49 protein-coding genes, 1 tRNA gene, 1 pseudogene and 1 riboswitch (1 of these 52 running past the window's edge) are annotated in these 56,966 nt (G+C 69.7%); of the genes and pseudogenes, 24 read left to right on the top strand and 27 right to left on the bottom strand.

The window, feature by feature from the left end:
* Nucleotides 1-390: the 5' portion of a hypothetical protein gene (locus OGH68_RS13005; RefSeq protein ID WP_264243634.1), read on the bottom strand. Its footprint begins 606 nt before the window's first position; 390 of the gene's 996 nt are visible here — the first part of the coding sequence; the start codon lies at nt 388-390; its stop codon lies beyond the left edge, outside the window.
* A 3-nt stretch (nt 391-393) separates the two neighbouring features.
* Nucleotides 394-2,532, bottom strand: coding sequence for a helix-turn-helix transcriptional regulator (locus OGH68_RS13010; protein ID WP_264243636.1), 2,139 nt, complete (start codon nt 2,530-2,532; stop codon nt 394-396).
* A 431-nt stretch (nt 2,533-2,963) separates the two neighbouring features.
* On the opposite strand from OGH68_RS13010, the gene OGH68_RS13015 reads away from it, so the two are divergent.
* From OGH68_RS13015 to OGH68_RS13060, 10 genes are all read left to right on the top strand, one after another.
* The gene (locus tag OGH68_RS13015) at nt 2,964-3,128 is read left to right on the top strand and encodes a hypothetical protein (protein ID WP_264243637.1); all 165 of its coding nucleotides are present in this window, start codon (nt 2,964-2,966) and stop codon (nt 3,126-3,128) included.
* A gap of 187 nt (nt 3,129-3,315) precedes the next feature.
* Nucleotides 3,316-8,070 (top strand): sacsin N-terminal ATP-binding-like domain-containing protein, encoded by a 4,755-nt coding sequence (locus OGH68_RS13020; RefSeq protein WP_264243639.1) that lies wholly within the window; start codon nt 3,316-3,318, stop codon nt 8,068-8,070.
* On the top strand, nt 8,067-9,971 hold the full coding sequence (locus OGH68_RS13025; protein WP_264243641.1) for a UvrD-helicase domain-containing protein: 1,905 nt from the start codon (nt 8,067-8,069) through the stop codon (nt 9,969-9,971). The genes OGH68_RS13020 and OGH68_RS13025 overlap by 4 nt, the downstream gene beginning before the upstream one ends.
* The gene (locus OGH68_RS13030) at nt 9,968-13,228 is read left to right on the top strand and encodes a helicase-related protein (RefSeq protein ID WP_264243642.1); all 3,261 of its coding nucleotides are present in this window, start codon (nt 9,968-9,970) and stop codon (nt 13,226-13,228) included. The genes OGH68_RS13025 and OGH68_RS13030 overlap by 4 nt, the downstream gene beginning before the upstream one ends.
* Nucleotides 13,225-15,087, top strand: a complete 1,863-nt coding sequence (gene drmB, locus OGH68_RS13035) for a DUF1998 domain-containing protein (protein ID WP_264243644.1) — start codon at nt 13,225-13,227, stop codon at nt 15,085-15,087. The genes OGH68_RS13030 and drmB overlap by 4 nt, the downstream gene beginning before the upstream one ends.
* Nucleotides 15,088-15,411: 324 nt before the next feature.
* Nucleotides 15,412-15,624, top strand: coding sequence for a hypothetical protein (locus OGH68_RS13040; protein WP_264250455.1), 213 nt, complete (start codon nt 15,412-15,414; stop codon nt 15,622-15,624).
* 101 nt (nt 15,625-15,725) lie between these two features.
* Nucleotides 15,726-16,100, top strand: coding sequence for a DUF1304 domain-containing protein (locus OGH68_RS13045; protein ID WP_264243646.1), 375 nt, complete (start codon nt 15,726-15,728; stop codon nt 16,098-16,100).
* Between the two features lie 118 nt (nt 16,101-16,218).
* Nucleotides 16,219-17,424 (top strand): damage-control phosphatase ARMT1 family protein, encoded by a 1,206-nt coding sequence (locus OGH68_RS13050; protein ID WP_264243649.1) that lies wholly within the window; start codon nt 16,219-16,221, stop codon nt 17,422-17,424.
* Between the two features lie 82 nt (nt 17,425-17,506).
* A complete protein-coding gene (locus tag OGH68_RS13055) occupies nt 17,507-17,977 on the top strand; it encodes a hypothetical protein (RefSeq protein ID WP_319020202.1) in 471 nt (156 codons plus the stop codon).
* Between the two features lie 308 nt (nt 17,978-18,285).
* Complete coding sequence (locus OGH68_RS13060) at nt 18,286-19,137, top strand: excalibur calcium-binding domain-containing protein (protein ID WP_264243651.1); 852 nt, start codon at nt 18,286-18,288, stop codon at nt 19,135-19,137.
* A gap of 155 nt (nt 19,138-19,292) precedes the next feature.
* Here OGH68_RS13060 and OGH68_RS13065 read toward each other — a convergent pair whose 3' ends face one another.
* Nucleotides 19,293-19,886, bottom strand: coding sequence for a hypothetical protein (locus tag OGH68_RS13065; RefSeq protein WP_264243654.1), 594 nt, complete (start codon nt 19,884-19,886; stop codon nt 19,293-19,295).
* Nucleotides 19,887-20,070: 184 nt separating this feature from the next.
* Here OGH68_RS13065 and OGH68_RS13070 point away from each other — a divergent pair, with 184 nt between their 5' ends.
* Both OGH68_RS13070 and OGH68_RS13075 read left to right on the top strand, forming a co-directional pair.
* On the top strand, nt 20,071-21,015 hold the full coding sequence (locus tag OGH68_RS13070; protein ID WP_264243655.1) for a CHRD domain-containing protein: 945 nt from the start codon (nt 20,071-20,073) through the stop codon (nt 21,013-21,015).
* A 144-nt stretch (nt 21,016-21,159) separates the two neighbouring features.
* On the top strand, nt 21,160-21,471 hold the full coding sequence (locus tag OGH68_RS13075) for a hypothetical protein (RefSeq protein WP_264243658.1): 312 nt from the start codon (nt 21,160-21,162) through the stop codon (nt 21,469-21,471).
* Between the two features lie 218 nt (nt 21,472-21,689).
* On the opposite strand, the gene OGH68_RS13080 is transcribed toward OGH68_RS13075, so the two are convergent.
* Nucleotides 21,690-23,192, bottom strand: coding sequence for a DUF445 domain-containing protein (locus OGH68_RS13080; protein ID WP_264243661.1), 1,503 nt, complete (start codon nt 23,190-23,192; stop codon nt 21,690-21,692).
* Between the two features lie 113 nt (nt 23,193-23,305).
* Between OGH68_RS13080 and OGH68_RS13085 the strand changes: the two genes are divergently transcribed.
* Nucleotides 23,306-24,550, top strand: a complete 1,245-nt coding sequence (locus tag OGH68_RS13085) for an SGNH/GDSL hydrolase family protein (RefSeq protein WP_264243664.1) — start codon at nt 23,306-23,308, stop codon at nt 24,548-24,550.
* Between the two features lie 911 nt (nt 24,551-25,461).
* Here OGH68_RS13085 and OGH68_RS13090 read toward each other — a convergent pair.
* The 4 genes from OGH68_RS13090 to OGH68_RS13105 are packed head-to-tail and all read right to left on the bottom strand — an operon-like array spanning nt 25,462 to nt 28,777.
* A complete protein-coding gene (locus OGH68_RS13090; protein ID WP_264243666.1) occupies nt 25,462-26,163 on the bottom strand; it encodes a DUF1707 domain-containing protein in 702 nt (233 codons plus the stop codon).
* Between the two features lie 47 nt (nt 26,164-26,210).
* A complete protein-coding gene (locus OGH68_RS13095) occupies nt 26,211-27,167 on the bottom strand; it encodes an ATP-binding cassette domain-containing protein (RefSeq protein ID WP_264243668.1) in 957 nt (318 codons plus the stop codon).
* Between the two features lie 13 nt (nt 27,168-27,180).
* Nucleotides 27,181-27,945, bottom strand: a complete 765-nt coding sequence (locus tag OGH68_RS13100) for an ABC transporter permease (protein ID WP_413471107.1) — start codon at nt 27,943-27,945, stop codon at nt 27,181-27,183.
* A gap of 31 nt (nt 27,946-27,976) precedes the next feature.
* Nucleotides 27,977-28,777, bottom strand: coding sequence for an ABC transporter permease (locus OGH68_RS13105; protein WP_264243673.1), 801 nt, complete (start codon nt 28,775-28,777; stop codon nt 27,977-27,979).
* Nucleotides 28,778-28,918: 141 nt separating this feature from the next.
* Between OGH68_RS13105 and OGH68_RS13110 the strand changes: the two genes are divergently transcribed.
* On the top strand, nt 28,919-31,549 hold the full coding sequence (locus tag OGH68_RS13110) for a transglycosylase domain-containing protein (protein ID WP_264243675.1): 2,631 nt from the start codon (nt 28,919-28,921) through the stop codon (nt 31,547-31,549).
* Here OGH68_RS13110 and OGH68_RS13115 read toward each other — a convergent pair.
* From OGH68_RS13115 to OGH68_RS13125, 3 genes are all read right to left on the bottom strand, one after another.
* Nucleotides 31,543-31,863: a DMT family transporter gene (locus OGH68_RS13115; protein WP_264243676.1), complete on the bottom strand. Its 321-nt coding sequence runs from the start codon at nt 31,861-31,863 to the stop codon at nt 31,543-31,545. The genes OGH68_RS13110 and OGH68_RS13115 overlap by 7 nt on opposite strands.
* A gap of 40 nt (nt 31,864-31,903) precedes the next feature.
* Nucleotides 31,904-31,970: riboswitch (guanidine-III (ykkC-III) riboswitch) on the bottom strand.
* A 57-nt stretch (nt 31,971-32,027) separates the two neighbouring features.
* Nucleotides 32,028-32,396 (bottom strand): GroES family chaperonin, encoded by a 369-nt coding sequence (locus OGH68_RS13120; protein ID WP_264243678.1) that lies wholly within the window; start codon nt 32,394-32,396, stop codon nt 32,028-32,030.
* Nucleotides 32,397-32,439: 43 nt separating this feature from the next.
* Nucleotides 32,440-32,760: a DUF3618 domain-containing protein gene (locus OGH68_RS13125; protein ID WP_264243680.1), complete on the bottom strand. Its 321-nt coding sequence runs from the start codon at nt 32,758-32,760 to the stop codon at nt 32,440-32,442.
* Between the two features lie 153 nt (nt 32,761-32,913).
* Here OGH68_RS13125 and bcp point away from each other — a divergent pair, with 153 nt between their 5' ends.
* The 5 genes from bcp to OGH68_RS13150 all read left to right on the top strand — a co-directional run bounded on the left by bcp (nt 32,914) and on the right by OGH68_RS13150 (nt 36,629).
* The gene (gene bcp, locus OGH68_RS13130) at nt 32,914-33,381 is read left to right on the top strand and encodes a thioredoxin-dependent thiol peroxidase (protein ID WP_264243682.1); all 468 of its coding nucleotides are present in this window, start codon (nt 32,914-32,916) and stop codon (nt 33,379-33,381) included.
* Nucleotides 33,382-33,513: 132 nt separating this feature from the next.
* Entirely contained in the window at nt 33,514-35,013 is a 1,500-nt protein-coding gene (locus OGH68_RS13135) for an MFS transporter (RefSeq protein WP_264243684.1), read from the top strand.
* Nucleotides 35,014-35,149: 136 nt separating this feature from the next.
* Nucleotides 35,150-35,830, top strand: coding sequence for an HNH endonuclease signature motif containing protein (locus OGH68_RS13140; RefSeq protein WP_264243686.1), 681 nt, complete (start codon nt 35,150-35,152; stop codon nt 35,828-35,830).
* Complete coding sequence (locus OGH68_RS13145; RefSeq protein WP_264243688.1) at nt 35,827-36,510, top strand: HNH endonuclease signature motif containing protein; 684 nt, start codon at nt 35,827-35,829, stop codon at nt 36,508-36,510. Before OGH68_RS13140 ends, OGH68_RS13145 begins: the two co-directional genes overlap by 4 nt.
* Nucleotides 36,511-36,542: 32 nt before the next feature.
* A tRNA-Leu gene (locus OGH68_RS13150) sits at nt 36,543-36,629 on the top strand.
* 52 nt (nt 36,630-36,681) lie between these two features.
* Here OGH68_RS13150 and rdgB read toward each other — a convergent pair.
* The 4 genes and pseudogenes from rdgB to OGH68_RS13170 form a co-directional block, all read right to left on the bottom strand.
* A complete protein-coding gene (rdgB, locus tag OGH68_RS13155) occupies nt 36,682-37,284 on the bottom strand; it encodes an RdgB/HAM1 family non-canonical purine NTP pyrophosphatase (protein WP_264243691.1) in 603 nt (200 codons plus the stop codon).
* Between the two features lie 7 nt (nt 37,285-37,291).
* Nucleotides 37,292-37,678, bottom strand: coding sequence for a hypothetical protein (locus OGH68_RS13160; RefSeq protein WP_264243693.1), 387 nt, complete (start codon nt 37,676-37,678; stop codon nt 37,292-37,294).
* 96 nt (nt 37,679-37,774) lie between these two features.
* Nucleotides 37,775-38,509: a ribonuclease PH gene (gene rph / locus OGH68_RS13165; RefSeq protein ID WP_264243696.1), complete on the bottom strand. Its 735-nt coding sequence runs from the start codon at nt 38,507-38,509 to the stop codon at nt 37,775-37,777.
* A 90-nt stretch (nt 38,510-38,599) separates the two neighbouring features.
* Nucleotides 38,600-38,839: pseudogene (locus tag OGH68_RS13170) on the bottom strand (glucose PTS transporter subunit EIIB); the annotation flags it as partial.
* A 250-nt stretch (nt 38,840-39,089) separates the two neighbouring features.
* On the opposite strand from OGH68_RS13170, the gene OGH68_RS13175 reads away from it, so the two are divergent.
* Entirely contained in the window at nt 39,090-40,349 is a 1,260-nt protein-coding gene (locus tag OGH68_RS13175) for a PTS transporter subunit EIIC (RefSeq protein WP_264243698.1), read from the top strand.
* 259 nt (nt 40,350-40,608) lie between these two features.
* Nucleotides 40,609-41,877, top strand: coding sequence for a PTS transporter subunit EIIC (locus OGH68_RS13180; RefSeq protein WP_264243700.1), 1,269 nt, complete (start codon nt 40,609-40,611; stop codon nt 41,875-41,877).
* Nucleotides 41,878-41,960: 83 nt separating this feature from the next.
* On the opposite strand, the gene OGH68_RS13185 is transcribed toward OGH68_RS13180, so the two are convergent.
* The 9 genes from OGH68_RS13185 to clpS form a co-directional block, all read right to left on the bottom strand.
* Nucleotides 41,961-42,713 carry an MBL fold metallo-hydrolase gene (locus OGH68_RS13185; protein ID WP_264243702.1) on the bottom strand — a complete coding sequence of 251 codons (753 nt, stop codon included), beginning with the start codon at nt 42,711-42,713 and terminating at the stop codon, nt 41,961-41,963.
* 216 nt (nt 42,714-42,929) lie between these two features.
* Nucleotides 42,930-43,880, bottom strand: a complete 951-nt coding sequence (locus OGH68_RS13190) for a PLP-dependent cysteine synthase family protein (protein WP_264243704.1) — start codon at nt 43,878-43,880, stop codon at nt 42,930-42,932.
* A gap of 6 nt (nt 43,881-43,886) precedes the next feature.
* The gene (locus OGH68_RS13195; protein WP_264243707.1) at nt 43,887-44,174 is read right to left on the bottom strand and encodes a MoaD/ThiS family protein; all 288 of its coding nucleotides are present in this window, start codon (nt 44,172-44,174) and stop codon (nt 43,887-43,889) included.
* Between the two features lie 98 nt (nt 44,175-44,272).
* The gene (locus OGH68_RS13200; RefSeq protein ID WP_264250456.1) at nt 44,273-44,395 is read right to left on the bottom strand and encodes a putative leader peptide; all 123 of its coding nucleotides are present in this window, start codon (nt 44,393-44,395) and stop codon (nt 44,273-44,275) included.
* Nucleotides 44,396-44,573: 178 nt separating this feature from the next.
* Complete coding sequence (locus OGH68_RS13205; RefSeq protein ID WP_264243709.1) at nt 44,574-44,996, bottom strand: M67 family metallopeptidase; 423 nt, start codon at nt 44,994-44,996, stop codon at nt 44,574-44,576.
* A 160-nt stretch (nt 44,997-45,156) separates the two neighbouring features.
* Entirely contained in the window at nt 45,157-46,575 is a 1,419-nt protein-coding gene (locus OGH68_RS13210) for an amino acid permease (protein ID WP_264243711.1), read from the bottom strand.
* Between the two features lie 390 nt (nt 46,576-46,965).
* Nucleotides 46,966-48,540: an alanine/glycine:cation symporter family protein gene (locus tag OGH68_RS13215; protein WP_264243714.1), complete on the bottom strand. Its 1,575-nt coding sequence runs from the start codon at nt 48,538-48,540 to the stop codon at nt 46,966-46,968.
* 406 nt (nt 48,541-48,946) lie between these two features.
* Entirely contained in the window at nt 48,947-49,540 is a 594-nt protein-coding gene (locus OGH68_RS13220; RefSeq protein ID WP_264243715.1) for a DUF2017 domain-containing protein, read from the bottom strand.
* Entirely contained in the window at nt 49,540-49,851 is a 312-nt protein-coding gene (gene clpS / locus OGH68_RS13225; protein WP_100107345.1) for an ATP-dependent Clp protease adapter ClpS, read from the bottom strand. The genes OGH68_RS13220 and clpS overlap by 1 nt, the downstream gene beginning before the upstream one ends.
* A 107-nt stretch (nt 49,852-49,958) precedes the next feature.
* Between clpS and OGH68_RS13230 the strand changes: the two genes are divergently transcribed.
* Together OGH68_RS13230 and OGH68_RS13235 are read left to right on the top strand one after the other, a co-directional pair.
* The gene (locus tag OGH68_RS13230) at nt 49,959-51,287 is read left to right on the top strand and encodes a nicotinate phosphoribosyltransferase (protein ID WP_264243717.1); all 1,329 of its coding nucleotides are present in this window, start codon (nt 49,959-49,961) and stop codon (nt 51,285-51,287) included.
* A 203-nt stretch (nt 51,288-51,490) separates the two neighbouring features.
* Nucleotides 51,491-52,075, top strand: a complete 585-nt coding sequence (locus OGH68_RS13235) for an isochorismatase family protein (protein WP_264243720.1) — start codon at nt 51,491-51,493, stop codon at nt 52,073-52,075.
* Between the two features lie 633 nt (nt 52,076-52,708).
* Here the strand turns inward: OGH68_RS13235 and OGH68_RS13240 are convergent.
* On the bottom strand, nt 52,709-53,020 hold the full coding sequence (locus OGH68_RS13240; RefSeq protein ID WP_264243722.1) for a hypothetical protein: 312 nt from the start codon (nt 53,018-53,020) through the stop codon (nt 52,709-52,711).
* A gap of 122 nt (nt 53,021-53,142) precedes the next feature.
* Nucleotides 53,143-55,560 carry an immune inhibitor A gene (locus OGH68_RS13245; protein WP_264243725.1) on the bottom strand — a complete coding sequence of 806 codons (2,418 nt, stop codon included), beginning with the start codon at nt 55,558-55,560 and terminating at the stop codon, nt 53,143-53,145.
* Nucleotides 55,561-55,935: 375 nt separating this feature from the next.
* On the opposite strand from OGH68_RS13245, the gene OGH68_RS13250 reads away from it, so the two are divergent.
* Nucleotides 55,936-56,244: a hypothetical protein gene (locus tag OGH68_RS13250; RefSeq protein WP_264243727.1), complete on the top strand. Its 309-nt coding sequence runs from the start codon at nt 55,936-55,938 to the stop codon at nt 56,242-56,244.
* Here OGH68_RS13250 and OGH68_RS13255 read toward each other — a convergent pair.
* Nucleotides 56,230-56,958: an RDD family protein gene (locus OGH68_RS13255; protein WP_264243729.1), complete on the bottom strand. Its 729-nt coding sequence runs from the start codon at nt 56,956-56,958 to the stop codon at nt 56,230-56,232. The two genes, OGH68_RS13250 and OGH68_RS13255, sit on opposite strands and share 15 nt — an antisense overlap.
* Nucleotides 56,959-56,966: the final 8 nt, after the last annotated feature.

Consider the following 56,966-nt stretch of genomic DNA (forward strand, 5'->3'; position numbering starts at 1 on the left):
GACGGCATGTGCGGCAAGCGCCGCGCGACCCACGTGATCGTCGCGGAAGACCTCGATGTCACCGGACCACTCCTTGCTTTCCGGGGCGTCCTGGCGGAGATCCACGGCGGTGCGCACATTGGTCTCACCGTCGGTGAGCACGGCCAGGACACGCAGTTGGCTCCACGGGGCGTCAGAAGCGTTGGCGCCGGGCGGCAGAGTGGCGGACAGACCGACCCTGGCCGACACCCAGCTCTCGTGCTGCGCCACGCCCAGGGCCACGGTCCGCTGCTGAATGGAGTAGGCCGACGTGTCCAGGTGGTCCCGAGAGCCGTCGGGCAACCTGAGAGAGACGGAGGTCACCCGAAGCGTGATCGGGCGGTTGAGCCGCTTGTACGGGTAGAACTTCATGCCTCACTCCCCCTTGCCGGCACGGAGTTCGAGAACGAGCCGCGTGAGCGTGGTACGGACCGGATGACTGGCGATGTCCGTGGCGCCCCGGAAGATGGCTCGCCGAGAACCGGGCATGAAGCGGAGTAGACCGTCCTCGACGACACATCCGTCCTCGGCGACGAGCTCGGCCCAGTCGAGTCGGGGGCGACCTCCCGATCGCACGTCGAGCAGTACCACCGGTGTCATGGTGGGCAGTTCGTCGGCGCGCGGCAGCTTCACCTCAGCGGTGATCCGCCACTCTCCGTTCGCGCCGATCTCCGCGTCGAGTCCGTCCAGTTCCGGCAGAGCCTGCCCGGAACCACGCCTGGGCACAGTCTTTCGTGGGACGGTGAGTGCCTTCCGCAACTTGGCGCCGCCCTCTCCGCCGGAACGCTTCGGCCGGGCGACCAACTCCTTCACAGCGGCGTTGACCTCCGTGGTGAGCCGGGCGATGCGCTGGTGCGCGGTGTGCGACCAGCGAAGGGTCAATTCCTCGGTCTGGCCCCAGCGGTCGTGCTCGGGGGGCTCGGCCGCACGCAGAAACTCCTCGGCCTCCTCGGCGAAGGGAGCAGAGTCTCCAGCCGCGTGTCCCGCGAGCAGCACGGCCTGGAAAGCGTTGACGCCCAGCGGCAGCCCGGCAACACCGGACTTCTTGATGGTCATCCGATTACCGCGAAGCGAATGGACCTGGTTCGAGATGCCGTCCGCGTCCTCGGCATCCGTGACCAGCAGCACCGCCGGGTGAATGCCGAGCGTGCCGCGGCGCCCGCCGGAGAGGGGCAGCCGGAGCGGGACCGTGCGAAGGGCGACCTGACCGGCCTCGGTGAGCCGGTCCACGGTCGTCCCTTCATAGAGGGCGCGCAACGCTCGGGTTCGAGAGGGCTGGGCCGCGCTCGGGTCGACCTTCTCCTCCTCGATGACGACCTCGTTGTTGCGCAGCGTGCGGACCGTTGTCTCCAGGAGGGGCAGTCGGCTGCCACCGCCTGTCATCGCCGCCCAGAAGTCTCGTCCCAGCGCCGCCTTCAGCCGTCGGTGCATGGCTCGGATGTCGTGGGTCCCGTCTTCTCCATCTCCTTCGTCGTCGACATCGACGTCGAGCGTGCCCTGATCGAGACTCGCCACGTCGTGTGCGCCGACGATGAGGAAGGACGTGCCCGGCTCGTCACTGTCACGAGTGAGGTGGAGGCGCTCGACCGTCTCCTCGTCGGCCCACCAGGAACGAGCCACTTCAGCACCCGGGGTGTCCGGGTCGGGGCGTCCGAGCCAGGCGGGACCCGCGTACGGGCGGCCGTCGACGGAACGCCACGGCAGCTCAAGACGTCCGATGACACGGCGTTCTGTCCGTCCCTCGTGAGGGACGGACAGCGTGGAGTTGATCAGGACCATGCCGAGTGCGCTGGTCGCCCAGAGCGTCGCTTTGCCGAGACCGTAGGAACCCCCCGCGTCTCGACCCGACTTGAGGCTCTCCAGCTGGCGGCGCACGACGGCTGCGAACTTGCCGTCGTCGTAGTCGTCACCGGTGAGTCCGGAGGCGTTGTAGTCGTCGATCCGCAGGAGTACCAGTCGGCCCTTCTCGAACATGTCGCGCACGCCGGCGTCGACGACCCGTCCGACCTTCTGCTGGGACGCCGACTCCGAGACCGCGAGGTAGTGAGGTTGTAGTTCGTCCCAGAGGATGGCCTTGCGGAAGGCGTCCAAGGACTCGCCGGTGAGCTCGTGGAGGGTGTACCGCACGCGGACCGGGCGACCGTTGTGCGTCAACCGCTCATCGAGGCTGTTCTGGCAGGTCTCACGAGCGAGCACCTGCACGTCCGCGTCGAAGGCGAAGGCGGCCGCGTTTCCGCCGTCGCGCCCACCGTCGCGGTAACCGGGCCGGTGGTACCAGGTGACAGGGAGGCCGACCTGAGTGTCGGTGGTTCTGGTGTGCACCGTGCCCACGTCGGTGCCGAGCGCCTTGGCGATCTCCTGCATGACCGTGGGACGGGGCACCGAGCGTCCCGTGATCCACGCGGAGACCGCGGCGCGGGTCAGCTTCAGTTCCTCGGCAAGTTCCGCCTGCGTCCTTCCGGTGAGCCTAAGTTGACGGGCCAGCCAGGGCCCGAACTCCTCGCCTGCATCCACGTGCAACCTGCGCTTCCCGAGCTTCGCGAGTCTCTTGCGTGCCTGACAGGCACAGGCTAATTTGACGGATCGGTAACCGTCAACTGACAGTTAACAAGGGTCGATCCCCCTCGACGGCATCATCACCTCACACACTTCGTCCGGTTTAACCGGCATGCCCCTTGCGCCCGATTCACAACTGGAGCCCTGAGCTCCGCTCGCCGGATGGGGGAAAAATTTCCCAACTACCCGGACGGACAAGGGGGTTGCAGGATCCACGGACTGCCTACTAACCTCGATAGTGACGGACTCCACGTCTCGCTCGGCCCATTCCGAAAGGAACACCGGGCGACCGGGGGTGAGCTGTATCCAAAAGCGACCTTCCCTCGGTTTTCGCCCATCGAACGGAGAATGCGATAGAAGAGAGCTGGAGCAATCACGACCTGAAGTCGATGCGTGAGTTGAACGCCGACTTCCTGAATCAGCAGGTGGCCGCGACTGCCGCCTCGCAGGGCGATGTCCCCCACGGACACGGGACCACCGTCGAGGACTCCCTCGACGAAGGTCCGCCCTCTGCACGTGAACCGAACCACGGTGCCGTCACCTCGGCACGGTGAACCACCCGCTCCACTCTCCCCCCACCACTCGCTCGAGCACATGTCGGCGCCCTGCGACGGCAATGGCGCGTGGCGAGATCGTGTCGCCTTTCCCCTGGTGGCCGGCTGTCCCAAAAGCCGGCCACCAGAGGGAGCGTCGACGCATCGCATCTTCAGTCCGCTCTCGTTCACTCAGGAGTCCGAAGCCATGCCACAGCCCGTCCGCCCGGTCATCCGGACCGTCCTCGACCAGTCGTCGCGAGTACTGCAGACCTACGCGGTGGACCCCGGTCTCGTCGCCGAACACGCCAACGGTGAGCGCCGCATCACCCAGGGCGGATACGGCGACCGGCAGCTCTTCGAACTCGTCCAGAACGCAGCCGACGAAATTGCCGACCACCCCGGCGGAAGAATTCAGGTCGTCCTCACCGACGCCAACCTCTACTGCGCCAACGAGGGAAGCCCCGTGACTCCGGAAGGCGCGGAGACAATTCTTCGAATGAGCATGTCCAAGAAGCGTGGTGGGCAGATCGGACGCTTCGGCGTGGGTGTGAAATCGGTTCTCGTGGTGACCGACGCACCGGAATTCTTCAGCCGGAGCGGCAGCTTCGGATTCGACCGGGCATGGTCTTACGAGCAGATCAAGGCCGTCCCCGGGGTGACTGACCAGTACGGCTCAAGCTTCGATGCGCCGGTGCTGCGGACAGCCCGTCCTTTGGACGAGGCAGCCGAGCGCTCTGCGGACCCCGTCCTCGACGAACTGCTGGGCTGGGCAACGACCGTTGTGCGACTCCCGCTGCTCAAGGGAGCGGACGGCCGGTTGGGGAAGGACATGCACGGAGCAGGCTCGTCGGACCGCGAGGAGTTCCCGCCCGGGTTCCAGCTCTTCTCGCCCCATGTCGCCGAGGTCGTCCTGGAGGACCGTCGGCCGCGCCCGATGGCCCGCCGGACCCTGACGACACGCCAGGTCGGTGACATCCGCACCGTGTGGGAAGCACGGACCGGGAAGGCGGCGACCTCCGAGGACTGGAGGGTCTTCACTGTCACCCACGCTCCCGGGCCGGCCGCCCGTGCGGACGCCGGTGAGCTGCACGACCGTGTCACCCTCGACGTCTCCTGGGCTGTTCCCGTTTTGGAGAAGGATCCCAAGCACGGGCTGTACGGCAGCCCTCGGATACGCGGTCGAGGCCGATTCTGGTCCTTCTTCCCCACCAAGTACGAAATGTCCCTGAGTGGAATCCTCAACGGAGCGTGGAAGACGAACGAGGACCGCCAGAACCTCCTGGACTCGTCCCCCTTCAACCAGGAGATGATCAAGGTGTCGGCGGCGCTGGTCGTCGACTCCCTGCCGCAACTCGCCCCGCCCGAGGACCCTGGCGCGTACCTCCCTCTGCTGCCCGGCCGCACCAAGGAGTCGATCAGCTGGGCCGACGACTTCCTGATCCGTGAGATCTGGACCCGCACGGCGGTCCGCCCCTCGCTGCCCGACCAGGACGGTGTGCTCCGCATCCCCTCCGACTTGCGGCTGCATCCCCGCCTCGACAAGGACCTGCGACGCCTCGACGGCTGGCTCCGTATGTGGCACGAATGCCCCGGCCGCCCCTCGGACTGGCTGCATCCGAGCGTCGAGGCCGACTCCCTCCGCTCCGGCAAGGTCGAGCACATCCGAGAGGCGGCCAAGGTCGAACGCGCCGACGTACGGGAGTGGTTGGAAGCGCTGGTCGAGTGCGGTACCGCCGAGGCGTCCGCAGTGGCGATCCGTATCGTCGCCGAGATGGTCGAGGTGCGGTCCCCGTACGCCGACGAGGCGCGCAAGGCGCGGATCGTGCTCACCGAGGAGCACGGTCTGGTCGCTGCGGTGCCCGGCCAGGTGTTCCGCCGCGCCGAGCAGGGCGGGCTGCGCGAGTCCCTGGTGTACGTGGTGGACGAGCTTGCCGAGGACCTTTCGCTCGGGCATGCGCTGAACCTGCTCGGCATCCGGGAGGCCGACGTCGAGGGCCGCTTCGTCAGCGTGCTCGACCAGGGCTTCGAGGGCTACAGGGAGTCCGAGTGGCAGCGGTTCTGGGAACTGTTCCGCCAGGCCGGTCAGAGCCGGTTGGGCGACAGGGTGGTGGAGCGGGTCCGCACGCCGCGCGAGACACTGCGGGTGCGGACCGCCGACGGCAAGTGGCGACCGATCCGTGACTGCATCCTGCCCGGCCCGGTGGTGACCGGCGACCGTGACCCGTCCGTCGCAGTCGACATTACGTTCCACTCCGACGACACCACCTTCTTCTCGCTGGTGGGTCTGCGGGAGCGTCCGGTGACCGGTGTGCGGCCGCAGGAGGGCGAGGAGTGGTTCGACGAATACCGTGAAGCCATCCACTCGGCATACCTGCGGAGGTTGGACGAGCGCGCACCACGTCCCGGCCTGAAGACCATGAAGGCGGAAGGATCACCGATCGGCGGACCGCTCCACCTCTTCCGCGCGCTGTCCGAAGAATCCCGCGCGGCTTTCCTGAAGACCCTGCCCGACGCGGCGGTCGTGGACCACTGGACCCGGCACTACGGCTCCCGGGTCAACTCTCGTCAGTCCGTGGTCTCCCCGATCCGCTGGATGCTCCGGAAGTACGGAACGGTCGTCACGTCCCAGGGCATCAGGCCTCTGAAGGAGGCTGTCGGGCCGCAGCTCGCCTCCTACCGTGACGTGCTGCCCGTGGCCGATTCCCTCTCCGCGGAGAAGGCCCGGAAGCTCGGCCTCCCCACGACCGTCGCCGATGTGCCCGGCGACCGTTGGGAGGCGTTGCTGGCCGACGTGTCCCGCAGCGAGGACGACTCCTTCGTCGGCGCCACCTATGTGATGTTGACCCGCTTCGAGGCCGACTTCCCCGAGGACTCCCTGACCCGTTGCCGGATCGGGGACTCCTGGGGCACCCGCCCCGACGAGGAGATCACGCTTGCCGTCGGCGCCGCCGAATACAGGGCGCTGCGCGCCGAGCAGTTGCCGGCGCTTCTCGTGCCGACGGCCGCGGACGCCGAGCTGATGGTCGAGAAGTGGGGCATGCTCCGCTACGCCGACGTGATCAGCAAGGAGACCCGAGAGGTGCCGGACGGCGAACCGGTGCCACTGGTGGAGTTGTACCCCTCGCTGCGGCAGCGCCTGGACAGCTCCACCCGAAATGCGCTGGTTCAGCGGTGCAGCGAACTGGAGGAGGTCACCCGCACTCCCAACGGGACGAAGGCCGCCCCACTGGACGCCGTACGGCAGGGCTCCACGATCAAGGTGCGAGTCCCGCTCGACCGTGAACCGATGCTGCGCCTGATCGACCGCGAACTCGCGTTGCGCCTCGGCCCGACCGGCTGCCGGGCGGTGCTCGATCATCAGGATCGCATGGAGCGTGACAGCGCCCTGCAGGCAGCGATCAAGGCCGTCCGGGAGACTGACGACGTGGTCGCCAAGATCGAGCTGCTGATCGGGGCGGAGGCCCTTCGGGCCGGTCTGCCCGAAGGGTTGATGGACGCAGAGTTGGACGCGAACGACGGCACTGAGCCGTCGGGCCACCGCATCGCACAGATGGCCTTCAACGCTCACGGTGACGGGGTTCTGCACCAGCACGCCCGGGACATCCAGTCGAGGTTCCCCACTGCGCCTGTCGGATACACAGGTTCGTCCGCGGCGGTCTCGTTCGTCTCGGACCTGCGGCTTCCGGTGGCGTTCGCCGGCTCCCGGACCCCGTCGCCGCCCTCGTCCGAGAACGTGGAGGGACCGAAGGACTTTCCGAGCCTCCACGACTACCAGGAGGACCTGGTTCGGAACATCTCCACGCTGCTCGACCGGCTGGCCCCGCAGCGCGGCATGCTTTCGCTGCCCACCGGGGCGGGAAAGACCCGGATCACCTCCGAAGCGGTGATCCGTTGGGTCAAGCGGGTCGGCGATCTCCAGGGTCCGATCCTGTGGATCGCCCAGACCGAGGAACTTTGCGAACAGGCGGTCCAGAGTTGGAAGTTCGTTTGGGGCAAGGTGGGTGCGGACCGCGCTCTGTCCATCGGTCGGCTGTGGAGCAGCAACGAGGTGGGCGAGGTCGTTGACCAGCCGCAGTTGGTGGTCGCGACCGATGCCAAGTTGGAGCGTTGCCTGGGCACCGAGCAGTACGCATGGCTTCGCAGGGCCGCGCTGGTGATCGTGGACGAGGCGCACACCGCCGTCTCCAAGCGATACACCGGGATCCTGAGCGATCTGGGCCTCACCCAGTACGAGACCGGGCGTCACCTGCTCGGCCTGACCGCGACTCCGTTCCGCAACACCAACGAGGACGAGACCCGCCGACTGATCAACCGATTCGGCAACCGCCGGCTCGACGAGGGCGTGTTCCCGTCCGGCGACCCGTACCGGGATCTCCAGGACTGGGGCATGCTCGCCCAGGTCGAGCACCGCACCCTGGAGGGTGGTGAGATCGAGCTGACTCGCGACGAGAAGGTACACGCAGAGCGGATGGCCGTGCTCTCCCGCGCCGCCGAGCAGCGGCTCGCCGACGACCACGCGCGCAGTCGACGGATCGTGGAGGAGATCGTCGGCCTTCCGGAGAACTGTCCCACCCTGGTGTTCGCCACCTCGGTCGACCACGCCAAGTACCTGGCGGCGATGCTCAACGACCGGAAGATTCGGGCCGCCGGCGTGGACTCGACCACGAGCACCGAGGACCGCCGCCGCCGGATCGCGGACTTCCGCACCGGACGCATCCGGGTCCTCACCAACTACGGCGTCCTCACCCAGGGATTCGACGCCCCCGCCACCCGTGCCGTGGTGGTCGCCCGCCCCGTCTACAGCACCAACGTCTACCAGCAGATGATCGGCCGTGGCTTGCGCGGTCCGCGCAACGGCGGCAAGGACACCTGCCTGATCCTCAACGTCAGCGACAACATCGCGAACTTCGACACCAAGCTCGCCTTCACCCAGTTCGAACACCTCTGGGGCCGTCGGTGACCGACACCTATCTCGACAGCCCTCCGCTCACCGAAGAGCAGTGCGCCGTGGTCGAACAGCCCTGGGACGCGCGCGTCCTGGTCACCGCCGGTGCGGGTGCCGGCAAGACACACACGCTGGTCCGTCGGCTCGACGCGCTGTGCGGGCACGAGGATCCCGAGGAGGCCCTGGAGGCCGCCGAGATCCTGGTGCTCACCTTCTCCCGTGCGGCCGCCCGCGAGCTGCGCGAGCGGATCGCCCGGCACGGGGAGCGGGCCCGCCGGGTCCGGGCGCAGACCTTCGACTCCTGGGCGTACGGCGTTCTCGTCCAGGCATACCCCGACAACGACTGGGGCGCGACCGGATTCGACGAGCGGATCCGATCCGCGGCCGGCGCCGTCGAGAGGGGAGCTCTGGAGGCAGGCGACGCCGTGCCGCCCGCGCACGTGGTGATCGACGAGGTGCAGGACCTGGTCGGCGACCGGCGGGAACTGGTGGAGACGCTGCTCGACCGCTACCAGGAGAGCTGTGGTTTCACCGTGGTCGGTGACGCCGCCCAGTCCGTCTACGGCTTCCAGATCGAGGACCTGGCCGAGCGTGCGGACGAGACCAACCGGTTCTTCGACTGGCTGCGTGCCTCGTTCCCGGACGATCTGGTGGAGCTGCGCCTCACCCAGAACTTCCGGGCCACCACCCGGGAGGCCCGGATCGCCCTGGCGCACGGCCCACTCCTACAGCAGGTCACCGAGGCCGACGAGGCCGCGCCGCTCTACGAAGAATTGGGCGACCTGCTCCTCGATCCGACAAACGGTCTGGGCGCACTCACCGACCCGTTCGTCCTGGAGGGACTGCGTACGTTCCCCGACACCTGCGCGATCCTCACCCGCGACAACCGGCAGGCCCTGGTCGTCTCCGAACTGCTCCACGAGCACGGTGTCGAGCACCGACTGCGTCGCCCCCTGGAGGAACGCCCTGTCCCGTACTGGGTGGCCGAGTTGCTGCGACGCACCGAAGCCACCACCCTCGTCGAGGAACGATTCCGGTCCCTCCTCGAGGCGACACCCCTGCCCTACGAGCCGGATCCCGACGTCCTGTGGTCCGTGCTGCGGCGCGCCGCCCGCGGAGCCGGGCGCGCCGTCGTCGACCTAAACCGGCTGCGGCGGCTGGTGGCCGACGGCCGGTTCCCGGACGAACTCGCCGACCCCGAGACGGAACGTGTCACGGTGACCACCGTGCACCGGGCGAAGGGCCTGGAGTTCGACCGGGTGGTCGTTCTTGCTCCCCCGTCCGTCGCCGAGCTGCGCAAGCAGCACAAGGACGAGCTGGACCTGCCCGCGGAGACCCGCGCCCTGTACGTGGCGATGACCCGGGCCCGGCAGGACCTGTACTTCGCGGACTCCCCCGAGCTGCCCATCGTCAGGAGGTCCGGCGGCAGGAGCAACGGCCGTCGGTACATCGGCGGTTGGCGGTCGTACGACCGTTTCGGCATCGTGGCGGAGGCCGCGGACGTCTGCCGGGACAACCCGCCGGGCCACGACGCCGACGCGGTCGCGACCCAGGAGTACCTCCTGCACCGGGTCGGTCCCGGTCACGACGTGGTGCTGCGCAGGCACCACGACCTGCCGCTCGGTCAGTGGCAGAGCCCGCCGTACGTCCTGCTGCACGAGGGGCGGGAGATCGGTGAGGCGTCGGAGCACTTGCGGGAGGCGCTGTTCCAGGTCCAGAAAGTGACCCGCACGTGGGACCCCTGGTGGCCCGACGAGATCCACGGGCTTCGGGTGGACACGCTGGAGACCGTGGCGGGCAGCGTCGCCGCCGGCGCCAACGCCGGCCTCGGCGACCGAGGAGTGTGGATCGCGCCTCGGATCACGGGCATCGGCAGGTTTCGACGGGCAACGGACAACGAGGAGCAGCGCGCATGACGCACATGGAAGGCCGGCACGCCGAGCACTACCGGGTCCGCGACGAGGAGATCCTGCTGGGGCTCCGCCGCGAACTCCTCGGCCCGGCCCACGATGCGGCGCCCGACGACCGGGGTGAGGTGCTCACCCAGGATGCGCCGATCGATCGCTATCTCACCGGAGTCCTCTATCCGAGGCCCGCGGACCCGGCCGGGGAACAGCGGCTTCGCGAGGACGAGTCGGAACAGGAAGGCCTGGACGACGCTCCTCTGCGCTCCCACGACAACATCGATGAGTCCGGCACCACACAGGACCTCGGCGCGGCCGGCTCCCGCCGCCCGTCCTCGATGGGCCTCACCTTCGCGATCGACCCGGCCATAAGCTCCGCGATCGCGGTCCATGCGCATGCCGCCGTCTACGAGCCAACCGACACGGACGGCAATCCGGTCCCTGCCCGCCGCGCCGAGGCCCGTACCACCTCCGACCAGCAGGAACACTGGCGGCGCAAGGAACTGACGCTGCCCGCGACCACGATCGACATCACCGAGCCCGTCCCGAACCTGAGGGTCGACCTCGCGGAGGGTGTGGCACTGCGCGTCAACGCCCGACGGCCCGACCCGACCACCGGCACGGTCACGGTCACGGTCACGCTGGTCAATACCCATCGGATCGGCGAGCGGGAGCTCCAGGACGCGTACTCCCTCTTCCAGTGCGGTCTCGTGGTTCGCGCGGTCGACGGGTCGAGCGCCTTCGTGGAGCGACCCGCCCCTGCCGCCGCCCACGATCCCGAGGTGGCCACCAGCCGGCTGCTGCACCGACACGCGCCGACCTTCGCCGTCGGTCACGGCTGTGCGGCCGAATGGGACTGGACACCGCCGCCGATCGGGATGACCGATACCGTTCGGGCCGCCGTCACGGAGGTGCGGAGCGAGTTCGTGCCCACGGTCGAGGTGCTGCTCACCGACTCCAACCCGGACATCGACAACACCGCCCTGTCCATGCTGGGCCTGGCCGAGAACCCCAATTCCGAGGTACTCGCCGCTCTGCAAAATCTCGCCACCGGTTACGAGCGGTGGATCGATCACAAGGAGGCCGAGGCGGGTGCCCTGGCTGGTACTCCGTACGAGAAGCCTGCCCGTGACCAGGTCGAGGCCTGCCGTGAGGCGCTGGGCCGGATCCGCAAGGGCATCTCCCTCCTGGCCGACAAGCCGGACCTGATGCAGGCCTTCCGGCTCGCCAATCGAGCAATGGCCGACCAGCGCGCCCGCAGCGCCTGGGTGAAGAACGGTCGGAAAGGCTCCCCCGACCCGGCAGCCGGTCACTGGCGCCCGTTCCAGATCGCGTTCGTCCTGCTCTGCATGGCCGGAGTCGACGACCCCGGCCATCCCGACCGCAAGATCTCCGATTTGCTGTGGTTCCCCACCGGCGGCGGCAAGACCGAGGCGTACCTCGGCCTGATCGCCCTCACCTCCTTCCTCCGCCGGATCAGGCGGGGTGCGGAGGGTGGCGGCGTCACCGTCCTCATGCGCTACACCCTGCGGCTGCTCACGCTCCAGCAGTTCGAGCGTGCCTCGATCCTGCTCTGCGCGATGGAGCTGATGCGTCGCAACGCTCCGCCAGAGCTGGGGTTGGAGGAGTTTTCGATCGGAATGTGGGTCGGCAGGTCGGCCACTCCCAACACCCTGGAGGTGGCCAATGACAAGCTCGCCGATCTCCGCCGCGACCTGGACAAGCGTCTCGCGACCGAGAATCCCGTCCAATTGCACGCCTGTCCCTGGTGCGGCACCCGCCTCGACGCCCGCGCCTACGAGGTGGACCAGGACGCCGTACGGATGCACGTCCGCTGTCCCGGCAACGACTGCGACTTCGCCGACGGGCTGCCCGTCCATCTCGTCGACGAGGCGGTGTACGCCGCCCGTCCGACTCTGGTCATCGCCACCGTCGACAAGTTCGCCTCGATGCCGTGGCGTCCGGCCACCGCCGCGCTGTTCAACCGCGACGACCCGAGTGATTCCACGCCGCCCCCGGAGCTGGTCGTCCAGGACGAACTCCATCTGATCTCTGGCCCGTTGGGCACCCTGACAGGCCTCTATGAGACCGCCGTGGATGCCCTCGCCGACCACCCGAAGGTGATTGCCTCCACCGCGACCATCCGACGCGCCGCCGACCAGGGGCGTAGCCTCTTCGATCGGCAGGTGCGGCAGTTCCCGCCGGCCGGGCTCGACTCCCGTGACTCCTGGTTCGCCGTCGAGACCCCCCGCGAGGAGAAGGCGAGCCGCCGCTATGTCGGCCTCTTCGCCCCCGGTACCAGCCAGTCCACGCTCCTCATCCGTACGTACGCCACCCTGCTGCATCGGGCGCAGCACGCGCAGACCGAGGCCGAGGTGCGCGACGCGTACTGGAGCCTGGTCGGCTACTTCAACAGCCTCCGTCTGCTGTCCGCAGCCGAACTCCAGGTCCACGACGACGTAGTGGCCTACCTGGAACTGCTCGCCGAGCGCGAGGGCGTCTCGGTCCGCTCGACCGCCAACTACTCGGAGTTGACGAGCCGGATCGACGCGAGCGAGATCCCGGCCCGCCTCAAGGGCATCGAGCGGAAGCTCCCCCAGGAGGACGTGGTGGACGTCCTCCTGGCCACCAACATGATCGCGGTGGGCGTCGACGTGGACCGGCTCGGTCTGATGGCGGTGATGGGCCAACCGCAGACCACCGCCGAGTACATCCAGGCCACCAGCCGCGTCGGTCGCGCCCACCCCGGCCTGGTCGCCGTCATGCTCAACGCGGCACGCTCCCGCGACCGCTCCCACTACGAGAACTTCCTCCACTTCCATTCCGCCCTGTACCGCGAGGTCGAATCGACGTCCGTCACGCCGTTCTCCGCACGTGCCCGCGATCGCGGTCTGCACGCGGTGATCGTCGCCCTGGCGCGCATCCTGATCCCGGAGGCCGGGCCCAACGAAGGAGCCGGCCTGGTCGCCTCCTACGAGGACCGGCTTCGTACGGAGATCAAGTCGGTGCTCATCGACCGCGCCCTCACCGTCACCCCCGAGGAGGCCGACGCCGTCTCGCGGGCCTTCGACGAATTCGTCGACTGGTGGTGCGACGAGGCCGACATTCACGGGGGCCTGCTCTTCGAAGCCCGAAGGGGAGCCAACCGCTCCCCGTCGGTCCTGAAGTCGTACGACGACGAGAGCGAGGACGCGGAGGCATGGCCCACTCTGTGGAGCCTGCGCGACGTCGACGCCGAGTCCGCCCTTTTCATGGAGGCATCCCGATGACCCCGCCCCCCGCGCGCCGTCGCCGCAACGGCACGGGCAGTCCGGCACCCGCCCACAACCTGCCCCGGCGCGGCGCCGTCCGCCGCTCACAGGCCATCACCACGTACGGGGTCGGCTCGCTGATCGCCGTGGACCACGAGTCCTTCGTCGTCTCCGGCCTTGACAGTGCAGACCAGCACTGGGACGCGGACGAATCCCCGCGGATCCACGAACGACGGCTCGCCCGCCTTCTCGACGTGCAGCACTTCCGGCTGCCACCGGCCTCGGGCGACACCAGCAAGGACGGCATGCGGGTCCGTCGCTTCCCGTTGACCCACTCGTGCCCCGACTGCAATGAACTCCGACGGCACCGCGAGTTCAATCCTCCGGCCGGCAAGAGCATCTGCGGAACCTGCGAGGCCGACCTGGTCCCCTCGCGGTTCGTGATCGCTTGCGAGGCAGGGCACCTCGACGAGTTTCCCTACTGCGAGTGGGTGCATCGCTCGTCGGGCCGCGGCACGACCAGTGCGGGCCCCTGCTCGGGCATCCTCAAGCTGCGTTCCTCCGGGCGCAGTTCGTCCCTTCGCTCGATCATCATCTCCTGCTCCTGCGGGGTACCCGAGGTGTCGATGGAGGGCTCGTTCCGCAGAAGAGCACTCAAGGACCTCGGCCTCCGGTGCCGTGGTACACGACCCTGGCTCGGCACCTCGGTTCCCGCCGAATCCTGTGGCCTCACCCCGCGCACTCTCCAGCGAGGCTCCTCCGCCGTGTGGCAACCGGTACTGAAGTCGGCGCTCTCCATCCCGCCGTGGAGCGACGGACGCGCCGACCCGCTCGCCGAGCACTGGGACGAACTGCGCAAGCTGAGCAGCCGCGACGAGGTCGAAATGTGTCTCAAGTTCGCGTTCAAGGGTGAGAGTCCGGTGCCTGCCGACGAGGTGATGGAACTCCTGGCCGCCGAGCGGGAGGAGGACCCCACCGGTGACCAGGAATCCACCTTCGACCACCGCTATCACGCCCTGCGCAACAAGGAGTACGAGCGCCTCCGTGCCGGCAACGTCGAACGCGAACGCTCCCGCGCCGAGCAGTTCATCTGTGAGAGGCCTCTCGGTGACCCCGCCGTCCTCCGCCCGCTCGGCGTCGCCGGCCCCATGCTGGTGAAGAAACTTCGCGAGGTCCGCGCCCTCAAGGCGTTCACCCGGCTCGCAGATCCCGACACGACCGGGGAAGCCGACGAGGCCGCCCTCTCCGCGAATCCGCTGACCTGGCTCCCCGCCATGGAGGTGCACGGCGAAGGCGTTTTCCTGCGTCTCGACGAGGAGCGTCTGACGACCTGGGAGAACCTCCCGACCGTGGCCGCACGCGTAGAGCGGATCCGCACCGCGCACCAGCGGATCATGGAACAGCGCGCCTCCGACCCGACGCGCGTACCGCCCTCCCCGGCCACCCCCCGCATGGTGCTGCTCCACACGCTGGCCCACGTACTGATCAACGAGTGGAGCCTCGACGCCGGCTATCCTGCCGCCTCCCTCCGCGAACGCCTCTACGCCAACGAAGACATGGCCGGTGCGCTTGTGTACACCGCGACCAGCGACTCCGCCGGAAGCCTTGGCGGACTCGTCGCGCAGGGTGAACCGGAACGCCTGGAGCAGACGATCCGTTCCTCTGTGCGCCGCGCCGCATGGTGCTCCGCCGACCCTCTCTGCATCGAATCAGAGACATCCGGCATCGGCGGCACCAATCTTGCCGCCTGCCACGCCTGTGTGATGCTTCCGGAGACGAGCTGCGAGCACAACAACATCCTGCTGGACCGTGCTCTGCTCGTCGGCACCCCGGAGGATCCTCACCTGGGGTACTTCTCGGACATCCTGGCTCGCTGAGGCCTGCCGGCAGGTCGGACACCGGGCCCGCGGCCTGCATGACACCGCGGCCCCGGGACCGTTGTGCCACTTGATACTCAGCAGGCCACCTCAGCCTCGAAGTGCTTCTGTGCCCGGTCGAGCTCCTCATCCGGGTCGCATCCGTGCGCCTCGAGCCGGAGGACAAGGTCCGTGATCACGTACGGTCCGGGGCCGTTGATCCGGAAGGTAAAAGCGATGCTTTCGGAAAGCGCCTTATCGCAGCGTTGATCGCAGGGGTACCTGAGTTCACTCGCGACGGACTGCCCGCGCCAGCAGCTACCGGCGACGGCGACAAGTGGGTCTATGGCTTCTGCCGGAGGCGGGTCCACCGCTGCCCGCAGTAGCCACGCCTGGTACCTCACGACCCAGGACGTGATGAACAGGCTGTGGGTCGCGGAGCGGCTCGTCCGCATCCAGTTTCCGCTGCCCGTGCACGAAGCGGCCCGGGCGTACTTCCTCGACCTGAACCGGACCGTGTGGGAGGGCCTGCCCGACGGCGAGAACCGGACGCCGTGACCGCGTCCGGCTCCAGGCCGGGCAAGCCCTCGCCCCTCCCCGGGGTGACCCCGCAGAGTGTCGGCTTCGCGGCAGCGGATGCGCCGTCGACCATGAGCCGCATGAATGTCGTCAGTCAGGTCTTCGCTCTGGTCGCCGCCGTGGTCCACCTCGTCGTGTGGCCGCTGGAGAGCTTCCTCTACGGGCGGCCGCAGGTCCGTGTGTTCCTCACCGGGAGCACCTCGGACGCGCCCGAGGTACGGCTGTGGCGGTTCAACGTCGGCTTCTACAACCTGTTTCTCGCCCTGGGCCTGATCGCCGGGTTCGTCGCCCTGCACCTGGGGCACGGGACCGTCGGACGCACGCTGATCGTCTACATCTCGTTCTTCATGATCGGCGGCGGCATCATGCTCTTCGTCTCCGACCCCAAGCTGTGGCGCGGATCCCTCGGGCAGGCGCTGCCCCCGGCCGTGGTCCTGGTCGCCGACCTCTTCTGACACAGGCCGACGATCCCGCGGGCATCGAACCCGGCTCGCCGGTCGTCATCATGGGGGCGAGCCGACGCGGCGGACAGGCCGCGGTCGGGGCCGGAACGAACGAGGAGTACGTGACGCCATGCCCGCGAGCGAAGACGCCCCCGTGATCCTGAGCAACGAGCCCGGGTCGTTCGCCTGGGGGGTGCTGGCCAAGCGTCACCCGGCGCTCATCGAGCAGGTCCGCGAGGCGTTCCCCTGCGGGCCCGCGCAGCACGCCGCGCTCGACGCGCTCCTGGAGGAGACGACGCACGGCGTGATCCAGCCGCTCGCCGCCGATGCGCACGACCGCGAACGGTGGGCGGCGTGGGGGCAGGGGCACTTCGGGCGGTCGTGGTTCGACGTGCCGTTCCTGTGGGCCGAGAGCTACTTCTACCGCCGGCTGCTCGGCGCGTTCGGCTACTTCGAGCCCGGCCCGTGGCAGGGGGTCGATCCCTTCGGGTCGTTCAAGGCGGCCGAGTTGCGCAGCGCCACGGTCGACGACGAGCTCGCCGCGCTCGACGACCTGGCCGGGCGGCCCGCCGACGTCCAGGGGCCCACTCTTCTCGCCGCGGCGCTGTGGGGCAACCGCGCCGACCTCGGCTTCCGTCTCGACTCCGGCGGCGCGCAACTGTCGACGGGCGCCGAGGCCGACTCGCCGGTCGTCGCCGACGACAGCGCCGAGCTGTGGTCCCTGCTGCCGCCCGGCGGCGCGGCCGCCACCGTGCACCTCGTCGCCGACAACGCCGGCCGGGAGCTCATCCCCGACCTGGTGCTCATCGACCACCTGCTCCACGCGGGGCGCGCCGCGGATGTGGTGCTTCATGTGAAGCCGTACCCGTACTACGTCTCCGACGCGACCATGGCGGACGTCATCGACAGCATGCGGCGGCTCGCGCAGGCACGTCCTCCGGGCCGCGCCGCACAGATCGGGCGGCGCCTGTGGGGCGCGATGGCCGACGGGCGACTCGCGGTCCGCGCGCACGAGTTCTTCTGTGCGCCGTTCCCGTACGACGCGATGCCCGCCGACCTGCGGGAGGAGTTCGCGGGCGCCACTGTGACCGTCGTCAAGGGCGACCTGAACTACCGGCGCCTCGTCGGCGACCGGCTCTGGGATCCGACCACGTCGTTCAATGAACGGACCGCGTACTTCCCGGGCCGGGTCGCGGCGCTGCGCACCCTGAAGTCGGACGTGATCACCGGCCTCGAACAGGACACCGTGGACGTGCTGGAGGCAACCGGGCAGGCGTGGCGCACCAGCGGCACGCACGCCCTGATCCAGGTGGGCGGGCGGGCCAAAAACGCCTGACGGCGGCGGCGCCTCCTGACGTGGCTCGGTGGCTCGGCCGGCGCACGGCGCGTTGTCAGTGGGGTGCGGCATCCTGCCGTGCGTGACCGACACGACGTACACGCTGACCGACATCGAGCATGCGCTGCGCGCCTGCTGGGCCGCCGACACCTGCTCCCCCGACGACGTCGAGCGCGCCGGATGGAGCCCCGGCAACCCGGCCTGGGGGCACTGCGACATCACCGCCCTGGTCGTGCACGACCTGCTCGGCGGTGATCTGGTCGTCGGCGAAGTGCACATGGACGGTGAGCAGCACGGCTTCCACTGGTGGAACCGGCTGCCCGGCGGCACCGAGATCGACCTCACCCGCGACCAGTTCCGGCTGGGCCAGACGGTCACCGCGGGCCGCACCGTCGCCAGGCCCGCGGGCCGGCCCCCGCGTCGCGCCGAGGAGTACGAGCTGCTGCGCGGTCGCTTCCTCGCCCGGTTGGCCGGCGCCGCCGGTCCGGATGACATGCAACGGTCGGGCGAGCCGGTGCCCGCGCGCGCCCGAGTGGAGGGCCGCGGCGCGTAATCGCCGACGGGGGCTCGGGCGGCCGGTCCGGAGCAGGATCACGCGCGGCAGCACACGGCGCCAAGGGCCGTTCGGGCGGCAGCGGTTCGAAAGTGTCGAGGGGGCGCAGCCCAGGCCTGACAGCTGGGCCCAGGTCGCAAGGCCGCCGGAGTTGCCGCCAGGCTGTGGATCGGTGCGCAGCGCATGTCCTGGCCTCCCCTGCCCTTGCTCACACACTTTCATCACAACTTCGACAGGACGCCCACATTCCGACTGCGGAAGTGCCACCCTCATAGTTCGTTCACGGTTCAAGCAGCCTTGGGGGGCACATGAGAGTCAGCCGAATACGTGCACGGTTCGTGCCGGTCGTCTGTGTCGTCGCCATGGCCACGGCGCTCGTCGGATGTGGCGGAGACGGGGGCGGCGGCGCCGAACCGGCCGCCGCGACGTCGAGCGAGGCGTCGCCGAGCCCGGAGCCGAGCGAAACCCCGTCGCCTCAGGCGGCCCTGCAGCTCGAGGACGACGTGGAGAGCGCCGACGCCGGTGCCGAGATCGTGCTCGAGGTTTTGCGCAACGACACGGTCGCCCTCGCCGGGGGGCCGTACGAGCCGCTCGAGGACGCCTGGGACAGCCCGGCCCACACGCTCACCGTCGACACTCCGCCCGCCCACGGGACCGCCGAGGTCGACGGAACCGGCATCACGTACACGCCCACGGACGGCTACGGCGGTGCGGACGAGTTCACCTATCGCGTCGAGGTGGAGGGCGCGGCAGGCGTCGAGGCGGTCTCGGCGACCGCCGTCGTACGGATCACGGTCACGAAGCCGACCCCGACGCCCACACCCAAGCCGAAGCCCAAGCCCAAGCCGAAGCCCGCCGTCGTGTATGACAACTGCGACGCCGCACGGGCCGCCGGCGCGGCACCCGTGCACGAGGGGGACCCGGGCTACGGACCGCACCTGGACCGCGACCGTGACGGCGTCGGCTGCGAGGCGTACAACGGCAGCGGAGGCACCACCGGCGGAAGCGGCGGCGGCGGTACGAGCGGCGGCGGGTCCGGCAGCACGTACTACGCCAACTGCTCCGCCGCCCGCGCCGCGGGAGCCGCCCCGGTCCGCGCCGGGGACCCCGGGTACGGGCGGCACCTGGACCGTGACGGGGACGGCGTCGGCTGCGAGTGACGCGGCGGGGCCGAACGGTGGGGGCGGCGTCAACGGCAGTCGTCCGGGGGTGCCGGCCTTCATCGCCGCGTCCGGCCTGTCGCCGGTCGGGGCCGGGCCGGTACGGATACGCACGGGGCCGTCGCCCCGGACCTGATCGGCCCGGCCCTTGTCGGTCACGCCTCGGACTTGATCAGTCTGCCGTCGGCCGCGATCGCGAACCACTCGCCGTCCAGGCCCTGGCCGTTGACGTCGCCGGCCGTCACGTCGCCCACGTAGTAGTAGAGCGGCCAGTCGCCGTAGACCGCCTGCTCGGCGCCCGCGCCCAGCTTGACCTCCTTGAGGAGTGACGCGTCGGCGCCGCCCTCCGCCGTCACGTCCTTGGCCGAGATCAGCGCGGGCCAGACCGCGATGCAGTCGGCGTCACAGTTGGCCTGGCCGGGTTTGTCCTTGGTGAATCCGTAGAGCGTGCGGCCCTGGTCGTCGACGAGGATCGTGCCGAGTTCCGACTCGGCCGTACGGACCGAGACGGACGGCGCCGGCTGCTGCTGCGGCCGGTCGCCGCCGCTGGACGGGGCGGCGTCGGCGGGCGCGTCCGCCGACGGCTCGGCCGGGGCCTTCTCGTCCGCCGGCTGCCCTGCGGCACCGGCGCCGTACGACGGGCCCGACCCGCCGGAGTCCTCGCACGCGGTCGCGGTCAGCAGCACCAGCGTCATCATCGGGGCCGCGATCAAGGCTTTGGTGCGGGCACTGTTCCGGGTGCTGCGCATGGTGTGGTCCCTCGGCTTCCGGTGCGGTGGGCGGGCAGTGCGTACGGCGGGAGGTACGACGTCAACCGGGCGGCCGTTCAATCGGATTCATCGGTTCCCCGCTTGAACGGCCCACGCGGGCGTCGCGTACAAGACCCCGACCGACCGGACCGGGTCGGCCTCCCCCAGGAGAGGTTCATCCGCAATGCGCAAGCCCACTCTCGCCGTACCGGCCGCCGCTCTCGTGCTGGCCGTGACCGGTGTCGTCCCAGCCGTCGCGCACGACAGTCACGGAGGGGGGCGAAGTACGGCCCCGTCCGCGGCGACGTTCACGAAACCCAGCCACGGCGAGGCCGTCACCTTCGCCGTCGTCCTCACCGGCGCGCACGAGGTGCCCGACGCGACCGGGGCCGCCGTGAACGACCCCGACGGGAAGGCGGTGGCCCTGATGCAGGTGAAGGGCGACCGCGTGGTCTTCGCGATGCAGTGGGAGGGGTTCGTACCGAGCCAGGGCCACATCCACCAGGGCGCCGCGGGGCAGAACGGCGACGTCAAGGTTCCGCTGTTCGGCACCCCTATGCCCGAGTCGCTGCACTCGGCCGCCGGGCACACCACCTTCACCGACGCCGCGCTCGCGAAGAGCATCGTCGAGCATCCCTCCGGGTTCTACATGAACCTGCACAGCGAGGAGTTCCCCGGTGGGGCCGTGCGGGGGCAGCTGAAGCAGCTGCACAAGAACATCAACCCGCTGCACATCATCAAGGGCGGCAAACTGCGGGCCCTCGCCAACGGGGCGCAGGAGGTCGCCGACAACGACGCGACGAAGGTCAACGACCGGGACGGGAAGGCAGTGACGTTCCTGCATCCGCATCCCGAGCACAGGACCGTCGACTTCTCGCTGGCCTGGGTCGACATCAAGGCGCCCAGCGCCGCGCACGTCCACAAGGGCGACTTCGGCAAGAACGGCGACGTGGTGCTGGGCTTCTTCGACAAGCCGGTGCCCGAGGGGCTGTTCGCCGTCTCGGGGCGGCTGAACGACCAGCACGCCGGGGTGGTGAAGGAGATCCGCGAGAACCCGTGGGCCTTCTACTCCAACATCCACACCGAGGAGTTCCCGGACGGTGCGGTCCGCGGCCAGCTCTTCCACTAGCGCGGTGACCACCGGGGTGGTGACCACGACCAGAGCGGTGACGACGAGGGCGGTGACGACCAGAGCGGTGACGACGAGGGCGATGACGACGGCGGTCTACGCCCGGGACGATCGGTGACAGCGACAAAGCGAAAGGCGGCAGCGATGGCGAGGCCCAGGGTTCCAGCGGCGGCGGTGGCGGCGGGCGGGCTCGTCGGCGGGTACGGGGTGGCCCGATGGACCAGGCAGCGCCCCCTCGGCGGCGTCGCCCTCGCCGCGGCCGGGGCCGTGGCCGCCCGGCAGTGGCACCGGGACGCCGGGCCCAAGGCGGCGGCCGGGCTGAGCGCCGCGTACGTGGCCGCGTTCGCCGGGTCGCATCCGCTGGCCAAGAAGGTCGGCGCGTGGCCGGCGGTGTTCACGGTGGCCGCCGGCGTGGCGCTGGCCTCGTGGACGGTCACCCGGCGTCGCGGTCACTGAGCGAGGGGCCGGGCAGCCTTTGGACAGGGGGCCTTCGGATGGAGATCCCTCCGACCGGAACACCTCGGGCCGGGGTCGCTCCGACCGGGATCACGCCTGCCGGAAGCACTCCGACCGGAATCCGCCGGGGTCGGGATGAACACTTCCGGCACCCGGTACGTATTCATCTGCACCTCCCCCTAGAGGCGCTGGGCGCGTGACCGTCGGGCAGGGACCGGTCACGCGCCCAGCGCATGCGCGACGGTGTAGATGACCAGGCCGGCCAGTGCGCCGACCACCGTGCCGTTGATCCGGATGAACTGCAGGTCGCGGCCGATGTGCGCCTCGATCTTGCGGGAGGTGTGCTCCGCGTCCCAGCTCGCGACGGTGTCCGAGATGAGCGAGGTGATCTCGCCGCGGTACGTCGTCACCACGTACACCGCCGCATCCTCCACCCAGCCGTCCACCTTCGCCTGGAGCCGGCTGTCCGTCGCGAGGCGTGCCCCGAGCGACAGCAGCGAGGCACGGGCCCGCAGACGCAGCTCGCTGCGGTCGTCCTCGGCCGCCGAGATGATCATGGCGCGTACGGAGGCCCAGGCCGACGCGATCACGTCCTGCACCTCGGAGCGCGACAGCAGCTCCGACTTCATGCGCTCCACGCGGGCGCGGGTGTCCGTGTCGGACTGGAGGTCGGCGGCGAAGTCGCCGAGGAACCGGTCGATCGCCCCGCGCGCCGGGTGGCCGGGCATGTCGCGCATCTCGGTGATGAAGCGCAGCAGCTCCTTGTAGACGCGTTCGCCGACCTTCCGGTCCACGAAGCGCGGGGTCCAGCCGGGTGCCCCGCCCTCGACCGCGTCCATCACGGAGTCCGAGTGCAGGACCAGCCAGTCGTGCGCACGGGTGCAGATCAGGTCGACGGCACGGCGGTGGGCACCGTCCGCGACGACCTTCTGGAGCGTCTTGCCGATGCCGGGCGCGATCTCGGCGGACTCCGCGCGGCGGGTGATCGCCTCGCCGACGACCGCCTGGACGTCGGAGTCGCGCAGCACGGTCAGTGCACCGCGCAGGGCGGTGGACAGCTCGGCGGTGACCCGGTCGGCGTGCGCGGGCTCCGCGAGCCAGGCGCCCAGCCGGCTGCCGATGCCGACGGCGCGCAACCGGACCCGTACGACGTCCGAGGAGAGGAAGTTCTCGCCGACGAACGAGCCGAGGGAGGCACCCAGCTGGTCCTTCTTGTTCGGGATGATCGCGGTGTGCGGGATGGGGATGCCGAGGGGGTGGCGGAAGAGGGCGGTGACCGCGAACCAGTCGGCGAGGGCACCTACCATGCCGGCCTCCGCGGCAGCCGCCACGTAACCGGCCCAGCCGCCCAGGCCCGCGTTCTTCGCCCAGGTGGCGAGGACGAAGACGAGCGCGACGAGCAGGAGGAGGCCGGTCGCCGTCGTCTTCATACGACGCACGCCGCGCCGCTTCTCCTCGTCGGCCTCGGTGTACGCGAACGGCGGCAGCGCGGTCGAGGGGGCGGGCGGGGCGCTCCCGCCGCCGGCGGGGCCGCCGGTGCTCACGGCCCGGGCGCCGCCGGGGCCGGCGAAACGGTCACTGTCCGTGCTCACGGTCTGGACGCCGCCGGGGTCGACGGACCGGCCGGTGGCGGGGTGGACGGACCGGTCGACGGACCGGTCGGCGGCGTGGTCGACGGACCGGTCGCCGTCGTCCGGCTTGTCCGGTTCTGTTTGTTCCATCCGCTCCACCCGTCCACACCCGCGTCCATCCGTGATGCCCCTGCCACTCGTCCCTACATCAGGTACTCCCGGGCGGCACGTCGAGTTCCCGGCCCATGCCGGATGATGTGTGCATGAATAAGCGTCAGGGGTATGTGAACGTCGCTGCCCTCATGGCTACAGTTGCCCTCATATGCGGGGGAATCTACCTCGGTGTCGGTGCCGTCAAGAAGAAGCCCGAGGTCCGCACACCCCCCGCCGCCGTGCCCAAGTGGATCGGCACCTGGTCCGCGAGCCCCGTCGACGCCGCATCGGTCACGTCCGCGGTCGGCTCACCCACCGGGCGCGGAGGGCGCTCCGTACGGAACGTGGTGCACACCAGCATCGGGGGCACGGCCGCCCGCGTCACCTTCTCCAACCTGTACGGCACCGAGCCCCTGCGGATCAGCGGCGCGTCCCTTGCCGTACGCGCGGGCGCCGGCCCCGGCGCCGTCGCGGGCAGCCTGCGCCGGATCACCTTCGGCGGGGCGTACGAGGTGACCGTCGACCCCGGCGGGCGGATGATCAGCGACCCGGTCGTGCTGCGCATCCCGTACGACGACGACCTGCTGATCTCCGTCCACACCCCGGCGCCCGGCGGGCCGGTCACCACCCACCCGTCGGCGGCCCAGACGTCCTACCTGGCGGACGGCGACGCCGCGCAGGACGAGACGGGCGCCGCGTACGCGGCTCTGACCAGTTCCTGGCACCACATCACCGCCGTCGACGTGCTGACCTCGCAGGCGCGCGGCGCGATCGTCGCCATCGGTGACTCGATCACCGACGGGGTCTCCTCGACCCCCGGCTCCAACCAGCGGTGGCCCGACGTGCTCGCCGACCGGCTCGGCGGCCGCTACGGGGTGCTCAACCAGGGCGTCAGCGGCAACCGGCTGCTGGAGTACGGGCGCGGCCCCAGCACCCTGGAGCGCTTCGACCGCGACGTCCTGGCCCGGGCCGGCGCCCGGACCGTGATCGTCGCCATCGGCATCAACGACGTGCTGCGCGCGCCCCACGCGCCCACGGCGGACAACGTGACCGCGGGCCTCACCGAACTCGCCGACCGCGCGCACGCACGCGGCTGGCGCGTGATCGGCTCCACCCTGGCACCGTGCGGCGGATACCCGCGGTGCACGGCGGGCGCGGAGGCGGAACGTCTGAAGATCAACAGGGCGATCCGCTCGGGGGACATCTTCGACGCGGTCGTCGACTTCGACGCGGCGCTGCGGGATCCGTATGCGCCGGGGCGGCTGAAGCCGGTGTACGACTCGGGGGATCATCTGCATCCGAGCGATGCGGGGTTTGTGCGGATGGGGCAGGCGGTGGACGTGGGGGCGCTGTAGCCGGGGGGCGGGGCCGCTGCGCGGGGCCTCTTCCCCTCCCCGCCCCTTCCCGAAACCGGGGCTCCGCCCCGGACCCCGGGTCCGCCCTCCGGGGCGGTGTTTCGGGGCTCCGCCCCCGGGCCCCGGTGCCGCCCAGCGGGCCCGTACCGCGCTTCACGCGGCGCTCGGGGCACGACCCCGGTGCCCGCCCTGCGGACGGCGTACCGTGCTGCGCCCCAGGACCCCGGTGCGGGCCCTGCAGGCGGCGTACCGCGCTGCGCCGCCTGCGGGCCCCGTACCGCGCTTCACGCGGTGTTCGGGGCCGCGCCCCGGGACCCCGGGGCCGCCCAGCGGGCGGTGCTCGGGGCTCCGCCCCAGGCCCGTGCCCCTGCAGACGGCGTACCGCGCTGCGCCCCGGACGCCCGGTGCCGGACCCCCTGCGGGCGGCGTTCGCGGCTCCGCCCCAAGGGCCCCGGTCCGCCTGCGGGCGGTGTTCGGCGGCTCCGCCCCGGACCCCGGGCCCGGGCCCTGCAGGCGGCGTTAGCGGCTCCGCCCCGCGGCCGGTCCGCCTCCGGGCGGCGTTCGCGGCTCCGCCCCGGACGCCCGGTGCCGTGCCCTGCAGGCGGCGTTAGCGGCTCCGCCCCGCGGCCGGTCCGCCTCCGGGCGGCGTTCGCGGCTCCGCCCCGGACGCCCGGTGCCGTGCCCTGCGGGCGGCGTACCGCGCTGCGCGCGGTGGCCTCAAACGCCGGCCGGGCTGGGAATGCCGCTGCGCGGCACATCCAGTCTCGCCGCCATTGAGGCGCGGGGCTCGGGGCGGAACCCCGAGTAGACCGGCACGCTCAGCCCTGCTGGGGGTACCTCCCACGGCCGCCGGGCCGAGGGGAGATCGTGGCCCAGGGGCCCGGGGGCGGAGCCCCCGGTGCGGGGAGGGACTACGCGCCGCCCAGCTTCTTGCGCTCGTCGCCCTTCGCGAGCTTCCGCTCCCGCTCGCGCTCCGCCTTCAGCCGCTGCTTCTCCGCCCGCGTGAGCTTGCGCTCCACACCGACCCCGCCCATCAGGGCCACGCCCCTGATGATCACGCGGGGCGCTGCGGGGTCCGGGGCGGCGTCGACGCGGCCGTGTTCGTCGAAGCCGCCCATCAGGCCGATGCCCCTGACCTCCACGTTCAGGCCGGGCGGCACGGTGACCTGGATGCCGCCCATGATCGCGACGCAGTCGATCACGGTCTCGCGGTCCTCGAAGCGGGCCTCGCGCAGGTCCAGCTCGCCGCCGCCCATCAGCGTGAACGCGGTGAACCTCCGGCCGATGGTCCAGCTCCCGAGGCGTCCGAAGCCGCCACAGCACGAGAACGCGCCCCTCGACGTGGCCGGGGCGCCGATCCGCCCGGACCAGGAGGCGCGGTCCAGCGCCGCTCCGGAAACGGGAGCGACAGTGGCGCCGGGGCCGGCCGGGGCAGGCAGGTCCCGTACCAGCGGCTCCAAGTCACCATGCGTGCGCGCCCGGTAGGCCGCGTCCAGGCGCTGGTCGAACTCCTCCATGTCGAGCCGCCCCTCGGCGACGGCGTCGCGCAGCCGTTCGGCGACCCGCTCCCGTTCGGCATCGGAGGCACGCATCTCAGGGAGTTCGCTCGTCATACAGTCAGCCTAGTCAAACCGGCCCGGAATTTCGTCGGACGAGCCGGTCAGACCGGGCGCTCCGCGTACATCTTCGCAATCACGGCTTCGATGTCCGGCTCCCGCACCGACAGGTCCACCAGCGGATACCGTTCCGCCAGCGCCGCGACCAGCGGCGCAGCCGACGCCGAGGCGGGGAACGCCAGCCACTGCCGCGGGCCCTCCACCTTCAGCGTCCGCGCCGATTCGAGCTCGATGGGCGGCAGCTCCCGCTCCAGGTCCACCACCAGGGTGCGCTCGCTCTCGCCGACCTCGTGCAGCCCGGCGAGCGCCCCGTCGTACATGAGCCGTCCGTGGTCGATGACCATCACGCGTTCGCACAACTGCTCGATGTCGGTCAGGTCGTGCGTGGTCAGCAGGACCGTCGTGCCGCGCTCGGCGTTCAGGTCGCGCAGGAACTCCCGGACCTTAGCCTTGGAGATCACGTCGAGCCCGATGGTGGGCTCGTCGAGGTACAGCACTTCGGGATTGTGGAGGAGGGCGGCCGCGATGTCGCCCCGCATCCGCTGCCCCAGGGACAGCTGACGCACCGGCACGTCCAACAGCGCCGCCAGGTCGAGCAGTTCGACGCAGCGGTCCATGTTCTGCCGGAACACCGCATCGGGGATGCGGTACATGCGGTGCATCAGCCGGTACGAGTCGCGCAGCGGCAGGTCCCACCAGAGTGTGGTGCGCTGCCCGAAGACGACGCCGATGCGCTGTGCGAGCCGTGTCCGCTCCTTCGACGGGTCGATGCCCGCGACCCGGAGCCAGCCGCCGCTGGGAGTGAGGATGCCGGTGAGCATCTTGATGGTGGTGGACTTGCCGGCGCCGTTCGGGCCGATGTAGCCGACCATCTGGCCGCGGGGGACGGTGAAGCTGATCCCGTCCACGGCCCGCACCTGGTGCTTCTCCCTGCGCAGCCGGCCCACCTTGCGCCGTACGTCGAAGACCTTCTCCACGCCGTCGAGTTCGATGAAATCCACTGTGTCCTCTGCCTCAGTTTCCGGTGCTGCGGTACGAACGGAGACCGGTCCGCCAGGCCAGTGCGGCGAGCCCGAGACAGCCGGCGGCGACGACGGGCGGCAGCAGCGCGAACCAGCCGGGCAGGCCGATGGGGTTCTCGCGGCCGAGCACGTACAGCGACGGCACCCAGTTGACGAAGGCCAGCGGCACGACGAACGTCACGCCGCGGACCAGGTCCTTGGCGAAAATCGACGGCGGGTACTGGAGCAGGGTGTTCCCGCCGTACGTGAAGGAGCTCTGCACCTCGGCGGCGTCCTGTGCGAAGAACTGGAACGCCGCGCCCGCCACGAACACCGACGCGAAGATCGCACCGCCGCAGAGCAGCATCAGCGGCATCATCGCCACCTTCCCCGCCGTCCATTCGATGTCGAGGGTCACCAGCGCGTACGTGAGCACCAGCAGGCCCTGTGTGATCCGCCCGAGGCGGCGCAGCGCGAACCGGTCCGCGGCGACCTGCGCGAGCACCGGCACCGGCCGTACGAGGAGGGTGTCGAGCGTCCCGTCCCGTATGCGGCGCCCCAGCCGGTCCATCGATCCCATCACCAGGTCGGCGAGGCCGAAGGCGGTACTGGTGGTCCCGTACAGGAACGCGATCTCGGGCAGCGTGTAGCCGCCCAGCGCATCGACGTGCGAGAACATCAGCAGGATCGCGACGAAGTCGAAACCGGTGGCGGCGAAGTTCCCGAAGGTCGTCATCGCGAACGACGCCCGGTACGCCATCGTGGAACGCACCCACATCGCGACGATCAGCCCGTACGCCCGCAGCGCGTCAGCCACCCTGGACCACCACCCTGCGGGTCGCCACCGACTGCAGCATCCGCCCGGCGGCCAGCAGCGCCAGCGCCCAGCCGCCCTGGAAGGCGTACGCCTTGACCAGGCCCCAGCCCGTGTACGTGCCGAGGAACACATCGGCGGGGACCTGCAGCAGCGACGACCACGGCAGGGCCCTCGCCACCTCGCCGAGCAGCCCGGGGAAGAGATTCAGCGGCAGCAGCAGCCCCGAGAAGAACATGCCGGCCAGCCAGCACATCTGCATCACCCCGGCGCCGTCCATCAGCCAGAACGCCGACAGCGCCACCAGGAACCGCACCGCGAAGCTCACCACCACGCCCAGTGCCACCGCCATCAGGAAGGCCAGCCACGTCAACGGCGAGGCGGGCAGCGCCAGATCGAAGGCCATCGCGCCGAGCACCATGGGCACGATGCCCCGCCCCAGCAGGTGGAAGGCGGCCCGGCCCAGGTCGCCCGCCAGCCACCACAGTTGGAGGTCGGCCGGGCGGTAGAGGTCGATGGCGATGTCACCGGTGCGGATGCGCTCGATCAGCTCGTCCTCGAAACCGCCGCCCATCATGGCGCAGGTCATGAGCAGTGCCTGGCCCAGCCACACATAGGTGAGCGCCTGGGACTGGTCGTATCCGCCGAGCTGCGGACGTTCGTCCCACAGTGCGATATAGGTGTACGCCAGGATGAAGCCGAAGACGGTGTTGGTGAACACCCCCGCCGCCGTCGCCACCCGGTACGTCGCGTAGCGCCGGAACCCACCCGCCGCGACGACCGCATAGAGCCGCACGACAACTCCCCTCCCCGCGACCGTTCCCGGCACCAAAGCGCACGACCCTAGCCCACCGCGACTGGCCACCGCGAGGGGATTTCCGGTGCCGGAAGCGCCCGAATACGGGGGATAACGGGATGAAAAGTGCAGTATGTGTTCATGAGCGACGAGCCGCAGCAGCAGGGCTGGACACCCCGGGACGCGACGGCAGCCGGCCCGTCCGACAAGGACGAGAAGAAGAAGGACAGGAAGAGAGACAAGGGCAAGGCCCCTGATACGGACACAGGCACGGCCCCGGGCGCAAACCCGGGCGCCGTCATGGACGCCGACATGGGCGCAGGCAAGGGGGGCCAGGAACCCGAGGCCGGCACGGACCCCGACGCCGACCAGGACCCCGGCACGAACGCGGACCCCGGCACGGACGCCGACGCCGCCGACAGCCCCGACCCCGACGACCCCGACGACTCCTCAGACGGCCCCGGCGCCGCCGAAGGCACCGTCGGGTCCGTCGGGACCACGGCCGTCGCGAGGAAGACCCGCACCCGCCGCCCCCGGCGCACCGGCTGGCGCCGCGCCGTCCCCACCTGGCGTGTCACGCTCGGCAGCCTGCTCGTCGCATCGCTGCTCGTCATCGGCGGGCTCGTCACCGGCTACCTGCTCGTCGACATCCCGCCCGCCAACGCCGCCGCCACCGCCCAGACCAACGTCTACCTCTACGCGGACGGCACCCACATCGCCCGCGACGGCGACATCAACCGCGAGAACGTCTCCCTCGACAAGATCCCGCTCACCGTCCAGCATGCCGTACTCGCCGCGGAGGACCGCGACTTCTACAGCGAACCCGCCATCGATCCCCAGGCGATGGTCCGCGCCGCCTGGAACACCGTCACCGGCAAGGGCAAGCAGTCCGGCTCCACCATCACCCAGCAGTACGTCAAGAACTACTACCTCGGCCAGGAACAGACCGTCACCCGCAAGGTGAAGGAGTTCTTCATCGCCATCAAGCTCGGCCGCAACCAGAGCAAGAGCGAAATCCTCGAGGGCTACCTCAACACCAGCTACTTCGGCCGCAACGCCTACGGCATCCAGGCCGCCGCCCACGCCTACTACGGCAAGGACGTCGAGGACCTCGACGTCGCCGAAGGGGCCTACCTCGCCGGACTCCTCAACGCGCCCAACGCCTACGACGTCGCCACCCACCCCGAGAAGAAAAGGGCGGCGCTCGCCCGCTGGAACTACGTGCTCGGCGGCATGGTGAAGGAGAACTGGCTCAGCCGCGAGGAGCGGGACGCCCTGACATTCCCCATGCCCCGTCAGGCGAAGCCCTCCAGCGGCCTGTCCGGGCAGGGCGGCTACATCGTGCAGGCCGTCAAGGACCACCTCGACGCCCGCGGCATCCTCGACGAGCAGACCCTCGCCACCGGCGGCCACCGCATCACCACCACACTCCAGCGCCCCAGACAGGACGCGCTCGTCGCCGCCGTCGACGACCGGGTGATGTCCAAGCTCGACAGCGAACGCGAGGCCGACCGCGACGTCCGCGTCGGCGGCGTCTCCATCGAACCGGACACCGGCAAGGTCGTCGCCATGTACGGCGGCATCGACTACACCAAGCAGTACGTCAACAACGCCACCCGGCGCGACTACCAGGTCGGCTCCACCTTCAAGCCGTTCGTCTTCGCCTCCGCCGTCGAGAACCACTCCCTCACCCAGGAACGGCGGCCCATCTCCCCCAACGCCATCTACGTCGGCGACAGCAAACGCCCCGTCCAGGGCTGGGACGGCCCCCGCTACGCCCCCGAGAACGAGGACGACGTCTCGTACGGCCCCATCACCGTCCGCGAGGCCGCCGACAACTCCGTCAACGCCGTCTTCGCACAGATGGCCGTCGACGTCGGCCCCGCCCGCGTCATGCACACCGCCATCGCCCTCGGCCTGCCCAGCACCACCCCCGACCTGAGCCCCTCCCCGTCCATCGCACTCGGCCCGGCCACCGCCAGCGTCCTCGACATGACCGGCGCGTACGCCAGCCTCGCCAACCACGGCAAGCACACCCCGTACACACTCGTCGAGGAGATCAGCAAGAACGGCGTCGACATCGCGCTCCCCGAGCGCCGCACCGTGCAGGCCGTCAGCCGCGAGGCCGCCGACACCACCACCTACATCCTGCGCGGCGTCGTCGACGGCGGCACCGGCTCCGCCGCCCAGTCCGCCGGCCGGCCCGCCGCAGGCAAGACCGGCACCGCGGAGGAGGACCGGGCCGCCTGGTTCGCCGGCTACACCCCGTCACTCGCCACCGTCGTCGCCGTCATGGGACAGAACCCGAAGACCGGCACCCAGACATCGCTGTACGGGGCGCTCGGCATGCCACGCATCAACGGCGGCGGCGCACCCGCCGAGATCTGGGGGCAGTACACCGCCGCCGCCCTCGAAGGCTCCGAGGTCCGGGACTTCGAACTGCAGCTCGCGCCCGGCGCGGACGACCCGCCGCCCGAGCGGCGCGACCCCGACGACCGGGGCGACTCGGGCGACCCCGAGGACGTCTTCCGGCCCCGCAACCCGGACGAGCAGGCCGGCGAAGGCCGCGACAGCGGCCCGTACGGCTCCGGCGGCGGACTGCCCGGCACCAGCCGGCCCCCCGGCGCTCCCGGGACATCCCCCGGACGGCCGGCCGGCGACGGCACACCGGCCGGACCCGGCACCGGCGGGGCCCTGCCCACGGCCGCACTCCCGCCGGCGGCACCATCCGCACCGGCGGAGCCCGCCAGGCCGGCCGGCCGGACTCAGTGACCCGACGTCGCCTTCAGACCGACCACCGCGACCAGCAACAGACACACGAAGAAGATCCGGGCGGCGGTCACCGGCTCGTTCAGCACCAGCATGCCGACCACGGCCGCACCCGCCGCCCCGATACCGACCCACACCCCGTACGCCGTACCGATCGGCAGGGACTTCGCCGCGTACGACAGCAGCAGCATGCTCGCGACGATCCCGGCACCCGTGAACACGCTCGGCCACAGCCGGGTGAACCCCTCGGTGAACTTCATCCCGATCGACCAGCCCACCTCGAGCAGACCGGCGACAACCAGCAGGACCCAGGCCATGACGGCACCTCCGACACGCGGAACAACGCGAACGACTACGGGGGCGTCGTCTTTTCCTGCCCGGTACGGCGCGTCTCGTCGGGGTCCTGCCAACGTAGCAAGCCACCCGCCCACCGGGCAGCACAAAGGGCCGGTGACCTCGGCCACCAGCCCTTCCGCCACTGCTACAGATACAGCCCCGTGGAGTCCTCCGACTCCTGGAAACGGTCCGCCGCCACCGCGTGCAGATCCCGCTCCCGCATCAGCACGTACGCCACGCCCCGCACCTCGACCTCGGCCCGGTCCTCCGGGTCGTACAGCACCCGGTCCCCCGGCTCCACCGTCCGCACGCTCTGCCCGACCGCGACCACCTCGGCCCAGGCCAGACGCCGGCCCACCGCCGCGGTCGCCGGGATCACGATGCCCCCGCTGGAACGCCGCTCGCCCTCCGGAATATCGGTCCTCACCAGGACCCGGTCGTGCAGCATCCGGATGGGCAGCTTGTCGTGCTGGGGGCCGTGCTGGGGGCTGTGCTCATGGCTGTTGGCGCTCACACGACGAACCTACCTGCCCGAGCGCCTCCCGTACGCCGCAGGGTCACGAACGGCGCCTGCGCGCCGACATCGCGAGCAGGCCCACGAGACCGACCGCCACCAGCGCCACCGGCACCACCCGCTCCAGCCTCGGCGACCCGTCCTCGGACACGAACTTCTCCTTCACGTCCGAGACGGTCCGGTTCACCGCGACGAACGCCCGCCCGGCCGTCCGGTCCACCGTCCCGGCGACCTTGGCCTTCGCGTCACCGATGACCGTCTTCGGGTGCACACGCACACCGATCTCGTCGAGCGTCTCCGCGAGCCGCTCGCGCCTGCGGACGATGTCCGCCTCGATCTGCGCAGGGGTCCTGGCATCCGACACCGCGCTGCCTCCGTGGTCGTGTCCGGTAGTCCTTCGTCGACAGTCTGTCAGCTCGGCCGCGACCGCACCCGGCGGCACCCCCATTACCCTCGACGCCGTACACCCCGACACCAGCGATACCACCGAGTGCACCGCAGTCCACCGAGGAGAACCATGAGCGAGCGACTCCAGCCCGGCGACACCGCCCCCGCCTTCACCCTGCCCGACGCCGACGGCAACGAGGTCTCGCTCGCCGACCACAAGGGCCGCAAGGTGATCGTGTACTTCTACCCCGCCGCCCTCACCCCCGGCTGCACCAAGCAGGCCTGCGACTTCACCGACAACCTCGAGCTGCTGGCCGGCGCCGGCTACGACGTCATCGGCGTGTCGCCGGACAAGCCGGAGAAGCTCGCCAAGTTCCGCGAGAAGGAGGACCTCAAGGTCACGCTCGTCGGCGACCCCTCCAAGGAGGTCCTGACCGCGTACGGCGCCTTCGGCGAGAAGAAGCTCTACGGCAAGACGGTGACCGGTGTGATCCGTTCCACTGTCGTCGTCGACGAGGACGGCAAGGTCGAGCGAGCCCTGTACAACGTCAAGGCGACCGGTCACGTCGCCAAGATCATCAAGGATCTCGGCATCTGACCGACCACCGGCCTTTCGCCGCCCCGCACATGTGGTGACCGAAGTCCCGTCGGCCCGGGACTTCGGTTTGCGGTTGTCCCGATCGAGCGGACGATTTTCTTGGAACAGGAGTCCAGGAAAGGAAACTTGGCCATGGCCGATAACGGCCAGGAGCACCCGGCCGATCCCGCGGCGGTCAAACGCCACCCCGTACTCTTCCGCACCATCGAACAGCGGAGAAACCCCAGGCTACGGCGCACGGACATCACCGTCACCGACGAAGCAACGGTCAAACGGGCCGTCAAGGCCGCCTCGCTCGGCAATGCCATGGAGTGGTTCGACTTCGGGATCTACAGCTACCTGGCCGTCACCATCGGCCACGTCTTCTTCCCTCCGGGAAACGACACCGTCCAACTCCTCTCGTCCTTCGCGACCTTCGCCGTCGCCTTCCTCGTTCGCCCGCTCGGCGGAATGGTGTTCGGCCCTCTGGGTGACAAGATCGGCCGCAAGAAGGTGCTCGCCGCGACCATGATCCTCATGGCGATCGGCACCGGCGCCATCGGCCTGATCCCTTCGTACGCCAGCATCGGCTTCTGGGCCCCGGCCCTGCTGATCCTGTTCCGCCTCGTCCAGGGCTTCTCCACGGGCGGCGAATACGGCGGCGGCGCGTCCACCTTCATCGCCGAGTACGCCCCCGACAGACGACGCGGCTTCTTCGGCAGCTTCCTCGAACTCGGCACCCTCGCCGGCTACGTCGGCGCGGCCGGCCTGGTGACCGTCCTCACCGCATGGCTCGGCAGCGACACCATGGAGGCCTGGGGCTGGCGGGTGCCCTTCCTCGTCGCCGCGCCCCTGGGCCTCGTCGGCGTCTACCTGCGGCTCAAACTCGACGAGACCCCCGCCTTCCAGAAGCTCGAAGCGGAGTCCGCCCGCGCCCCCGAGAACACCGCCGTCCACCTCGAGACGACGGCCACGGGCGACCTCGCCGACATCTTCCGCACGTACTGGCCGACGCTGATCCTGTGCATCGCCCTCGTCGGCGCGTACAACATCACCGACTACATGCTGCTGTCGTACATGCCGACGTATTTGTCCGACGAGCTCGGCTACAGCGAGACCCACGGGCTGATCATCCTCATCAGCGTCATGGCCGTCCTGATGCTGCTCATCAACCAGGTGGGCCGCCTCAACGACCACTTCGGCCGCAAGCCGCTGCTGATGGCCGGCATGCTCGGCTTCCTGTTCCTCTCGGCCCCCGCGCTCCTGATCGGCCAGGGGGGCATCCCGGCGATCAGCGCGGGGATGCTGATGCTCGGCCTGTCGCTGGTCTGCCTGCTGGGCACGATGTCCGCGGCCCTCCCGGCCATGTTCCCGACCCATGTCCGGTACGGGTCACTGTCGGTCGGCTACAACCTCTCCGCCTCGCTGTTCGGCGGCACGACGCCGCTCGTCATCACGGCCCTGATCAGCCTCACCGGCAGCAACATGATGCCCGCGTACTACTCGATGGCGGCGGCCCTGGTCGGGGTGATCGCGGTCGCCTGCATGAAGGAGACCGCCCAGAAGCCCCTGGACGGCTCCCCGCCGTCGGTGTCCTCCAAGGAAGAGGCCGCCGAAATGGTCCTGGCCCAGGCCCCGGACCCCAAGTTCTGAAACCCCCTCGGACCGGCCCGCCCCACAGCAAGCGGAACGGGGCATTCCGTTTTGCGGACGTGACCGTCCGATAGTCGGTTCGTTACTCCGTACGAGGCCGCGAACAGGCGATCACGCGGCCGGGACGGAGGGGACGATGCCGGCGAGTCCGTACACGCGAGAGCGTCTGGCCGAGGCGGCGGGATCATCACGGACGCTGAGTGAGGCACTGGTGAAGCTGGGGGTGGACCCGAAGAGTTCTACGCGCCGCTACGTCCTCAGGCGCATGCGACGGATGGGGACGGACACGTCGCACTTCGAGCGGGAGGGCGTCCGGTGGACGCAGGAGGTTCTCGCGCCCGTTGTCGCCGCGTCCACGAGCATGTGCGACGTGCTGAGGCGGCTCGGACTCGATGTAGTGGGTGGCAACCACACCCATATCAGCCGTCGCGTCAAAGCTCTCGGCCTCGACACGTCGCACTTCGTACCGCCCGCCCGCGCCGGCGAAGCCAGATCACGCCGGACACCGCAATCGCTGCTGTCGATACAGCACCCGGGCAGTGCCCGACGCATTCCGAGCGAGCGGCTGCACGGCGCCATGGCCACACTCGGAGTGCCTGAGCGCTGCGCGCTCTGCGGCACCGAGCCGCTGTGGCAGGGCCGCCCTCTGCCGCTGGAGGTGGACCATGTGGACGGGGACTGGCGGAACAACAGGCTGGAGAACCTGCGCCTTCTGTGCCCGAACTGCCACTCGGCGACCGACACGTATCGGGGCAGAGCGAAGTCTCGGCCGAAGACGGCCCGGCGAGAAGCAGGAGAAACGGGCGTGGGCACGTGACCGGAGCCCGCCGGTACACGCGCGAGCTACTCGCCGCAGCAGCTGAAGCCTGCGCCGACATCGACGAGGTGATCGCCTTCCTCGGCACACAGCCGTACGAGAAGCTGCAGCGCCACCTGCTCAGGCGTTTCGAGCACTACGGCATCGATGTGTCGCACTTCCCACGACCACGCCGCGGGCCTCACGGGGCCAAGCTCCCTCCCGGGCCCGACGAGGTGCGGGCCGCAGTGTCGCAGTCGACTTCCGTGGCGGGTGCGCTGCGTGTCCTTCAACGCCCCGACAACACCAGGCTGCGAGCGCAGTTCCGTCAGCTGGTCGCCGAGTACGGAATCGACACATCGCACTTTCTCGGGCAGGCACATCAGAAGGGAAAGCCCGGCACGGCGGCAAAGCCAGCGGCGGAGATCCTGGTCAGGCGCCACGCCGGACACCGCACGAAGACAGCGCTGCTGCGTCGCGCCCTGAGCGAGAGCGGCGTCCCCGAGTTGTGTGACGGATGCGGGACCGGCCCTGCATGGTTCGGTCGGCCAATGACGCTCGAGGTCGATCACATCAACGGCGATTGCCGGGACGACCGTCGTGAGAACCTCCGGTTGTTGTGTCCCAACTGCCACGCGGTCACGACGACGTGGTGCCGGGGCGGCAAGGCACGCAAGCATGTGCCGGCGTCCGCGCCATGAACGGCAGGCGCCCGCTACGATGGCTGCGGCTCGCGGCCGTTGCTGAATTGGCATAAGCGGGTGTTTTAGGGGCACCTGGGAGTATTCCCATGTGGGTTCGAGTCCCACCGGCCGCACCAGAGAGGGGCCGCTCACAAAGTCGAGCGGCCCCTTCGCCCTTTCCGCAGCCCCTCAGCCCAGCAGTTCCTTGACCACCGGGACGAGTGCCCGGAAGGCCTTGCCGCGGTGGCTGATCGCGTTCTTCTCCGCCGGGGTCAGTTCCGCGCAGGTACGCGACTCGCCGTCGGGCTGGAGGATCGGGTCGTAGCCGAAGCCGTTCGTGCCCTCGGGGGAGCGGCGGAGGGTGCCGGTCAGGCGGCCTTCCACGACGCGTTCCGTGCCGTCCGGGAGAGCGAGGGCGGCCGCGCAGGCGAAGTGGGCGCCGCGGTGGGGGGTGTCGATGTCGGCGAGCTGGGCGAGCAGCAGTCCGAGGTTGGCCCGGTCGTCGCCGTGGCGGCCGGCCCACCGGGCCGAGAAGATGCCGGGCGCGCCGCCGAGGACGTCGACGCAGAGGCCGGAGTCGTCGGCGACGGCGGGCAGGCCGGTGGCCCTGGCGAGGGCGTGGGCCTTGAGGAGGGCGTTCTCGGCGAAGGTGACGCCGGTTTCCTTGACGTCGGGGACCTCCGGGTAGGCGTCCGCGCCGACGAGGTCGTGGGTGAGACCGGCGTCGGCGAGGATGGCCCTGAGTTCGGTGATCTTTCCGGTGTTGCGGGTGGCGAGGATCAGTCGGGTCATGGCTCGATTATCCGGGGGTGCAGACCTTGCCGATCTCGGTGGCCGCGTCCGTGACGGGGCTGATGTCGGGGGTGGCGTCGCCGCTCTCGATGGACTTGCGGACGTTGTCTACGCCGGCGCCGAGGTCGTCGACGGCCTTGCCGAGGTCGGCGTTGTCGGACTTGTCGCCGAGGCTGTCGAGTTCGCGGTCGATGTCGTCGAGCGCTTCGCGGGCCTTCGTGGGGTCCTCGGTGGCGGTGGAGACGGCCTCCTGGAGCTTGTTGACGCTGGTGGCTATGGCGTCGGCGGTCTCGACGCAGTCGAGTGCCTTGTCGAGGGCGCCGCAGCCGACGGCGGCGGGCAGGATGAGGGCAGCGGCGGCGATGGTGAGTGCGGTGCGGCGGCGCGCAGACATTCGGAAGGGTCCTCCCCGGTCAACGGACGGGCGCACGGTTCGGCCCGTGCGCCCGTGTGTACAACGACGCCCGTGGGGGCGTTCTTGGTTGCTTCTTTACTCTGCGGAGCGGCCGAGGGCCTCGACCTGGAGGGCGGCGAGGTCGGCGCAGCCGCCGGTGGCGAGGTCGAGGAGGGCGTTGAGCTCCTTGCGGTCGAAGGGCTCGGCCTCGGCCGTGCCCTGGACCTCGACGAAGCGGCCGTCTCCGGTGCAGACGACGTTCATGTCGGTCTCGGCGCGGACGTCCTCCTCGTAGCAGAGGTCGAGGAGGGGGGTGCCGTCGACGATGCCGACGCTGACGGCGGCGACGGTGCCGATGAGGGGCTTGCGGCCGGCCTTGACGAGTTTCTTGGTCTGCGCCCAGGCGACGGCGTCGGCGAGGGCGACGTAGGCGCCGGTGATGGCGGCGGTGCGGGTGCCTCCGTCGGCCTGGAGGACGTCGCAGTCGAGGACGACGGTGTTCTCGCCGAGGGCCTTGTAGTCGATGACGGCGCGCAGGGAGCGGCCGATGAGCCGGCTGATCTCGTGGGTGCGGCCGCCGATCTTGCCGCGGACGGATTCGCGGTCGCCGCGGGTGTTGGTGGAGCGGGGCAGCATCGAGTACTCGGAGGTGACCCAGCCTTCGCCGCTGCCCTTGCGCCAGCGGGGGACGCCTTCGGTGAAGGATGCGGTGCAGAAGACCTTGGTGTCTCCGAAGGAGATGAGGACGGAGCCCTCGGCGTGCTTGCTCCATCCGCGTTCGATGGTGACCGGGCGGAGCTGTTCGGGGGTGCGGCCGTCGATTCGAGACATGCTGCCGAGCCTATCGGCAGACGGGTGAGGGGCCCGTTCCGGTCGGTCGGAATCAGGCCCCTCGTGGTGCGGGGTGGGTGAGGCGTCAGCTCACATCATGTCTTCGATGTCGGCGGCGATCGGGTCGGCGTCGGTTCCGATGACGACCTGGATGGCGGTGCCCATCTTGACGACGCCGTGGGCGCCGGCGGCCTTGAGCGCGGCCTCGTCGACGAGCGCGGGGTCGGCGACTTCGGTGCGCAGGCGGGTGATGCAGCCCTCGATCTCCTCGATGTTGTCGATTCCGCCGAGCCCGGCGACGATCTTCTCAGCCTTGCTGGCCATGTCTTTCTCCCTGCGTTCGGAGCGTTGAGCGCTGTTCCCGGCTCACCGCCTCGGGCTGCCTCCCCGGCCCACCGTAGGCCGGGTTTGTCACGGTAACGCACGGTTGGCCCATCTTCACGGGCGAGTAACCGTCTTGTACCGAAAGATGACGATCGCCGGCGCCCTGTCGTGCGACCGGGCTCCGGGACCGTACCGCGACTGGTCTACACCAGTCTGCAACACCTGCCAAACGAGGCGTGTTTCCGGGAGGACCCCGATGAGCTCCGAGAGCGCGGCCGCGCCGCGGAAGAAGTGGTGGAACAGCCTCTTCCAGGGACTCCAGAAGGTCGGCCGCAGCCTTCAGCTCCCGGTCGCCGTGCTGCCCGCGGCCGGTCTGCTGGTGAGCCTGGGGCGCCTGTTCGAGGCGTATCTCGACGGCCCGTTCTGGGACAAGACGTCGCAGGTCCTGATCGGAGGCGGGGGCGGCATCCTCGACGGCAGTTTGGGGCTGCCCCTGTTGTTCTGCATCGGGGTCGCGATCGGTTTCGCGAAGAAGTCCGACGGTTCGACCGCGCTGGCGGCGGTCGCGGGCTTCCTCGTCTACTACAGCGTGCTCAAGGCGTTCCCGGTCGACGGCTCGGTGACCGCGCAGATGCCGGAGGGCACCCCGCAGAACCCGGGCGTCCTCGGCGGCATCCTGATCGGCCTGCTGACGGCCGTCGTCTGGCAGCGCTACCACCGCACCCGGCTGGTCGACTGGCTCGGCTTCTTCAACGGCCGCCGGCTCGTTCCGATCATCATGGCGTTCCTGTGCTGTGTGCTGGGGGTGCTGTTCGGGCTGCTGTGGGATCCGGTCGGCGACGCGCTCACCGCCTTCTCGCGGCAGCTGATCGACCTGGGCGCGTGGGGTGCGGGCATCTTCGGTGTCGCGAACCGGCTGCTGATCCCGATCGGCATGCACCAGTTCCTGAACACCTTCTTCTGGTTCCAGGCGGGCGAGTACCAGGCGGCGGACGGCAAGGTGGTCCAGGGAGACCTGACCCGCTTCTTCGCGGGCGACCCAGACGCCGGCCTGTTCATGTCCGGCTTCTTCCCCATCATGATGTTCGGCCTTCCCGCGGCCGCCCTGGCCATCACCCACTGCGCGCGCCCGGAACACCGCAAGCGGGTGGGCGGCCTGATGTTCTCGGTCGCCCTGACGTCCTTCGTGACCGGGGTGACGGAGCCGATCGAGTTCTCGTTCATGTTCGTGGCGCCCTTGCTGTACGGGCTGCACGCCTTGCTGACCGGCGCTTCGATGGCGATCACCTGGGCGCTGGGTGCGCATGCGGGGTTCAGTTTCTCGGCGGGCCTGATCGACTACATCGTGAACTGGCACCTGGGCACGAAGCCATGGCTGATCCTGCCGATCGGCGCGTGTTTCGCGGTGATCTATTACGTCGTCTTCCGGCTGGCGATCACTTTGTTCAACATTCCTACACCGGGACGGGAGCCGGAGGAGCTCCAGGAGGAGATGGAGCGTGAGGCCACGAAGTAGCCGCCGGCGCTGCCCGCACCCGCCGTTCGAAGGGCCCCTGGACCGCGACGGTCCGGGGGTCTTCGCGTGCGTTGTCCGGATCGTTACCCGGTCCGGAAAATTCGCAGGTTTCTTATCCAACCCTCACCGTGCTACAACAGGTCTACACCACTTAATGGTGTAGACCATGCGGTCCAGACCATAGGCCGCTCTCCCCTGAGACGCCGCCCTCCCCCGTAGTCATGTCCTCCGGCGGCGCCTTGCCCACTGGAGGAAGTTGATGTCCACGGCCAGCGCCGCCCCTGAGGCGGACAAGAAGAAGCCGGGCGCGGGTGCGATGGCTGTCCTGCAGCGCATCGGCCGCAGCCTGATGCTGCCCGTCGCCGTGCTGCCCGCCGCCGCGCTCCTCATCCGGCTCGGCAACAGCGACATGCTCGGCAAGGAGTCCTTCCCGGACTTCATCAACAAGATCGCCGGATTCATGTACGCGGGTGGCAACGCCATTCTCGGCAACATGGCCCTGCTCTTCGCCGTCGGTATCGCCATCGGGTTCGCCAAGAAGTCCGACGGCTCCACCGCGCTGGCGGCCGTCACCGGTTACCTGGTCTTCAAGGCCGTGCTCGGCACGTTCACCGACGGCAACCTTCCCCAGGAAGCGACCGTCGCCGACGGCAAGATCGTCATGGTCGACAAGGCCGTCGACGCGGGCGTCCTCGGCGGCGTCGTCATGGGCATCGTCGTCGCCCTGCTCTACCAGCGCTTCTACCGGACCAAGCTGCCCGACTGGGCCGGCTTCTTCGGCGGCCGCCGCCTCGTTCCGATCCTCTCGGCGTTCGCCGGTCTGATCCTCGGTGTCGTCTTCGGTTACATCTGGCCGGTCCTCGGCACCGGTCTGCACAACCTCGGCGAGTGGCTGGTCGGCTCCGGCGCGGTGGGCGCGGGCATCTTCGGTGTCGCCAACCGCGCGCTGATCCCGGTCGGCATGCACCACCTGCTGAACTCCTTCCCGTGGCTGCAGGCCGGGTCCTACGAGGGCAAGAGCGGCGACATCGCCCGCTTCCTCGCCGGCGACCCCACCGCCGGACAGTTCATGACCGGCTTCTTCCCGATCATGATGTTCGCCCTCCCCGCTGCCTGTCTCGCGATCGTGCACTGCGCCCGTCCCGAGCGCCGCAAGGTCGTCGGCGGCATGATGTTCTCCCTCGCGCTGACCTCGTTCGTCACCGGTGTGACCGAGCCGATCGAGTTCACCTTCATGTTCATCGCGCCGGTCCTGTACGCGATCCACGCGGTGCTGACCGGTGTCTCGATGGCGCTGACCTGGGCGCTCGGCATGAAGGACGGTTTCGGCTTCTCGGCCGGCGCCATCGACTTCCTGCTCAACCTGGGCATCGCGTCCAACCCGTGGGGTCTGGCCCTGGTCGGTCTGTGCTTCGCGGCGGTCTACTACGCGGTGTTCCGCTTCGCGATCACCAAGTTCAACCTTCCGACGCCGGGCCGCGAGTCCGACGAGGAGCTCGCCGAGCTGCAGAAGGCCGAGGCGAAGTAGGCCGCACGGCCCAGGCAGACGCCGAAGCCCCTGCCTGTTCCAGGGCGGGGGCTTCGGCCGTTGTCCGTCAGAGGTCAGACGCGTCAGATCTCGTACACCGCGCCCGGGTGGGCGACGTCCGTCGGGCCGGTGTAGACGGCCGTGGCGTCGCGCAGGGTCTGCTGGGGGTCCGTCCACGGGGGGATGTGGGTGAGGACCAGCCGGCCGGCGTTCGCGCGCTGCGCGTACGCGCCCGCCTCGCGGCCGTTGAGGTGGAGGTCGGGGATGTCCTCCTTGCCGTGCGTGAAGGACGCCTCGCACAGGAAGAGGTCCGCGCCCGCGGCGAGGTCGTCCAGGCCGTCGCAGACACCGGTGTCACCGGAGTACGTGAGTGTTCTGCCGCCGTGCTCCAGCCGGATGCCGTACGCCTCGACGGGGTGGGCCAGTCTCTCGGTGCGCACGGAGAACGGGCCGATCTCGAAGTGCCCCGGCTTCAGGGTGTGGAAGTCGAAGACCTCGCTCATGGACGAGGCGGACGGCGTGTCGGCGTACGCCGTGGTCAGGCGCTGTTCGGTGCCCTCGGGGCCGTGGACCGGGATGGCGGGGCAGCGGCCGCCGTCGTGGCGGTAGTAGCGCGCGACGAAGTAGCCGCACATGTCGATGCAGTGATCCGCGTGAAGGTGGCTGAGGAAGATGGCGTCGAGGTCGTAGAGACCGCAGTGGCGCTGCAGCTCGCCGAGGGCGCCGTTGCCCATGTCGAGGAGCAGCCGGAAGCCGTCGGCCTCTACGAGGTAGCTCGAGCAGGCCGATTCCGCGGACGGGAACGACCCGGAGCAGCCGACGACGGTGAGCTTCATGGAGCTGGAACCTCCGTGGACGGGGAGGGCTGGGGAAAGGTCGTGCGGTCCGTCGAGCGTAAGGCGCGAAAGGGCCGGTCGCTCCTCAGCCGCCCCGTGTTGTGTGCGATGTCACCCCCCGTCCCGGGGGTGGGACGAGGGGTGACATCGCACAGTTCGTATGAAGTTGTGACCGGCGCGGGTGCCGGCGTGAGCACCGGCGCGGGGCAGGTCCGGTCAGGCCCAGAGCTGGCCCTGCAGGGTGTCGATCGCCGCTTCGGTGGTTTCGGCCGTGTAGACGCCCGTCGACAGGTACTTCCAGCCACCGTCGGCGACGACGAAGACGATGTCCGCCGTTTCCCCCGCCTTGACCGCCTTCCTGCCGACACCGATCGCGGCGTGGAGCGCCGCGCCGGTGGAGACGCCGGCGAAGATCCCCTCCTGCTGGAGGAGTTCACGGGTGCGGGTGACGGCGTCCGCGGAACCGACCGAGAAGCGGGTGGTCAGGACGGAGGCGTCGTACAGCTCGGGGACGAAGCCCTCGTCGAGATTGCGCAGGCCGTAGACGAGGTCGTCGTAGCGCGGTTCCGCGGCCACGATCTTCACGTCGGGCTTGTGCTCGCGCAGGTAGCGTCCGACGCCCATGAGCGTGCCCGTGGTGCCGAGGCCGGCCACGAAGTGGGTGACGGACGGCAGGTCGGCGAGGATCTCCGGGCCGGTGGTGGCGTAGTGCGCGCCGGCGTTGTCCGGGTTTCCGTACTGGTAGAGCATCACCCAGGACGGGTTCTGCTCGGCCAGTTCCTTGGCGACGCGCACGGCGGTGTTGGAGCCGCCTGCCGCGGGGGACGGGATGATCTCGGCGCCCCACATCTTGAGCAGGTCCCGGCGCTCCTGCGAGGTGTTCTCCGGCATGACGCAGACGATGCGGTAGCCCTTGAGCTTGGCCGCCATCGCCAGCGAGATGCCGGTGTTGCCGCTGGTGGGCTCGAGGATGGTGCAGCCGGGGGTGAGGCGGCCGTCCTTCTCCGCCTGCTCGACCATGTGGAGGGCGGGGCGGTCCTTGATCGAGCCGGTGGGGTTGCGGTCCTCGAGCTTGGCCCAGATCCGGACGTCACCGGACGGGGACAGGCGCGGGAGCCGGACCAGGGGTGTGTTGCCCACGGCCGCCAGCGGGGAGTCGTAGCGCATCGGGGATCAGACCATCCCGCCGGCGACGGCCGGGAGGATGGTGACGCTGTCGCCGTCGGAGAGCTTGGTGGAGATGCCGTCGAGGAAGCGGACGTCCTCGTCGTTGAGGTAGACGTTCACGAAGCGGCGCAGCTGGTCGCCGTTCGCCTTGTCGACGATGCGCTCCTCGATGCCGTTGTGGCGGCTCTCGAGGTCGGCGAAGAGCTCGGCAAGGGTGTCCCCGTTGCCCTCGACCGCCTTGGCGCCGTCGGTGTAGGTGCGGAGGATGGTCGGGATGCGGACCTCGATGGCCATGACAGGGGCTCCTGTTGTCGTGGTGGCGTAGGGGCGCGCGGCTGTTGCCCCCGCGCGGGGGCTCGTGCTGGCTGGTGGTGCGCTCGTACGTCAGGTGGTTACGGACGCGGAAGGGCGCGGTCCGTACACATCGCACTCGCGAGGCGGCACAGGTCGACGTGCAGCCGCGCCACGAGCAGCAGCGTGCTCGGCGTCTTGTCGCTCACGTCAGGGAGAACCATGCGGTCATCGTATCGATTCCCGGTCCGCATCCCGGAGTGTGATCTCGCATGATGGACTTTCGCTGCTCAGCATGTGGGCCCGGAGGTGCGATGCCGCCCCGGTCGGGAGTCGTCGAGCGGTCGGGGCCCGGTGTGGCCCGACCACCGCGAGCGCCCGCGAGCACCCCCGGGGCACCTTTCAGTACGCCTCGACGACCTTGACGTCCTCTTCCGTGATCACGCCCTCCACGATGCGGAACGAGCGGAACTGGAACGGTCCCGCGTCGTCGGTGTCGGCGGTGGAGACCAGCACGTAGTGGGCGCCGGGCTCGTTGGCGTAGCTGACGTCGGTGCGGGACGGGTACGCCTCGGTCGCCGTGTGCGAGTGGTAGATGATCACCGGCTCCTCGTCGCGGTCGTCCAGTTCGCGGTAGAGCTTGAGGAGGTCCCCGGAGTCGAACTCGTAGAACGTGGGCGACCGGGCCGCGTTCAGCATCGGGATGAAGCGCTCGGGACGCCCGGACCCCTCCGGTCCGGCGACGACGCCGCAGGCCTCGTCGGGGTGGTCCTCGCGGGCGTGGGCGACGATCTGGTCGAAGAGGGCCTGGGTGATGGTCAGCATGGGGTCAGGATAAGCAGACGGGCAGCGCCGTACCGATGGGCGGTACGGCGCTGCCCGGATGCTGGACGGCAGGGTCGGAACGCGGCGCCGGGGCGGCGGTCAGGCACGGATCCGGACCTCCTGCCGGAACGCCTGTCGGGACTTCCTGCCAGGACTCCCGTCAGGTCTTCTTGGCGAAGGCGACGCCGTGCGGGTTCCGGCTCTTGAGCACCAGGTAGGCGACGCCGAGGAGCAGTCCCCACACCGGTGCGCAGTACAGCGAGATCCGTGCGTCCTTGTCGATGCCCATCATCACGATCACCATGCCGATGAACGCGAGGGCGAACCAGCTGGTGAATGGGGCGCCGGGCGCCTTGAACGCCGACTGGGGCAGTTCGCCGCGGTCCGCCATGGCCCGGTAGCGGATCTGGCTGACCAGGATCATGATCCAGGCCCACATGCCGGAGATGGTCGCGAAGGAGACGACCATCTCGAACGCCTCGCCCGGCCACTGGTAGTTGATCCAGACGCCGATCAGCATCAGCAGCGCGGAGAAGGTGGTGCCGATCAGCGGGGTGCCGCTCCTGGTGAGGCGGGTGAACGCCCGGGGGCCCTGGTGGTTGAGGGCGAGGTCGCGCAGCATCCGGCCGGTGGAGTACATGCCCGAGTTGCAGGACGACAGAGCCGCGGTGAGCACGACGAAGTTGACGATGCCCGCGCCGACGGCGAGGCCCATCTTGTCGAAGGCGGCGACGAACGGTGAGACGCCCGGCTGGAAGCTGGTCCAGGAGACCACCGAGAGGATCATGATCAGCGCGCCGACGTAGAAGACGGCGATGCGCCAGGGCACGGTGTTGATGGCCTTGGGCAGCGTCTTCTCGGGGTCCTTGGACTCGCCCGCGGTGACGCCGACCAGTTCCACCGCGAGGAACGCGAACATCACGATCTGCAGGGTCATCAGCGTGCCGCCGATGCCCTTCGGGAAGAAGCCGCCGTCGGCCCACAGGTGTGTGACGGAGGCGGTGTCGCCGGCGTCTGAGAAGCCGAGGGTGAGGATGCCGAGGCAGATGAGGATCATGCCGATGATGGCGGTGACCTTGACCATCGAGAACCAGAACTCGAGTTCGCCGAAAAGCTTCACCGAGATGAGGTTCGCGCCGTACAGGACGACCGTGAAGACCAGTGCGGAGAACCACTGCGGAAGGTCGAACCAGTACGTCATGTACTGGGCGGCCGCGGTGACTTCGGTCATCCCGGTGACGACCCAGAACAGCCAGTACGTCCAGCCGGTGACGAAGCCGGCGAACGGGCCGATGAACTCACGGGCGTACTCGGAGAAGGACCCCGACACCGGGCGGTACATGAGCAGTTCGCCCAGCGCCCGCATGATGAAGAAGATCACCAGGCCGGCGACGGCATACGCCAGGACGAGACTGGGGCCGGCCTTGGAGATGGCCTTGCCGGCGCCCAGGAAGAGACCGGTGCCGATGGCGCCGCCGATCGCGATCATCTGGATCTGCCGGGCGCCCAGCCCCCGCTGGTAACCCTCGTTCGCGTCCTCTTCGCCCGTTTGCTTCTGTTCGACCTGCGACGAGGTCATGGTGGTGCGCCTTTCTCCATACCGATCCGCGCCGCCGCGTGGTGCGGCAACGGATCCGGTCCTGATCCCCCCGGATATGGATGGAGTACGAGCGGCGGTCCGCCGGCTCGAGCGCACTCGGGAACAGGGGTGGCGTCCCCGAGCGATCGTGAAGATCTATCACGGGCCGGAGGACGGCCGGACGGCTGCCGAGTGGCGCATGTCACGGCCATAGAGGGCTGAATGCCGCAGTCGTCGGCAAAGAGGTCGATCCGCCTTGGGAGGATCGTTATCCGGTTTTGAGTGTCCGTTGAGGGAACGGCGGGGGACGCGGAACGGCCCCGGGCCCCGTCCGCACCGATGACGGTGCGGACGGGGCCCGGGGTGGAGGAGCGGGAGAAGCGCTTCGCGTCAGTTGGCGGGCACCTGCGCGCGGGCGGCTTCCTCGGCGAGCTCGGAGGCCTCGATCTCCTCGTCGCTCTCTCCGGCGTCCCTGCGGCGGACGTAGTCGAGAACCTTGACGAGCTCCTTCTTGACCACAGGGGCCAGGAAGTACAGGCCGGTGATGTTGAACAGGGCCGCCATGAAGAGGAAGGCGTCCGACATGTCCACCAGGGTGCCCAGCGACAGCAGCGCACCCGCCACGACCATGACCGAGAAGACGATCTTGTAGGTGATCTCGGAGGCCTTGCTGGCGCCGAAGAGGTGCGTCCAGCACTTCTGGCCGTAGTAGCCCCAGGTGATGACCGTCGAGAAGGCGAAGAGGATCACGGCGACGGTGAGCAGGTACGGGAACCACGGCAGCGCCGTCCCGAAGGCGTCCGAGGTGATCTCGATGCCCATGCCGGTGCCGCCCACCTCGCCGGTGCCGTTGGCGACCTTCTCACGGGCGTCGAGGTACGCGGGGCCGCCCGCGATGACGATCGTGAGGGCGGTCATGGTGCAGATGACCACGGTGTCGATGAAGGGCTCCAGCATGGCCACCAGACCCTCGGTGGCGGGGCGCTTGGTCTTCACCGCGGAGTGGGCGATGGGAGCCGAACCGATACCGGCCTCGTTGGAGAACGCCGCGCGCTGGAAGCCCACGATCAGGGCGCCGATCAGACCACCGGCGACGCCGCTCGGGTCGAAGGCGCTGGTGAAGATCGTGCCGATCGCGTCGGGAACCGCGGTCACGTTGAAGCTGATGACGAGGAGACAGGCGATGACGTACATGATCGCCATGGACGGCACGAGGCGGCTGGTGACCTGTCCGATGGAGCGCATGCCGCCGATGAGCACGAGGGCGACGAGAGCGGCGATCAGCAGGCCGTAGAAGAGCGCACCGCCCGAACCGGCGAAGAAGCTGTCCTCCTCGCCCGTGACCTTCGTCAGCTGCGCCAGCGACTGGTTGACCTGGAAGAGGTTTCCGCCGAAGAAGGTGAAGAAGAGGATCATGATGGCGGACAGGGTGGCGAGCACCTTGCCGAGAGCCGGCTTGCCGAGCTCCGCCAGACCCTTCCGCAGGTAGAGCATCGGCCCGCCGGAGACCTTGCCGTTCGCGTCGATCTCCCGGTACTTCACGCCCAGGGTGCACTCGACGAACTTGGTGGCCATGCCGAGGAGGCCGCAGAGGATCATCCAGAACGTGGCGCCCGGACCACCGATGGAGATGGCGATGGCGACACCGGCGATGTTGCCGAGGCCGACGGTGCCGGACACCGCGGAGGTCAGCGCCTGGAAGTGGTTGACCTCGCCGGGCGCGTTCTTCTGGTCGTACTTGCCGCGGACGAGTTTGAGCGCGGTCTTGATGTGGCGCAGTTGCGCGAGCCCGAAGTAGGCGGAGAAGAACGCCCCAGCCACGACCAGCCAGCCGACGATCAACGGAAATTCCGTTCCGAAGACAGGAACGGTGTAGAAGACCACATCCATCAGGAAGGTCGAGACCGGATCGAAGAAACCGCTGACGGCCTCATCGATGTTCTGGGCGATGCTGTCAAGTGACATCTGACTACCTCGGGGGGAGGGGGTGCCGCCGCGCGCAGGGCGCAGCGACCGGCCTTACGGTGCGGATGTGAGCGAACGCCGTTGTCCGATCGGCGACTGGGGCACCGGCAGGCGTCCGCGGACATCGGACACCGGCGCTTCAGTTCTTACGCCGGCGGAAACCGGCCACTGCCCGCGGATTCGAGGGGACACGTTCGCGGGACGAGTTGCGAAGTTCTACCACGCACTTCGCCCGGGGGTTAGTGACGCAGATCACACATCATGCCGTCAAGGGCTTGTGGGCAGGAGAATCCCAGGAGCGGTGACGGGATCGTTATGCGGATTTGAGCCTCCGCTGAGCGAACGGACCCATCAGGTGCAATATGCACCGATCCGGCGGGTCGTGTAGGTGCACCATGCACCGATCTCAGGGCATCAGCGTCTCGACGAGCGTCTCCTGGAGCGCACCGAGCCACAGGTACGCCATGACCATGGGTTTGCGCGGATCGGAGTCGGGGAGGCGGTACAGGGCGGCGTTCTCGTCTTCCTCGCCGACGTCGAGCCGGGTGCCGATGGTCAGCCGCAGATCATTGAGAGCACCGAGCCAGTGGAGACAGTCGTCCGAGCCCAGCTCCAGCACGGCGCCGTCGTCCCCGACGGTGCCGAGGGAATCGAGGGTCTTCACGACCGCGAGGGCGTCATCGCGCTTACGGGTGCGCAGGTCCTTCTCGGTGAAGCGCCTGAACTCGGAGGACGCGGCCCGCAGCTCCTCGTCCGGTGTCCCCGCCTCCGGGTCGGCGTAGGCCTCCGGGAAGAGGCGGGCGAGGGCCGGATCGGAGGGCGGCTCGCTCGGCCCCTCGGCGAAGAGGGCGGCCAGCGGGTCCTCGCCCTCGGCGGGCTCGTCACCCGGCCCGATCAGTTCGAGAAGCTGGACCGCGAGGGAGCGCAGGATCGCGACCTCGACCTCGTCAAGGCGTACGGACGCGCCGCCGCCCTGGAGCGGCTCGAAGTGAGAGCTCATCAGCCGCGGTCCTGGGTGAGCGTGGCCCACAGTCCGTAACCGTGCATCGCCTGCACGTCACGCTCCATCTCCTCGCGGCTGCCGCTGGAGACGACGGCGCGCCCCTTGTGATGGACGTCGAGCATCAACTTGTGCGCCTTGTCCTTCGAATAGCCGAAGTAAGCCTGGAAGACATAGGTGACATAGCTCATCAGATTGACCGGGTCGTTGTGCACCAGCGTCACCCAGGGCACATCGGGCTCGGGGACGACGTGCGTCTCCTCCGCCGACTCCGGTCGTTCGATCTCTACGGGCATCGTCACTCCACCCATGCTGCCACCCGAGGGGCCGCATCGCACAAACGGCCCCGCCGCATCATGACGACCCGTCGGAAACGGGATCTCGTCAGAGTGACGAAATGTGCGCTAGCATCGCCGCCATGAACGCTGCAGACCTTGGGCTGCCGGTGGACGTGCCGTCGACCGCGCTCTTCACCGATCAGTACGAGTTCACGATGCTGCAGGCGGCGCTGAAGGCCGGCACGGCCGACCGGCGTTCCGTCTTCGAGGTCTTCACCCGGCGCCTGCCCGAGGGCCGCCGCTACGGCGTGGTGGCCGGAACCGGCCGCGTGCTGGACGCCGTCGAGAACTTCCGCTTCGACGCCGGCGTCCTCGGCTTCCTGCGGCAGCAGCACATCGTCGACGAGCCCACGCTCGAGTGGCTCGCCGGCTACCGCTTCCGCGGCGACATCTGGGGCTACCCGGAGGGCGAGGTGTACTTCCCCGGTTCGCCGATCGTCCGGGTCGAGGGCTCGTTCGCCGAATGCGTGCTGCTGGAGACCGTGATCCTCTCCATCCTCAACCACGACTCCGCGATCGCCGCGGCAGCGTCGCGGATGTCGGCCGCCGCGGGCGGACGCAGGCTCATCGAGATGGGCGCGCGCCGCACCCACGAGCTGTCCGCCGTCGCCGCGGCCCGTGCCGCGTACGTCGGCGGCTTCGACTCCACTTCCGACCTGGCCGCCGGCTTCCGCTACGCCATCCCCACCGTCGGCACCAGCGCGCACGCCTTCACCCTGCTGCACGACAGCGAGCGCGGCGCCTTCCAGGCCCAGGTCGACTCGCTCGGGCGGGGCACGACCCTGCTGGTCGACACCTATGACGTGGCGGAGGCCGTCCGTACGGCCGTCGACATCGCCGGCCCGGAGCTCGGGGCCGTACGCATCGACTCCGGCGACCTGCTGCTCGTCGCGCACCGGGTGCGCCAGCAGCTGGACGAGCTGGGCGCCGCCGACACCAAGATCGTCGTAACCTCCGACCTCGACGAGTACGCGATCGCCTCGCTGGCCGCGGCCCCCGTCGACGCGTACGGGGTCGGCACGCAGCTCGTCACCGGCAGCGGCCACCCCACCTGTTCGATGGTCTACAAGCTCGTGGCGCGCGCCCAGTCCGCCGACCCGTCGGCGCCGCTGCAGCCGGTGGCCAAGAAGTCCCTGGGCGGCAAGCTGTCCATCGGCGGCCGCAAGTGGGCGGCCCGCCGCCGGGACGCCGACGGCATCGCGGAGGCCGAGGTCGTCGGCGTCGGCGAGGTGCCCGCGGAGCTCGCCGAGCGGCAGCTGCTGGTGGAGCTGGTCAAGGGCGGCGAGGTCGTCGCCCGCGAGCCGCTGGACGCGGCCCGTGACCGGCACATCGCGGCGCGCGCCGGGCTGCCGATGTCGGCGATCCAGCTGTCCCGGGGTGAACCGGTGATCCCGACCGAATACGCGTGAGGCCCGCGGTGCCTGCGGCGCCCGCGGCGCCTGCGGGGTGCATGAAGCGCCCGCGATCGGGCACGTGTACGCCGCGGGCCATGACTGCGGGCCGCAGCACCCTCCCGCACGGCGTGGCGAGTGTCTACGCTCGGTAGTTCGTGCCCGTCCCGCCCGTCCGCCGTTCCGACCGTCCCCGCCGAAGCCACCGAAGGAAGCCCGCCATGCACCGCGCCTTGATCGTCGTGGACGTTCAGAACGACTTCTGCGAAGGCGGCAGTCTCGCGGTGGCGGGAGGAGCCGACGTCGCGGCCGCCATCACGGAGCTGATCGGCAACGCCCAGCCGGGCTACCGCTACGTGGTCGCCACCCGCGACCACCACATCGAGCCGGGCGACCACTTCTCCGACAACCCCGACTTCGCCGTCTCCTGGCCACCGCACTGCGTGGCCGGCACGGAGGGTGTCGGCTTCCACCCGAACTTCGCCCCCGCCGTCGCCTCCGGCGCGATCTCCGCGGTCTTCGACAAGGGCGCGTACGCGGCGGCCTACAGCGGCTTCGAAGGTACGGACGAGAACGGGACGACGCTCGCGCAGTGGCTGCGGGCGCGTGACGTCACCGAGGTCGACGTGGTCGGCATCGCGACCGACCACTGCGTGCGGGCGACGGCGCTGGACGCGGCCCGTGAGGGCTTCACGACGCAGGTGCTGCTCGACCTGACGGCCGGGGTGTCGCCGGAGACGACCGGGCGGGCGCTGGAGGAGCTGCGGGGGGCGGGCGTCGAGCTGAGCGGCAAGCCGGTCGTCTGACCGGGCGGCGGGGCCTGGGCACGCGCCAGGGGGGCGTCCCGCGCCGAGCCGGTCGTCTGCCTGGCGCGCACCATTGGGGCGTCCCGCGCCCGGACGGGGTCGGGCCGGGTGACGTCCGGCCTGCCGGTGGCCGGGGCCGCTGCGCGGGGCTTGTCCCCTCCCCGCCCTTCCCGAAACCGGGGCTCCGCCCCGGACCCGACACCTGTGTGCGCGCGGCGTAGCCCGCTCCCCCGCAGCGGGGCTCCGCCGCGCTGCGGGGCAGGCCCCGGCTCTGAACCGCCGGACATGGGGAGACATTGACGCGAGCACGAGGACGGGGCGGAAGCCCTGCCGCGCCGCGCAGCGTGGCCGTGGCCCGGGCCGTTTCTGGGCACGGGGCCGGGCCCCGGCCCCGTGCCCAGGGACGGCGCTCCGCGCGGTGGCCTCAAACTCCCCCTACCGCCTGGCCTGGCCGGGGGAGTACCCCGGCCAGGCTGGAATTGCCGCTCCGCGGCACACACCAGCCCCTGGCGGCACATCCGGTCCCGCCACGGGCATCTCCAGCCCCACCGAAGGCACGTTCGGCCGCCGGGGGCACGTTCAGCCCCGCCGGCGATTGAGGCGCAGTCCCCGGGGCAGAGCCCCGGGGAGGGGTCAGGCGGCTGGGCGGCGGAGGAGGGCGCGGGCCGGGTGCCAGAGGGGGGAGGCGGCGCCCTCGTCGGCGCGCCACAGCAGGCCCTCCGGGTGGTGCAGCACCGCCGTGATCTCGTCCGGCGTCGGCGGCTCCGCGTTCCCCCGCAGATACACCGCCCTGAAGCCGAGATTCCGCAGCCGCGTAAGCGCTCGCGCGCGGTTCGCCGCGTGGACCAGGAAGCGAACCGTTCCTCCGCCGTCGGCCGGGCTGGGCAGGCTGAGCGCGACGACGACACTGCCGTTCGGCAGCTTGCAGAAACCTCCGCCGGGCATGCGGAACCACTCCCCCGTGAGTCACTGTCAATAAGAACCTCGGTCAGACGCACCTAAACACGATCGGCCGCCGCCCGCTAGAGGGCGACGGCCGATCATGCTTTGACCTGCGGTGTTACGAATTACTTGGTCGACGGACCGACCTTGACCGTGATCGTCTGGCCGCTGCGCGGCTCCTTGACGATCGAGATCTTGGTGTTGGTGTCAGTTACCTGAACGCTGCCCGTCGGGTTCTCGGCATACCAGTAGGTGCCCTTGCGGTCGTCGAAGACCGGGTTGCCGCGCTGCGAGGCGATCCAGTGCGGCTTGTCCGCGTTGTGCAGCCAGAAGCTGTCCGTGCGGTACCGGCTGAACGTCGAGTCGAACGTCTGGATCTTGTTGCGGAGCAGCTTGCCGTCCGACCACTTCATCGGCTTTGCGTGGGCGTCGATCGGAAGGACGAGACCCTGGCCCGGGTGGGCGCTGGTGTTGTTGTCCTTCTGCGAGGTGTCCCACTGCCAGATCAGCAGACCGCTCTGGTAGGGGTAGTGCTCGACCCAGCTCGCCCGGTCGCCGGTGAAGCCGAAGTTGTACGGGCCGACCTCGAGGGTCTTGTCGTACGACACGTACTGGCGGTTCTCGGCGATGTAGTACTGCTCGTACTCGTTCGTGAAGGACTCGCCGATGCGGCTGAAGCCCTCCGCGGTCCAGCCCTCGACCTCGCCCTCGGCGTCGTCGGAGAAGACCGGCGCGCCGTCGGCCGTGACGGTGATGGCGTCGGCCGCGAAGCCCTTGCCGGCGACGCCGCCGTCCGTCTGGTAGCGGAAGCGGACGTCGACCTTCTGGCCCGCGTAGGCGTCCAGCGAGTAGACGAGCTTCTGGTGGCCCTCGGAGGGGCCGGTCAGCGCCGGCCTGTCGCTCGAGTCACGGGTGATGGCCTTGCCGTCGGCCGTGCCGTCCACCGGCGTCCAGTTGGCGCCGCCGTCCGTCGAGACCTCGGTGTAGAGGTAGTCGTAGTCGGCCTCGATGTCCCACCAGCCGTCGAGCTCCAGCGAAGCCGTCGACGTGCCGGTGAGGTCGACCGTGCGGGACAGGGTGTTCTTGAGGTCGTCACCCATGTCGCTCCACCACTGCTTGGAGCCCTGGGCGGGCTTCACGACAGTCGTGGTGACGGCCTTCTTCGGCAGCTCGACGACGAGCGCCTGCGGCTTCTTGGTGTTGTACGCCGACACACCCAGGGTGTGGGTGGACTTCGTCGCCGCCTTGGCCGTCTCGTAGTTGAGCCAGCCGAGCTGCAGCTTGTCCCAGGCGGTCATGTCGCCGGGCAGGTCGCCGATGGAGTCCTTGCCCGCGCCGAGCCAGGAGCCGGCCGACATCAGGGTCCAGAAGCCGGTCGAGTTCTCGCCGCCGCCGGAGGTGTCGTAGTGGTCCGGCAGGCCGAGGTCGTGGCCGTACTCGTGGGCGAAGACGCCGAGGCCGCCGTTCTCGGGCTGCACGGTGTAGTCGCCGACCCAGATGCCGGTGTCGCCGATCTGGGTGCCGCCGGCCTTGTTGTCCGCCGGGCCGGACCTGCCGGCGTCGGTGCCGTAGGCGTACCAGCGGTGTGCCCACAGGGCGTCGGGGCCCTGGGCGCCGCCGCCGGCCGACTCGTCCTCGCCCGCGTGGACGAACTGGAAGTGGTCGATGTAGCCGTCGGCCTCGTTGAAGTTGCCGTCGCCGTCGAAGTCGTAGCGGTCCCACTTGTCGTACTCGGCAAGCGTCGCCTTGATCTCGGCGTCGGTCTGCCCCTTGGCCTTCTGGTCGGCGACCCAGGCGTTGACGCCGTCACGGACGGCGTCCCAGGCGCTGGCGCAGGTGGACTGGCCGCAGTAGTTGGAGCCGTAACGGGCCTCGTTGTACTCGACCTTGACCCAGTCGGAGACCGTGCCGTCGACCGAGTAACGGCCGGAGGAGGTCTTCTCGTAGTAGGTCTTCAGGGAGTGCTTCGGCTGCCCGTTCTCGTCCTTGCCGGTGCCGAAGTACAGGTCCTGGAAGTGCTCCCGGTCGTAGTCCGCCTGCCAGGCGGTCGAGTTGTCCTTCGACCGGTCGGGCTCGGCGATCTCGTTGTGCAGCGGCCCGGGCGTGCCGCCGTACTTCTTGACCGGCGGCTTGGGGCCGTCGGGGCCGTCCGGGTCGAACATCGTCGTGTCGTCGACCTTGTCGCCGAACTCCACGAGGATGGTGAAGATCTTGTCGGTCTTCTCCCGGGCGAGCTCGACGTACTTCTTGTCGTCGAGCTTGACGACCTTGGAGCCGCCACGCGTCCGCACATCGGCCTTGCCGGATATGACCTGCTCCAGGGCCGCCTGGCGCTGTGCCTCCTCCTGCTTGCTGAAGGGTCCTTCGAGGTCGTGCTCGACATGGCCCTTGTGCGGTGCCGGGTCGTGCCGCTCGATGCCCGCAGGGTCCGCCGACTTCTGGCCGTCGGCCTGCGCGCTGGTGAACGCCGAGGCGGTCGCAGTGGTCGCGGCAAGGGCCACGAGCACCGCGGATGCTCTGAACGTCCGTCGCTTACTGGTCACTTGATGGTGTCCTCCCCCGCGTCCCGTCGCTGCTGCGGACCGGAATGTGGGGTCGTCCGCGCGCACGGTATCGCGTCTCAAGTGACGACATTCGACCGGAGTTGAGGGAGAAAAGACAGACCTTGACTTGGACAGGCCAACTGCACTATGCAGAAGCACGGATCCGTTATCCGGACGAAGGCGAATCAGGACAAGAGGCGCACATTTTCGGCCACTTGGCCGAACGAATGAACCAGTGCGCCCCCCATGCACCGGCACCGTGTGTTAGGTCACGCTTACTGCCGGTTCCGCAGGGGCATCCAGCATCGTAGAGTCTCAAGTCAGTGCGAACTGTCCAGACTTCGACCTGCCCCTGTCCCGAGGACGGATACCGTCATGCCGCGTCCGACTGCCGCACAGCTCGCCTACGGTTCGGCCACCGTCGTCTTCTCGACCGTCGCCCTCCTGCTGCTGACCCGCACCACCAACGGCGTCGCGGTCGCTGCGATCGGCATCGCCTCACTGGCGCTCGGACTCCTGGTCGCGGTGACGCTGCCCGTGCGCCGCAGGACCGGGCCGGCCAGGGCCGCCGCCGCGGCAGCGGTCCCGGCCGCCGCCCCTGACGGACTCACCGCCCGGGTCCCCGCGGCGCGTGCGCACACCGGGGCCGAGGCCAGGACCGGCGAACACTCACTGCGCCGCTGACACCACGACGGTCTTGCCCGCCTTGTCGTGCAGGCCCTGCCGGTACGGCTTGTCGGTGAGCACGGTGATGACGATGACGATCCACCAGATGCAGTAGCAGCACACCAGCGCGGGCACCCAGAGCACCGCCGCCCGCAGGAACGAGGATCCGACGTCCGGCACCCGGCCGTCGTTGAGCATCGCCGTCCGCAGCTTCATGATCTTCTTGCCGAGGGTCTGCCCGTTGTTCTTCGCCGTCATGATCGTGTCGTAGCCGATGTAGGCGACGAGGGTGATCAGCGACCACAGCCACTGCTCGCCGGAGTTCACCCGGTCCGCGACCTCGTCCCAGTCGTCGCCGCCGTAGGTCCCTTCGATGCCGCCGAAGAACAGGGAGATGAGTACCAGCGGCACAAAGACGATGATCATGTCGATCAGCCTGGCCAGCACCCGTTTGCCGAACGGGGCGAGCGGCGGCATCCCCGCGAGTGGATCGGCGCCGCCGTACGGGCCGCCGTAGGCGCCCGCGTCGTACCCGGGGGGCTGCCCGCCGCCGCCGGCACCGTACGCCCCGCCGGTTCCTCCGTAGGGCGAGTCGTACGGTGAACTGCCGCCTGCGGCGGGGCCGTTCCCGGGGGGCGGCGTCGGCCCGCCGGGCTCCTTCGGCTCCTGCGGCCTCTTGCGGAGCGGGTCTTCGTCGGGCGGCGGTCCGGTCGGCGGCTGATCGTTGCTCATGGGGGCAG

The organism is Streptomyces peucetius (assembly GCF_025854275.1).
In the GTDB taxonomy this organism is placed as follows: Bacteria; Actinomycetota; Actinomycetes; order Streptomycetales; family Streptomycetaceae; genus Streptomyces; species Streptomyces peucetius_A.

What these genes read in the sequence shown, in the direction of transcription:
- OGH68_RS13015 (WP_264243637.1), top strand. Translation starts at nt 2,964, where the DNA reads ATGCGTGAGTTGAACGCCGACTTCCTGAATCAGCAGGTGGCCGCGACT.
- OGH68_RS13020 (WP_264243639.1), top strand. Translation starts at nt 3,316, where the DNA reads ATGCCACAGCCCGTCCGCCCGGTCATCCGGACCGTCCTCGACCAGTCG.
- OGH68_RS13030 (WP_264243642.1), top strand. Translation starts at nt 9,968, where the DNA reads ATGACGCACATGGAAGGCCGGCACGCCGAGCACTACCGGGTCCGCGAC.
- drmB (WP_264243644.1), top strand. Translation starts at nt 13,225, where the DNA reads ATGACCCCGCCCCCCGCGCGCCGTCGCCGCAACGGCACGGGCAGTCCG.
- OGH68_RS13040 (WP_264250455.1), top strand. Translation starts at nt 15,412, where the DNA reads ATGGCTTCTGCCGGAGGCGGGTCCACCGCTGCCCGCAGTAGCCACGCC.
- OGH68_RS13045 (WP_264243646.1), top strand. Translation starts at nt 15,726, where the DNA reads ATGAATGTCGTCAGTCAGGTCTTCGCTCTGGTCGCCGCCGTGGTCCAC.
- OGH68_RS13050 (WP_264243649.1), top strand. Translation starts at nt 16,219, where the DNA reads ATGCCCGCGAGCGAAGACGCCCCCGTGATCCTGAGCAACGAGCCCGGG.
- OGH68_RS13060 (WP_264243651.1), top strand. Translation starts at nt 18,286, where the DNA reads ATGAGAGTCAGCCGAATACGTGCACGGTTCGTGCCGGTCGTCTGTGTC.
- OGH68_RS13065 (WP_264243654.1), bottom strand. Translation starts at nt 19,886, where the DNA reads ATGCGCAGCACCCGGAACAGTGCCCGCACCAAAGCCTTGATCGCGGCC.
- OGH68_RS13070 (WP_264243655.1), top strand. Translation starts at nt 20,071, where the DNA reads ATGCGCAAGCCCACTCTCGCCGTACCGGCCGCCGCTCTCGTGCTGGCC.
- OGH68_RS13075 (WP_264243658.1), top strand. Translation starts at nt 21,160, where the DNA reads ATGGCGAGGCCCAGGGTTCCAGCGGCGGCGGTGGCGGCGGGCGGGCTC.
- OGH68_RS13080 (WP_264243661.1), bottom strand. Translation starts at nt 23,192, where the DNA reads ATGGAACAAACAGAACCGGACAAGCCGGACGACGGCGACCGGTCCGTC.
- OGH68_RS13085 (WP_264243664.1), top strand. Translation starts at nt 23,306, where the DNA reads ATGAATAAGCGTCAGGGGTATGTGAACGTCGCTGCCCTCATGGCTACA.
- OGH68_RS13090 (WP_264243666.1), bottom strand. Translation starts at nt 26,163, where the DNA reads ATGACGAGCGAACTCCCTGAGATGCGTGCCTCCGATGCCGAACGGGAG.
- OGH68_RS13100 (WP_413471107.1), bottom strand. Translation starts at nt 27,945, where the DNA reads ATGTGGGTGCGTTCCACGATGGCGTACCGGGCGTCGTTCGCGATGACG.
- OGH68_RS13110 (WP_264243675.1), top strand. Translation starts at nt 28,919, where the DNA reads ATGAGCGACGAGCCGCAGCAGCAGGGCTGGACACCCCGGGACGCGACG.
- OGH68_RS13115 (WP_264243676.1), bottom strand. Translation starts at nt 31,863, where the DNA reads ATGGCCTGGGTCCTGCTGGTTGTCGCCGGTCTGCTCGAGGTGGGCTGG.
- bcp (WP_264243682.1), top strand. Translation starts at nt 32,914, where the DNA reads ATGAGCGAGCGACTCCAGCCCGGCGACACCGCCCCCGCCTTCACCCTG.
- OGH68_RS13135 (WP_264243684.1), top strand. Translation starts at nt 33,514, where the DNA reads ATGGCCGATAACGGCCAGGAGCACCCGGCCGATCCCGCGGCGGTCAAA.
- OGH68_RS13140 (WP_264243686.1), top strand. Translation starts at nt 35,150, where the DNA reads ATGCCGGCGAGTCCGTACACGCGAGAGCGTCTGGCCGAGGCGGCGGGA.
- rdgB (WP_264243691.1), bottom strand. Translation starts at nt 37,284, where the DNA reads ATGACCCGACTGATCCTCGCCACCCGCAACACCGGAAAGATCACCGAA.
- OGH68_RS13160 (WP_264243693.1), bottom strand. Translation starts at nt 37,678, where the DNA reads ATGTCTGCGCGCCGCCGCACCGCACTCACCATCGCCGCCGCTGCCCTC.
- rph (WP_264243696.1), bottom strand. Translation starts at nt 38,509, where the DNA reads ATGTCTCGAATCGACGGCCGCACCCCCGAACAGCTCCGCCCGGTCACC.
- OGH68_RS13175 (WP_264243698.1), top strand. Translation starts at nt 39,090, where the DNA reads ATGAGCTCCGAGAGCGCGGCCGCGCCGCGGAAGAAGTGGTGGAACAGC.
- OGH68_RS13180 (WP_264243700.1), top strand. Translation starts at nt 40,609, where the DNA reads ATGTCCACGGCCAGCGCCGCCCCTGAGGCGGACAAGAAGAAGCCGGGC.
- OGH68_RS13185 (WP_264243702.1), bottom strand. Translation starts at nt 42,713, where the DNA reads ATGAAGCTCACCGTCGTCGGCTGCTCCGGGTCGTTCCCGTCCGCGGAA.
- OGH68_RS13190 (WP_264243704.1), bottom strand. Translation starts at nt 43,880, where the DNA reads ATGCGCTACGACTCCCCGCTGGCGGCCGTGGGCAACACACCCCTGGTC.
- OGH68_RS13195 (WP_264243707.1), bottom strand. Translation starts at nt 44,174, where the DNA reads ATGGCCATCGAGGTCCGCATCCCGACCATCCTCCGCACCTACACCGAC.
- OGH68_RS13200 (WP_264250456.1), bottom strand. Translation starts at nt 44,395, where the DNA reads ATGGTTCTCCCTGACGTGAGCGACAAGACGCCGAGCACGCTGCTGCTC.
- OGH68_RS13205 (WP_264243709.1), bottom strand. Translation starts at nt 44,996, where the DNA reads ATGCTGACCATCACCCAGGCCCTCTTCGACCAGATCGTCGCCCACGCC.
- OGH68_RS13210 (WP_264243711.1), bottom strand. Translation starts at nt 46,575, where the DNA reads ATGACCTCGTCGCAGGTCGAACAGAAGCAAACGGGCGAAGAGGACGCG.
- OGH68_RS13215 (WP_264243714.1), bottom strand. Translation starts at nt 48,540, where the DNA reads ATGTCACTTGACAGCATCGCCCAGAACATCGATGAGGCCGTCAGCGGT.
- OGH68_RS13220 (WP_264243715.1), bottom strand. Translation starts at nt 49,540, where the DNA reads ATGAGCTCTCACTTCGAGCCGCTCCAGGGCGGCGGCGCGTCCGTACGC.
- clpS (WP_100107345.1), bottom strand. Translation starts at nt 49,851, where the DNA reads ATGGGTGGAGTGACGATGCCCGTAGAGATCGAACGACCGGAGTCGGCG.
- OGH68_RS13230 (WP_264243717.1), top strand. Translation starts at nt 49,959, where the DNA reads ATGAACGCTGCAGACCTTGGGCTGCCGGTGGACGTGCCGTCGACCGCG.
- OGH68_RS13235 (WP_264243720.1), top strand. Translation starts at nt 51,491, where the DNA reads ATGCACCGCGCCTTGATCGTCGTGGACGTTCAGAACGACTTCTGCGAA.
- OGH68_RS13240 (WP_264243722.1), bottom strand. Translation starts at nt 53,020, where the DNA reads ATGCCCGGCGGAGGTTTCTGCAAGCTGCCGAACGGCAGTGTCGTCGTC.
- OGH68_RS13250 (WP_264243727.1), top strand. Translation starts at nt 55,936, where the DNA reads ATGCCGCGTCCGACTGCCGCACAGCTCGCCTACGGTTCGGCCACCGTC.
- OGH68_RS13255 (WP_264243729.1), bottom strand. Translation starts at nt 56,958, where the DNA reads ATGAGCAACGATCAGCCGCCGACCGGACCGCCGCCCGACGAAGACCCG.